This is a genomic window from Segetibacter koreensis DSM 18137, assembly GCF_000374045.1.
Classification (GTDB): Bacteria; Bacteroidota; Bacteroidia; order Chitinophagales; family Chitinophagaceae; genus Segetibacter; species Segetibacter koreensis.
The window spans coordinates 346,028-399,762 of record NZ_KB893326.1; the positions used below are offsets into that span (position 1 = coordinate 346,028).

Here is a 53,735-nt window from a genome sequence, read left to right on the forward strand (position 1 = left end):
GGTGATATTCAATCGAAACTAAAAACTGTATGAGTTTAAGAATGATTAAAACCAGTGCTAAAACTTCAAAATGGATTATCTATCTTATCCTGATAATTATTGGAGTAATCATAATTCTTCTTTGCAGTATAATACAGAATGTATCAGTACCTGTAAAGGGAGAATATTACTATTCATCTTTTTTAAGAAACAACTATACTTTGCTCTCAAACGTCTACTTCTTTATTACCGGATTTTTACTTGGATATTATTACAAGCTTAATCCCTGGTATTGCGGAATATGCCTGTTTTTGATTTTCCCATTAACATCAATAATAGAGGGAGTTGTTTTTAAGGGCAGCCACAACCTTATACCATTCGAATTTGTTTTTCACTTTTTAATGGCTCTCCCAACTGTAATTGCAGTATATATTGGGAGATTTGTTAATAGAAAAGTTGCAAAACGAAAAGTGCAAGATGTATAAATAATATAAGGCAGAATTAGCAGAACATGGAATCAAGAAGTTTGAGCCTGTCAAGGGATTTATTTTTCACTATGCTTCTGTTCAGGCAAAGGAAATTTTATTGTCAGGACAATTATTAATGTCGAATCTCGGTAAATTTTAATGATCCTTTTGATTTTTTGGAATATAAAAATGAGTTTAAAACGAAACACTTTAAATTTCCGTTTTTTAATAAATTAAACCATCGAAAAGGTAAAAACTCACCTACGAGCCAATCACATGAATTATAAAAGTCTACTTTTAGCGTTTCTCCTGGTTGCTAGTTTACATTTTTATGCATTTGGCCAGGTAAATGCGCCAAAGCCTTACGGACCTTTACCTTCTGAAAATCAAATGGCATGGCAGCAGATGGAATATTATGCTTTTGTGCATCTTTCCGTTAATACCTACACCGACATGGCTTGGGGAAATGGTAATGAAGACCCTAAAATATTCAATCCTACTTCGCTCGATTGCAGGCAATGGGCTCGTACTGCTAAGGAGGCTGGGATGAAGGGTATTATTCTTACAGCCAAACACCATAGCGGTTTTTGCTTATGGCCATCAAAGTATACCGAATACTCTGTAAAGAATTGTCCCTGGAAAAATGGTAAAGGCGATATTGTTCGAGAAATGTCAAACGCCTGTAAAGAATATGGATTGAAATTGGGTATTTATTTATCACCCTGGGATAGAAACAGGGCAGACTACGGAAAACCAGAATACATAACTTATTTCCGAAATCAGCTGAGGGAATTACTGACTAACTACGGAGATATTTTTGAAATCTGGTTTGATGGAGCTAATGGCGGCTCCGGCTATTATGGCGGTGCCAACGAAACACGTAAAATTGATCGTACAACCTACTATGATTGGGCGAATACTTACAAACTTGTACGTGAATTACAACCCAAAATAGTCATCTGGAATGACGGCGGAGAAAGGGCTGACCTTCGATGGGTGGGAACTGAAGCAGGGTATGTTGGCGAAACAAACTGGAGTTTATTAGATTCAACCGGCGATGTACCGGAAAACATGCTTCGATATGGATTAGAAAATGGTAATAAGTGGGTACCTGGTGAAGTAAACACTTCCATCAGGCCTGAATGGTTTTATCATAAAAAAGAGGATAGTAAGGTAAAAACAGTACCGCAGTTGATGGAGATATACTACAACTCCATTGGTCGTAATGCTACTTTGCTCTTAAACTTCCCGATCATGCCAAGTGGATTGATTCATCCAAAAGATGAAAAAGCAGTAATAGAATTTGGGCAAGCCGTAAGGGAAGCATTTGCTGTAAATTTACTTAAAGGGGCTAAAGCAGAGAGTTCTGGTTTTCGGGGAAAAGATAAAAAATTTGGAGCAGACAAAGCCATTGACCAAAGCAACGAAACTTATTGGACCACTGACGATAATGTTAAAGCCGGCTCGTTGACAATGACCTTTACAAAGCCTGTTTCTTTCAATCGTTTTCTCGCACAGGAGTATATAAAACTAGGACAGCGTGTAAAATCCTTTACAGTAGAAGCTTTTGCAGATGGAGCATGGAAAGAACTGGCCAAAGCAACCACCATTGGTTATAAACGTATTCTTCGCTTTCCCACGGTTAAGGCTACAAAGCTTCGCTTTACTGTTACCGATGCAAAAAGTTGCCCGCTTATTTCCAACATCGAAGTTTATAATGCTCCGCAAATATTGGCTCCGCCAACTTTAATTCGTGAGCGTTCGGGCGATGTGAGGATTATACCTGCAGACGCTGAATCGCAGTTATATTATACAATGAATGGCAGTACGCCTACGATTAAATCTTCAAAGTACAATGGCCCGATAAAAACGAATGATGGCAAAGTCGTCATGAAGACTATTGCTTATGATCCGAAAACGGGAAAGACGAGTGCATTAACAGAAGAAAAGTTTGACATAGCCAGGAAGTCGTGGAAGATAATTGGCATTAGTGATGATAAATGTTATAATATACTCGATGGCAATCCTGGCACACAATGGTACCAGGATAATAGCAAGAAAATGCCAATTGACCTGGTCATTGATCTTGGTAAGATTGAAAACGTAAGTGGCTTCAAATACCTGCCTGACCAAAACTGGTGGGCTTCAGGTATCGTTACAAAATATGCATTCTTTGTTTCGTCGGATGGCGTTGAATGGACAAAAGCTGAAGAAGGTGAATTTGCGAATATTAAAAACAATCCTTTGTTACAATCGAAATCATTTGCACCCCGCAAGGCACGATATATAAAGTTGCAGGCTTTACAAAATACTCAATCCGACAACAAAATAGGGTATGCCGAGTTTGACATAATAACGCAATGATGTAAACTTCTGCTACTTTATTCCATTCTGGCTGTTTCAATTTCCTTTCCGCAACAGATGTTTTAAAAATCGAAAAATTAATTATGAAGCATCGTTACCTTAGGGCAATCAAGCAAAAAAGAAATCGGAATAAATTAAGTTGGATTATTCGAATAAGCAAAATGACAAATTGCCTTTAAAGGCAATAATATTAAAGGACTAGCTTTAATATTATTCCTATGAGTGCTGCTACTAAAATGATGTAAGGTTCTTTTACCTTCATTTTTAAGAGAATGACAATGGTCGCACTTGCGATTAAAGCAGTTGGAATGTCTTTTATTGTACGAGTAGCAATCACAATTACCGAACCTGCTAATGCTCCTACAACGGCTGCTGTTATCCCATCCACAAAGGCTTTTATGCTGGGATGTTTGCCGTACTTGTGAAAGTAGGGGGCTGGAAGAATTGTAAATAAATAGCACGGTAAAAAAGTTGCTAACGCTGCCACTGTGGCTCCGGGAAAACCTGCTACCAGGTAACCAATAAAACCTACTGTAATTACCACAGGTCCAGGTGTTATCATGGCTACTGCCACTGCATCTATAAATTCATGTTCGGTTAGCCATTTGTATTCTGTAACGACACCACCATGCAAAAAGGGAACAATTGCTAAACCACTTCCAAAAACAAACGCACCGGCCTTTGTAAAGAACCATGCTATTTTGCGAAAAGTGTCCAATTCATAATTTGAGAGCCCTATTTGAAATAGTAGTACTGAGTTTGCAACTAAAGACTTCTTGATCCATTTTGGTGGCGCTTTTGAGAACATATAAAATAATCCTGCTGCAACAAACATTAGCACTTCTTCCTGTTCTGTGATGATAGTGACTACTGCCGCTACGATAAAAAATAACCAAAGAAGCCAATGTTGAGCAAAAGAATTTACATTAAATTTACTGATTGACTTCTCCGTGAGTTTGTAACTGCTTATTATGATAATACCCACCACTGCTGCTCCTACGCCGTAAAACACGGCCTGCATCCATGGTAAGCCGCCAAATATTTTATAAGCCATGCCAATTATTACTACCATAAAGAATGAAGGAAGCACAAATGCTAATCCACATAGGGTTGCGCCTAATGTTTTGTAGTGCACATATCCTAAATAGATGCCTAGCTGCGCTGCTAACGGGCCCGGCGCCAGTTGTGCTAGTGCTAATCCATCTTTGTATTCTTCATCCCTTATCCATTTTTTTTCTTCTACCAAATCCCTATGCATATAGCCTATTAATGCTACAGGACCACCAAAGCCTGCGTAGCCAAGTTTGAAAAAATATTGGACTAACTGTTTTAAAGTGTAGCAAGGTTGTAATGTCCTTTCCTCCATGCTTGATTTTGTTCACAAAAGTGATAAAGAGAGAAGCATGTAAATAGAATGTAATTAACCTTTTGTATCTACTTTACCTTTCGCTCTGTCTTTTTTATAAGTTGATGGGTTTTTGCCGGTATGCTGTTTAAATATTCTTGTAAAGTGGCTTTGGTCTGAAAAACCTGTGAGGTAAGCGATTTCGGTAAGTGAGTAGTTATTTGTATCAATAAGTTCTATTGCTTTTTCAATTCTTAACTTTCTTATGTATTCACCAAATGATAGATTATTGAAGTGTTTTGAAAACTCTCTTGAGAGATAAGAAGGGTTGATGTCGAGGCTTTTTGAAATTTCTGTAAGGCTAAGGTTTGTATCAATTTGGTCTTGTATAATCCCTTTCAATTCTTTCACCCAATCAGGTGTTTTCTTTTGTGACGCCTTTTGCTTTATAAATTTGTTGAAAACGTCGATGAATAAATGGTCTACCGGGTTTTGTGTATGTTTCTCATTTTGAAGATGTTTAGCCCAGCTATATAATGCATCATAAATAATCATTCCTTTTTGAAGCAGTTCATAATCATCCTTTGTATTGTATGCCAATCCTGCTGATATCGCCCATAAGCCTGAGGCCTGGCTGGCAATATCTTGGCGGTCGGTGTCTGCACCTCTTACTATTACAGCTAAGGTTTTTATTGCAGTGTCTTCAATTTTGTGCTTTTCGACAATATAATCAAAAGTGCATTTATCTTCATAATGTGAGTATTCAACATCGGGAACATCGAAAGGGATTGCATCTAATGTTTTTGCTTGTTCGTTAACCTTATCAGCCGGTACATAGATAAATTCGGCTTCTTGATCGATAAAGTTCTTTATTAGCCAGGGACAAGCAATACGGTCTATTTTTGGTCGTTCCCTTGTTATCCACTTCATTCCTATATTTTAATACTAAAGTTCGTAAAGTAACAGTATGTAAAACAAAAATTACTTACGTAAAGAATATACTAAAGGTCAATTCTGTTCTATTTTATTGATAGTAAAAAGGCTACCATTGCTACATTTCATGATACCTTTTTAGTAATTTAACTTAAAAAATCTCAAATAAATAATTTATGAATAGCGCAATGAAGCAGAAAAGAACAAGTGCTCTTTTTGGCTGTTTTTTAATATTAATGGGTCTAAGCCAGGTATCTATTGCCCAAAACAGAGGAAATTTAAAAACCTTGGATACACTGGTGTTAGAAAAGGTGGTGGGTATAAAAGGAAAATCAAATAATGGAGAGTATAAGATCACAATCCCTCAAAATGACTTAGATGTAAAAGTAGATGGATTTAAAATCATCCCGGCGATGGGATTAGGAACGTGGGTAGCTTTTACGCCGACAAAAGATGGGGCAATGGTTATGGGCGACATTGTTGTTACCGAAACTGATTTAGGGCCAGTGCAACAGGAAATCATAAGGCAGGGTTTAACTAGCACTGCGATTCATAATCACTTTATCAGAAATCATCCAAACATTTTGTTTATGCATATTGACGGTTCAGGAAAGACTGAATTAATGGCTCAAAAAGCCAAAGCTGTTTTGAATAAGGTGAAAGAATTAAGAGGTGGTGACCCATCGAAGGGCACAGCATCAAGTGAAGCTGTAACAAATACTTTGGACACTAAAAAGCTGGATGACATTTTCGGCTATAAAGCTGAAATGAGCAAAGGGGTTTATAAATATACAATCGGGCGCCCTGATGTAAAACTTATGGAACATGGCGTACCTGTGACTACTTTTTTAGGTTTTAATACATGGGCCGCTTTCCAGGGTACACCTGATAGAGCTGCCGTGGCCGGTGATTTTGTAATGCTTGAAAATGAAGTTGAACCGGTGCTGAAAGCCCTTGTTGAAAGCGGTATTGAAGTCGTTGCTCTACACAACCATATGGTACATGAGCAACCAAAGGTTTTCTTTTTACATTATTGGGGAATTGGACCTGCTGAACAGTTGGCAAAGGGACTAAAAGCAGCGATTGATCAGACCGGAAAAAACGGACACAATGGAATGAAAATGGATATGTAATTTAATATCTGCTCAAAATTGTAAAAAGGATCTTTCCATTAGGAAAGGAACATGTTTTATCTGCATTACTCCCGTACAATGTCAACCTTTTCGACTGTAAATTTAACAAAGCTCCTTTACCACCTTTTACTGTGACTGTATATGTAACCAGTTATAGAATGAGAGATATCCCTTCAAACCTAAACATGGGTGTGCAGTAAGTTTATGCAGTGTTTGCTTATTGTGCAATAATAGGTAGGGAAAAATATAAAAAATGTAAAATGGTAGAAAGGTTGTTGAAACACTTGCCATTTTAATAAAAGCGGGCATCATTTCAAATAAGAAATTGATTTTGAACAATTCGTCCAATGTTTTTGATTATGAGACTTATCCTTTTACAACTATTGATGATTACATGTTTTACAAGATGTAAGGATCAAGCAGATTTCGGTGTTGATAAGCTAAAGTTGGAAAGAAGAATAGAATTGCCTGCTGTATCCGGAAGGATCGACCACATGGCTCTCAATCTAAAAGATAAGATACTCTATGTGGCGGCGTTAGGAAATAACACTGTTGAAGTTATTGACTTACAAAAAGGGATTTTACTGCATAGCATTAATGGTGTGGAAGAGCCACAAGGGATAGCATATATACCAGAACAAAATGAAGTTGCTGTAGCTAGCGGTAATAATGGTGATTGTGCATTTTTTGATGCTTCTACATTTAAAAAGGTAGCTACCATCCATTTAGCTTCAGATGCTGATAATATCCGTTATGATGGAACCGAAAGAAAGATGTATGTAGGGTATGGTAATGGGGGCGTGGCATTAATAGACCCAGTAGCTCATCAACAAATTGGAAATGTAAAACTAGCTGCGCATCCTGAAAGTTTTCAATTAGATAAAAAGAACAATAAGTTATATGTTAACCTGCCCAATGACAATAGTATTTCGGTTATTGACTTAAAAAGTTTTAAAGTTATTGATACATGGAAAATAAGCAGACTTAGGGCAAATTTCTCTATGACTTTAGATACTGCTTCTAATCATGTTATTATAGGATTTCGGCACCCACCTTTAATGGTTGTTTATGATAATAAAACGGGTAAAGAAATAACGCGGACTGACTTAGTGAGTGATGCGGATGATATTTTTTTTGATGCAGCTAAACAGCAAGTGTTAGCAAGTGGTGGCAGAGGGTATATAAATATCTTTCAAAAGGTTTCGGGTAATAGCTATAAGCGTGTATCAAATATCGCTACAAGGGATGGTGCAAGAACTTCTTATCTAATTCCTTCATTGAGAACCTTTGTTGTAGCGGAAAGGGCTGCAAGTGGTAAGAGTGCTGCGATAGCAGTCTATAAAATTCAGTGATTAGTTTTTAAAGTATTACTCTGAGGCCTGTACGGTGGAAGTGAGGCAATGCGACGGTGCAAAGTAAAAATTTCCGATGTTTATCTCGAGTGACAGCGTGCAACACACACGCAATCCCAATACTACGACAACTACCTATTCAAGGGGAATGGACAGAACAGACGTAATAAAAAGTATTCTCTCTCGATACTAAATATCCCGCTAATTTTTATCGTTATTAATTCTATGAAAATTACTTCTTTTATTTCCGGTGTTGCTGCAGCGCTTTTGTCGAATTTCTTTCTTTTTCCGTTGATGGCTAATTTGCAAAAAAAAAAGTCGACTGTTCGTCTTTACAGAACGGCCGTTTCTATTCCTATCCAAAAAATTCAAATGAACGTTTTTAAGTGTACGTGAAAATAACTTAGTGCATGAATACAATCTAGAAAAACGTGACAGCACTCTTTGGAAAATTGATTGGTCCAACGATTGTACTTATTCATTAAAATACATTTCCGGTAATACCCACATGGAACCCGAAATGGAAAGCTTTTTGAAAAAGCATAAAATGGTTTACCAGATAATTAATGTAACTAATGATTACTATGTTTATAATGGTTACATAGACAAAATATCTCGAGATTTTATTCAATCTGACACGATGTGGCTACACGAAAAGACAAGTATTACAAATAACCTTCTATTTCAATCAATAGCTAACGGCCAGACATTAAGAAAAGCACACTTTGGGGATACTTCGAAATATGCTGTGGTGTATGTTTACAGGACGGGAAAAGTAACTAATTCAATGGGTGAATATTTTTTGTACTTTGATAACGAGCCAATGTGTGTGATGAAAAATAAGTCGGGCTATATGTTTAAACTGTTTAAAGAAGGCAATCATGTAAATCACAGCGATTGCAGCATGGCGAGTAAGCGGATAATTTTAGGAATTGCTAAAATAAGAGGCATGATTCTCTTTTATTTTTATTGATTTTTACGCTTAGTCCTTTGTAAGGAAGTGGCGTAAAACAATAACAAATTTTGTCTATTAGTCAGCCTGCCGATTTTTTTTGAGATGCTGTGTTTATTGATATTGTTTTTATTTTTTAAAGAGCCCCGCTGTCTCCGTATCCTTTATACACCTCATACTACTGCTGCACATGTGAGCGGAATGGTACATAGCAAGTAATAGTTGATTTTATAATTGCTGTTCACGCATCAATTTTCTGGTCGTCATCTTCTGTTTTAAAAACGGACAATTTTTTTTTAGCTAATACGTTATCTTAAAATAACCAACCAAACCTCTATGAGAACAATTTTAGCTATTGTAACTATTGTATTTTTTTTTAATTTATCAGCCAAGGCTCAATTTTCAAATTATTATTCTGCCGGAAATTGGTCAGCTTCATCAACATCTAACGGAACAGTTGATTCTTCTAATAAGCCAACTAGTGTTAAAATAGTTGGAAGTGACGGTAATAAGGTCAATGCAATCACAAGTTTTACTATGCCCTCCCTTGCTACTGGTAGCTGGTCTTTTACCTGGAATTATTCTACTACTGATGATCCTAGTACAGATCAGGCATACGTTTCAATCAATGGCGTACGTAGTTTATTAACATCTGATGTAGGAGGGCAAATACAATCGGGTAACTATACCGGAGTAATTAATGCTGGTGATGTTTTTGGGTGGGGGATTGACGCAACCGATGATTGTTGCGGTAATGGTATCCTTACTATTTCAAATTTTGTTCCTCCTGGTGGAGTGTTGCAAAAAAGTACTAACGCAAACCTGTCTGCTCTTTCCCTTAGTGCTGCAACTTTAGCGCCTGCCTTTGCTTCAGCTACAACAGGTTACTCAGCTTCTGTTTCTAATACTACCAGTTCAATAACTGTTAAACCTACAGTTGCAGATGCAACAGCTACTGTTACAGTTAATGGGGTAGTAGTAACAAGCGGAAATGCTTCAGGAGCTATTGCATTAAATGTCGGAAGCAATACAATTACAACTGCAGTCACAGCAGGGGATGGAACAACAACGAAGACGTACACCATTACTGTTACAAGGGCAGCATCCTCTAATGCCAACCTTTCTAATTTGTCTATAAGTAGTGGAACCCTTACGCCCGTATTCGCAAGCGGAACAACTTCATATACTGCTTCAGTTGCAAATAGTATAACATCAGTTTCGCTTACACCTACAGTTGCAGATGCAACAGCTACTGTTACAGTTAATGGGGTAGTAGTAACAAGCGGAAATGCTTCAGGAGCTATTGCATTAAATGTCGGAAGCAATACAATTACAACTGCAGTCACAGCAGGGGATGGAACAACAACGAAGACGTATACCATTACTGTTATAAGGGCAGCATCCTCTAATGCCAACCTTTCTAATTTGTCTATAAGCAGTGGAACACTTGCGCCTGTCTTTACAAGTGGAACAACTTCATATACTGCTTCAGTTGCAAATAGTGTAACATCGCTTACGATAACTCCTACAGTTTCTGATGCAACAGCTACTGTTACAGTTAATGGGGTAGCGGTAACAAGCGGAAATGCTTCAGGAGCTATTGCATTGAATGTAGGAAGCAATACAATTACAACTGCAGTTACAGCAGGGGATGGAACAACAACGAAGACTTATACCATTACTGTTACAAGGGCAGCATCCTCTAATGCCAACCTTTCTAATTTGTCTATAAGTAGTGGAACCCTTACGCCCATTTTCGCAAGCGGAACAACTTCATATACTGCTTCAGTTGCAAATAGTATAACATCGCTTACGATAACACCTACAGTTGCAGACGCAACAGCTACTGTTACAGTAAATGAGACCGCAGTAACAAGCGGAAGTGCTTCATCAATTCCTTTAAGTGTTGGTAGCAATACAATTGCTGTAGTGGTCTCATCTCAGGATGGAACTAAAAATACATACACGCTTACGATAACACGAGAAATAAGTACGCCATCTGTTCCAAATCTAACCAAAAGTACAGATTTAGGTATGAGCGATACAGATAATATAACAAGTAACAGTACTCCTGTCTTTGTAGGATCTGCAGATCCTGATGCAACCATATTTTTGTATGACGGAAGCTTGGAAATTGGCTCTGCTATAGCAGATAATTCTGGAGCTTGGGCTATAACTACGTCTGAACTTGGCGATGGAATTCATTTGATAACATCAAAAGCAACACTAAATGGATTGGAAAGTGAATTGAGTAATGCATTGTCTGTGACAATTGATAAAGAGGCCCCAGCAGTAAATCTAATAAGCAGGCTAAATCCTGATACTACAACTACAACCGCAACAACAATTGCTTATCGAATAACTTTTTCTGAAAAAGTAAGTGAAATCACTGTCAGTGATCTAACCTTAACAACTTCGGGTTTGGTTTCCGGTATTATATCTTCTGTATCATCTGACACCGGAACCGTTATAGACGTAACAGTAAGTAATATAGAAGGCGAAGGTCAACTAGGTCTTAAAGTTAATGACAATACAGGCATTACAGATATAGCGGGAAATACAGCCTTAGGTAGCTATACAAACAGCGAAGAATATACGATAGTTGCGTCCAGCACACTGCCTGTTACGTTGACTGATTTTAAAGCTTATGGAAAGGGAAATGAGGTGCAGGTTACATGGAAAGCTACCGCTGAAATCAACGTTAAAAGGTATGAAATTGAAAAAAGTGCAGGCGGGAGAAGTTTTATGAAAGCGGGAGAAGTTTTATCACGCGAAAATGGTATCAGTACTATTTACAAATGGACAGATAATCATCCTGAGCATGGAAATAATTTCTATAAATTGAAAATCATAGATAAGGATGGTACAGCAAAATATAGTGAGACTAGACTAGTTGTTTTCAATGATGATGCAAATTATCTAAAAGTTAACCCCAACCCTGTTACAGACAAAACACTTAAACTTACAATGGGTAACATGGCACCAGGAAAGTACGAGTTGGCTTTATATGACAATAAAGGGCAAAGAGTGTTTAGTAGCTCAATTGACCATAATGGTGAAAGTGCAGCCAAAATTATCCAGCTACCTACATTGCTAACAACAGGCATTTATAACCTTCATCTTTCTAACCATAATTTGGTAATAAATAAAGTGATAATAATAATGAAATAACATTTTTTTAAAAGTTTGAAAAAGAGGATGTTTTAAAATACATCCTCTTTTTTCAAAAATATTTCATTGTTTTTCCATAATCGTCGGGAGTTTTAGAGTAGAATGTTCCAGGTTTTTTGATACCAGGCTATAGAGAATAAAAAAAATCTTTAGGTCATTGCTGTATAATTGTTTACTTTTTTTAATGCTATTAAACGTACCCCATAAAGGCATAAATAGTCGTGTAAAAAGCTTTGCCGCAAAATAATGTGGCAGACGTAGGAATTACAATAATCTATCTGAGTGGCGTTGGATAGTCAGCCTTCAAAAAAGAGAAAAGAACTTCATTTATCATTAATAAAAAATAAAAACGAGCAGGTATGTTTAATAAATTATTAAATGGACTGGTACCTGATTTTTTCGCGAAATATAAAAGAGTGGCTTTTGGAAACTTAAGGTTTTTAAAAGATGTAAATAATTATCACGTTGGTTTTCAAAAAGCTCGCCCTCTCGTAAGAGATGTTTGTGACAACGAGATACAGGAGTTGAAACTTAAATTAAGAAGTGAAGCAGATGATTTGAAGAAAGCACACAACGAATTTGGGAGAATTTTAAACAGTGTAAATCATGGCTTTTTTTCACGCAATATGATTATTAATAATTATACTTATTTGTCTCTTGCGTGCGAAAAAATATACGGATATACTTCCGAAGAATTTTTTAAAAACAGTCGTCTTTGGTACGAAGTGATACTTCCTGAAGACAGAGGGGTTGTGGAAAAGGATGACGAGAGGCTTAATGAGAAAGAAGAAGTATACACACAATATCGCATAATTCGTAAAGACAAAAGTATACGATGGATTGAAGTGACGATAGTGCCATTTTTTAAAGATGAAAAGTTAATCAGGGTAGATGGTGTTGTAAACGACATAACTGAACGTAAACGGGTAGAGGCGGAACGAGAAATGTTGTTAAAAGAAATGACCAAAAACAATGCAGACCTCAAACAATTTTCTTATATTACTTCGCATAACCTGAGGTCGCCTTTATCTAACATAAGAGGTATTCTCAGCTTATTTGATTTTCCGCAGGAGGATTTGCATAACCTGCAAATGTTGGAAATGCTGAAAGTTTCTGTTGAACAATTAAATAAAACTATTGATGATATTTCTCAGATATTAGTTATTAAAAATAATGTAAATCCACAACTTACAAGCATTAATTTAAAAGAGTTCTTCAACCAGGTAATTCAAATTTTTAGCAATGCATTAAATGAAATGGGAGGGGAAGTACTCACAGATTTTAAATCTCCTTCTGTAGTCCTCAATAAAATCTATCTCGAAAGCATTTTTATTAATCTTATTTCAAATGCTATAAAGTATCATTCACCTGATCGAAAGCTTATAATAATTATAGAAAGCAGCTATGATGAAAACGGAAATTTTAAAATTAGGTTTAGTGATAATGGTACCGGCATAGATTTAAACCGACATAAGGACAAGGTCTTCGGTTTGTACCAGCGATTTCATGAGAATATCGAGGGGCAAGGTTTGGGGTTGTTTATTATGAAATCGCAAATAGAAGCTATTGGGGGAAAAATAGTTATAGAAAGTGAACCGGGACAAGGAACACATTTCTTCCTGACATTCATTCAATAATTCTTTGCTCTAATATCGTTTCCCGAAAAAGGTAGGCTTATGCCCGCTGATAAAGGAGTGATGAGGCGTCGCTAATATCGGTTCATTTGCATCAAACTCTTCATCATTGACTTTCTTAAATTAATTGAATATGGAGAAAGCTTTTAGGCAACATTAATTATTTTCTACATTGTGTTCTTTACAGCATAAAACTACCTATCCGGGATAATATTTTTAATACTTAATGCCACTTTTTTTCCCGGGAGATGCTTTCAGAAATCTTATTGATTGTTTGTTTTTTTTACTGGCCATATTTCAGCTACGTTTCCATTGATTTCTTTTCCATCAGGAAATTTAAAGTCATAGTTTCCAACTACACACGCTTTGTCTGCTTGAATTATCATCGCCTTAACCTGCATAGATGTAAAGACTTTTGAAAATCGATTAATCACTTCAATATAGCCTTGTTTCCCAATTACCGGTTCTGTCTTTGTCATTTCGCCACCTATGTATTGAAAGTCGTCTGCTATTGCACTTTTGAACCGTTAGTTTCAGTTACCACAAAAAGATCAGGTGAAGAAGTACAAATTCGGGTAAGAGACAATGGATTGGGTATTCCTCAAAAAGCAGTTGATAAAATTTTTCAACCCTTTTTTACGACTAAACCGGCTGGACAAGGAACGGGTTTGGGCTTGTCATTAAGCTATGATATTATAAAAGCACACGGAGGAGAAATTAGAGTAAGCACTAAAGAAGGTGAAGGATCGGAGTTTATAATTCAATTGAATTAATACGGAGGCGAGGGGTTTAAATTAAAAGATTTGACTGCTGTAACTGATTTAGCTTCAATAAAACCAAAGGAAGGCTCAATTTTATTGCTAAAGCGATAACTTACATAATCAACATAGTTGCCTGCACGGTTCTTACATTTCCTTGGTGTTAAGATATAATCTTCTGAGCCATCTACATTGTGCTCTTGCATAGTTAACAAATCCAGGTATAAATGTCCTTTTTCTAAATTCTTAAAGCGCCGCGCAGGTTGGTTTGTCATTGGTATTAACGTTATTAAACTTCCCAATTGGTTTTGATCTTTATCCTTTGCATATCCTTCCAAAGAATAAATATTATCTTCTAATTGTACAAATGTGAAGTCAAAGTATGAAAACTCCGGGTAAGTATTAAGAATGCCGCTTACTAAATTACCTTTTAGAGTTACAATCGAATATTTGTTTATTTCACCTTGTGCAAATGAGGTAATGACTGCCAACAATAAAAGTACAGTAAGCCCTGTACTTGTTGTTTTTTTATTCATAATAAGTATTTAAGGGTAAAACCTTTTGAAAAAAAACTGGTGATAGAATATTTACTGTGCATTTTGTACACTTTAAAGTCATAGTAAAAAATGTATTTTTAATTGCAAATACAAAAACTATAAATAAAAATGTACCGAAACATTAAAATTAAAAAAAATAACGGCTATTTTTCAAAATACTTGCAGATAAATCAATTATATTTTCAAAAGTTTTCGCCCTAGCTTATGAAACTCTTAAACCTCCATGGGCTTTTTCAATTACTTTTAGACTGGTCTGAAGTTTGGGCGATAGTTATACCATTATTTATAGTATTAATAGTAAGAAGAAAGCAACCTTTTTTTCTCAAGCCTGTAATTGTATACTTATGGGCAGCTCTCATAATAAATGTATTAGCAGATCTAATTGCAGACTTCAAATCATTCTTACCACATTGGGCTCAAAGTAACAATCCGTTATATAATATACATTCTATCGCCAGGTTTGTATGCTTCAGTTATTTTTTTATTTCAATTAAAAAATCTCAAATAACTTTTTTAAAAAAACTTATCCCTTTCTTATTGGCTGTATTTACAATAATCAACTTTTCATTTTTTGAGAATTTTTTTAATCCTATACACCTTAGTGGCAATTTATTAACAATAGAATCGTATCTTTTACTTATCTACTGCATGCAGTATTATCTCTCGCAGTTGCGTGATGAAGTTGAGAGAATTTCAAGTGGAAAAGAGTTCTGGATAGTTACAGGGCTTAGTATTTATGTAGTAATTAATTTTTTTCTCTTCCTATTTTATGAACCAATGATAAAGGGAAGCCCGGCATTGGCAGCTCAAATGTGGAATGTTCACAATATTGCTTACATCATTTTTTGTATTCTAATAGCTAAAGCGTTTTATGCAACTGATAGCAATTGATATTGAATATCGGGTTATAATAGGAATTTCCGCAATGGTAATACTATTCACAAGTTTTCTTGTATCATTCGTAATTACTCAACGCAAGAAACTTCAATATCATAAAGATCTGAATTTGCTTCATGAAGAACAGAAAAAAATTCTTACCGAGCAAAATGACTTATTAGAAAAGGGCGTGCAGCAAAGAACTGCACAATTATTCAAACAAAAAGAGGAACTGCAGACTACACTTACTAATCTTAGGGCAGCGCAAGCCCAGTTGATACAATCAGAGAAAATGGCATCGCTTGGAGAACTTGCAGCAGGCATTGCTCATGAAATTCAAAACCCTTTAAATTTTGTAAATAACTTTTCAGAAGTGAGTGCAGAATTGATTGAAGAATTAAAAGTTGAAAGGTCAAAAGTAAGAAGCGAAAGAGATGAAAAACTGGAAAATGAACTGCTTAATGACATTTTACACAATCTTAAAAAGATTTCATTTCATGGAAAACGTGCTGATTCGATAGTGAAAGGAATGCTGCAACATGCAAGAACAAGCACAGGGCAAAAAGAACCCACCAACATTAATGCACTGGTAAATGAAACTTTTAGTTTAAGCTATCACGGATTTCGTGCTAAAGACAAATCTTTTAATGCAATGATTGAAACACATTTTGATGAAAGCATAGGTACGATAGAAGTAATTCCTCAAGACATTGGAAGGGTGTTATTAAACATATTTAATAATGCTTTTTATTCTGTATTAGAAAAAAAGAAACAAGTTAATGCAGCTTTTGAACCCCTGGTTTCAGTTAAGACAGAGAGAGCAGGTGCAAAAATACGAATATGCGTAAGAGATAACGGTTTAGGGATTCCTCAAAAAGTAATTGATAAAATTTTTCAACCTTTCTTTACTACCAAGCCAACAGGGCAAGGAACCGGACTAGGGTTATCACTCAGTTATGATATTATAAAAGCTCATGGTGGAGACATAAAGGTAAATACCCAGGAAGAAGAATTTACTGAATTTATAATTCAATTGCCATTGAAACAGAATGTATAAATTGTGATAGAAATGAAAAGTATTACTGCTCTGGTTTTGCTCATTCTTTCTTTTAAAATTGTTACTGCACAGCAAATGCTTATTGACAGTTTGAAAAAAGAATTGAGTACGGCCAAGTCTGATACCAACCGTGTATTGCTGCTTGCAGAACTTACAAAAGCATATTACCTCTTTAAACCAGATACAGCGATAATGCTTGGACAGCAGGCTTATAATCTTTCTGAAAGTCTACATTATATAAGAGGAGAAGCTTTGTCACTTAATCGCATTGCTTCTGCCTACAGCACATTAGGCGACTACGCGAAATCGTTAACCCTTTTTACTAAGGCACTTGCAATCAGCCGCGAATTAAACGACTCTATCGGTATTACGCAAGCATATAACAATATTGGCGATACTTATCTTACCCAAAAGGATTACACTAAGGCACTGAGTTATTTCAAAAAAGCCAATGGTGCAATAACACCGGCATTAAAGCCCTATCCAAGAATGATTTATTTATTGAACATAGGCGAATGTTATTTGCGGATGAAGCAGTATGACTCAGCAAAATTTTATTTACAAAACACGTACAAAAAAGTTAAGGAGTTGCAATTTAATGATTTGTACGGCGATTTCGAGCGTGACCTGGGCGAACTGGAAGCTGCCAAGAATAACCAGGATACAGCGCTCGACCATTTTCGCAAAAGCGTCAAATACTACGAAGAAATAGAAGATCAGCAGCATCTTAGTATGGTGTATTATACCATGGCAGACGCTTATCATAGACAAGGTCTTAAAGATTCTTCGATACTTTTTGCTAAAAAAGCGCTTTCTACGGCCCAGGCCGGTTCTTACAATCAAGGTATTCTCGATGCCAGTAAAAAACTTTCTGATTATTACGCAGAAAGCGACGCGGCAGAGGCATTCAGATATCTTAAGTTGGCGACGGCAGCAAAGGATAGTTTATTTAGCCAGGAAAAAGTAAAGCAACTGCTGTCAATATCATTTGAAGAAAAACAGCGTGAACGGGAGATTGAGGCTGCGCGTACTGAAAGCCGAAACCAGGTTAAAGTGTTTGCTTTATTAGGGATATTGGCAGCATTCTTATTGCTGGCCATTATTCTTTATAGAAACAACTGGCAGAAACAAAAGGCAAATAGTCTTCTGAAACAGCAAAAGCAGAAAATTGAAAATACTTTATCAGAGCTGAAAGTCACTCAAGCCCAATTAATTCAATCAGAAAAAATGGCGTCTCTCGGTGAACTTACTGCTGGTATTGCCCATGAAATACAAAATCCGCTCAATTTCGTGAATAATTTTTCTGAAGTAAGTATCGAATTAGCGCAGGAATTGAAGGAGGAAATCAATAAAACGCAGTTGCCGGCAGAAGAAAAAGAAACAATTGAAACCCTGGTAAATGATATAGTACAAAATCAGGAAAAAATAAACTATCATGGCCAACGTGCCGATGCCATTGTCAAGGGAATGTTGCAACATTCACGAGCCAGCACAGGCAAGAAGGAACCTACAGATATTAATGCCTTAGTAGATGAATATTTAAGACTAAGCTACCATGGACTAAGGGCAAAGAACAAATCTTTCAACTCAAATATGAAAGCAGAATATGATACTACACTTTCCAAAATAAATATAATACCGCAGGATGTGGGCAGAGTGATACTAAATATATTTAATAATGCTTTTTACTCGGTAGCTGAAAAAAGGAAACTTAAAGACAATACATACGAACCAACAGTTTGGGTTAGAACGAAAAACGAGGGTGATAAAGTTATTATCGTAATTAGAGATAACGGCACAGGTATACCGAAGAAGGTGCTTGATAAAATTTACCAGCCTTTTTTTAGTACCAAGCCAACCGGGGGTGGAACTGGTCTTGGGTTATCTATCAGTTATGATATTATTACAAAAGTTCACAAGGGACAGATACATGTGGAAACAAAAGAAGGAGAATTTGCAGAATTTATTATTACAATTCCTTATAATTAGTTAAATTAATACGTAAAAATAAATATCATTTAATGAAGATTTTAGTCGTAGATGATGAGGCGGATATGCAAATGCTTTTTCAGCAACGTTTCCGTAAGGAGATAAAAAATCATATCGTTGACTTTGCTTTTGCAACCTCAGGCGAGGAAGCTTTAAATTATTTGCAAGTGCACTTTCACGAAGTGATACTAATTCTTTCTGATATAAATATGCCTGGTATGAGTGGTTTTGAATTGCTAAAGGAGATAAAACGAAATTATTATAATCCACCTCCGGTAGTAATGATGATAACTGCTTACGGCGACCAGGAAAACTATAACCAAGCAATGAGCCTTGGAGCAGATGATTTTTTGACCAAGCCGATTGATTTTAACCAGTTGAAAGAAAAGCTAAAAATAACCACTTGATGACAAAGATATTAGTGGCAGATGACGAAACGGATCTGGAGTTACTTATAAAGCAGAAGTTTCGCCGTCAGATACGGGAGAAAAAATACGAGTTTTTCTTCGCGCTAAATGGAAATGATGCCCTCAGGCAACTTAGTGCAAACCCAGAAATAGAAATTTTACTGAGTGATATAAATATGCCTGAAGTAGACGGATTAACGTTGTTAACTAAGCTTAGCGAAGTAAGTCCGTTGGTAAAAACTGTAATGGTATCAGCCTATGGAGATATGGAAAATATAAGAACAGCTATGAACCGCGGCGCTTTTGATTTTGTTTGTAAGCCCGTAAACTTTGAAGACCTTGAGCTTACTATTGAAAAGACCATTAAACATGTTAGCCAGATTCGGCAAACCTTGCAGGCAATAAAGGAAAATAATATTTTAAGAATGTATGTAGATGAAACAGTTTTAAATTTCATGGGTAGCAAAGAGTATGAAAGCACCCTTTTAGCTAATGAAACGATTGAGGCAACAGTAGCGTTCATAGACATTTGTAGTTTTACCTCTATTAGTGAAACTCAACCTGCCAATGAGGTTGTAAATCTCCTCAACAACTATTTTGACGTAATGGTGAAAGAAATTATTGCACAAGATGGTTATATAGATAAATTTATTGGTGATGCTATTATGGCGGTTTTTCGTGGCGACTATCATCTTGATCGTGCTATAGAAGCTAGTCTTGCAGTACGCAAACAAATTGAAAGTCTTCCTGATTATTCAGAAGGGTTTTCTGCAAAAGTATCTATAGGTATCAACAGTGGCGAAGTAATATGCGGCAATATCGGATCTGCCAACCTTAAGCGTCTTGATTATACAGTAATTGGTGATGTTGTTAACATAGCCCAAAGATTGCAGTCAGCAGCCCAGGCTAGTCAGATCATTATTACTGAAGGATCTTATAAAAAAATAAAAGAATCGTTCAATTGTCAAAAAGTAGGTGAGATCAGTTTAAAAAATAAAGCTGATCGAATGGTAGTGTACGAGGTTTTAAACTAAGAATAGCATCTCCTCATAACTGGAAGAATTAATTATTTCCACCAATGCTTTTATTTGTCAACATCAAACAGCATGTAATAGATAAACTGGAAAAAGGATTATCACCAGATCTGACATATCATAATGTTACACATACTTTAGACGTGTTGGAGCAAGCTGTTGATATTGCAAAATATGAAGGCATAAAAAATGAAAATGATTTATTGCTTTTGAAAATAGGAGCGTTATATCATGATGTCGGATTTTTGAACGTCTACACAGGTCATGAAAAAGTAAGTTGTGAAATTGCATACAAAGAACTGCTTGGTTTTGGGTATTCTGAAGATCAGATAAATACAATATGTGGAATAATAAAAGCTACTAAAGTGCCACAAAGACCCAAAACTATATTAGAGAAAATAATTTGTGATGCAGATTTGGATTATTTAGGTAGAGATGACTTTTTTAAAATTGGGGAGGGCTTATACAAAGAGTTTCTCTATCAAAGAATTGTTTCTGACAGCAGAAGCTGGAATTTTCTTCAAGTCAGCTTTCTAAAAAGGCATCATTATTTTACTGAAACTACAAAACAACGCAGGCAAAAACAAAAAAAAATACATTTAGAAATACTAAAATCAAAATTATATTAAAGGATTTGTGTTTGCCATAGTCGTGCTTTTTTTATTAATAATCCGAAGCCGTCTGCATAAGGTTTTTAATATTCCTTTTAATATGTCTGCATTATTCATTATAATCTCATAAAAAGGTTCCTGTTCCAGTTTTAGAAGTATACTTTCCTCTGCGATAGTTGCACTTGCTGAACGGGTTTCAGAATCAAGTATTGATAATTCGCCCACTATTTCATTTTCACCCAATAAAGCCAATACATGTTCACCATCATGTATTTTTACTGAACCGCTGTAAATAAAATACATGCAGTTTCCCGTATCGCCTTTAGAGAATACAAGCTTACCTTCTTCAAGGTATATTTCTTCAAGTATTGCCGCTAATTCTATCAAATCACTTTCAGGTGTATTTTGAAATATTTCACATGATTTCAAAACCAAAACCTTTTCTATCAACAACATTCTAATTATTTTAGCATGGTTAATACGTAATTTCTCGTTTCATTAAATAAATGGTTCTCTTTGGAGATGTTTTCGTTAAGAACGTTTACCAGTAATTCATTTTTTCTCAGTTTTGGAAGCATATAACATGCTACCGACCTTGTCCACTCGCTAAAGTTAACTTTATTTCCTTTTAAGATTTCTGCAATTATTACATTCACTCTTGAATTGTCGGTTTTTGTTGTTATCAAATCTTTATGCTTCACATCATCCATCAGTTCAACAATATAGTTAAGTTGGGTAAAATGTTTTTTGGGAATAATAAGTTCCAATACTTCTATCGAGTTAGATATTTTTGTTGTATTTCCCAACTCCATTAACCTGATAACCCTGTCAATTTTTTCACGATCGTACAACAAAGCACAAGCTTTAAGCACTACCTGTAAATCTCTACGTATTTCCATCAAAATTGCTTCTTGCAAAAGCAGCATATTTTTGTTGTTGAGCAGCTCATGATAGTAGTTTACTTTGCACCTGCTTTGCTCTGTTCTTTCAGCAATTTTATCCTCCAGCACTGCAAATGCGCCCGGCTTCAAAACAGATTTTTTCAGCCACAATGCTTCGATTATCTCGTTACAATAAAGCTTTTTTGTTATTAGCGCATCTATTAAAAAATCTGTTGAGCTGTCACCTTTAATATTTCCTGCCGTTTTAATAATTGATAGTAATAATTCCCCGGAAAAATTTTTACTTTCCCAGTTTTGCTTTTGAAAAAAGATGTCGCCATAATATAAAATCGATCGACGCAGAGAAGGGTAAGCGTGTTTGTTGATAGCTAATTCTACAACATCTGGTAATAATTCGGTGTTTTTAGTTTTACCTGCTGCTTCTATCGCTTTTTTGTACACTACCGGGTTATCGCCTTCAAGTAAAGTTCGAAGCAGATCGGTATAGTTTTCACATGGACATTCCATAACGATACTTAGCGTCAGTAGTTTTTCTTCCGTGCTTCCCACGGCCCATTGTCTTAATCTTTCTATAACCAACTGTTCGCTCTGATCATCATTTCTTTTTAGCAAACCCACAATGGCTGCTCTCTGCTGGCTCACTTCTAAAGAGTCTATAGATAAAATCTGTTCATCAATGTCTGTTTCGTTATTTAAATAATAATACGTTTTAACTAGTTGTGGTTTTATGGTTTCATCAGTGTTTCCCGTCAGCTGTTGCTTTAATAAAGGCAGGGCGCTGGTCATATTATTTGCTATTATTCGGGTTAAAATGTATTCTTTTACTTCATTTGCCTCGCTTTGCAGATTTTTAATCAAAAGCTTATAAACGTCAGTATACCCAGATCTCTCCAATAAGTTTAGAGAATGAATGACTTCGAGAGGTTTTTTACTTTCTGTTTTTTTAAGAAGAATATTAGTAACAACAGAATCATCAAGAAACAATTCGGCCCCCGTAAAATAACCTTTTTTCAAAGACGCGACCAAAGTGTTCAGGTATTCTTTTTTAATAATAAAGATTGTGAGTGTCCACAACAGTAAAAAAACAACTAATAGTTCCGCTACAAACAAAATAGGTAACTCGTTATTTTTTTGCAGGTAAATCACTAAAAAAACTCCGACTCCGAGCAAAGCAAAAGGCATTGTATGCCCTTTTGCGACAAGATGCCCTCTTAACCTGTCATGTGGCTTCAGAGGTTGAAACAGGATAAAGAAGACAGGCTCTTGTAGGGTTGATCGCAATATTTCTGTAAGCAAAACCATAAATCCGAAAACATACAGGTGGGAAAAAAAATGATCACCCGAAATAATGATAAAAACGGCAATTGATAAAAGTAAAAACGGCGTTACCAATAAAGCATTCGTTAGCCCCATGCGCGAAATCATTCGGCTGCTGAATAAGAGTTTGATAGAAATGGCGAGCAGACGACCAATTGCAAAAAATACGGCAATAAAGGTTGCCATCTCCGTATCGTGGTGAAACTTTATTTTAATATCTGACAAAAAAGTAAAATCGATAAACGAAAAAACAATGTAAGATATTAATGACAGAAGTGCGATAAAGAGTACGAGTCGATTGTTAAATAATTTGCTTAGAAATCCAGACGCAACTTTATCATGCAAATGCTCATTTATATGTGAGGATGCATTAGGATCATCATCAGTAAGAAAACTGCTGTTTTTAAACTTATTAAGAAGGTACCATGCAACAAAAAAAGAACCAATAGACACCCAAAGTAAATTATTGACTCCTATAAAAGGAACCAGGGCGGTCACAGAAAAATAGCCCAGCATTTTAGCAGGAATGTCTCCGGCCCCCACAATAGAAAATAAGCGCTTGCTCTCTCTTACATTAAAAAGAATAGAGGCCATGCCCCAAAACGCATAACCGACAAGCATATATATGAGCATATACCAGCTGGCGATTATAAGAGGTAATTGCTGAAACGGCAGCACAGTGAGTAATATCCAGAAAAGAAGAATCGAAAAGCCTGAAAATAAAATGACAATTCCTAAAAGGGTAGGTGAAGACAATTTTTCATCTAAATAGCTGTAGATGCGGTTAAAAATAAGCAACAGGCATGCTGATAAAATATAGGCAACCGGTAATGTTTTTATGTCGTACGCAGATAAGAACATCGCCAGAGAAGATGTAAACAAAAAAGCGGTGGCTACCCCAAGAAAAAACTGGATAGTAAAAAGCTTTCTTACCACAACTGATTCATGAGGCTTAATGTTGAGAAGTTGCAGGAGCTTGTAATACATGTTTCGTTCTTCTTAGGCTAAATATAAAAGTAATTTGTTAAATTAAATACTATTTGATACTATGGGCGCAGGGATAGCGATAATTATAAAAGTGATTTTCTTAAGAAAGCATCAAGAAGGCCAATTATCTTTCCCAACTATGCTTAATATTACTTAAGCCCGGATTTGGTTATATTAAGTTAATACTGGTTCGCATGTAACCGAATCTGTCGCAAATATTTGAAGAAGCTTGATATAAATTGATGGGCTAAAAACGAAAGCCCGTAAAGATTGAGTTTAACGAGCTTTTTTTTTAAAAAAATACCATCTATGTCGGGACGACAAGACGCCCCGATTAACTCAATTATTTAAAACTGAATTAATTGTAATAAGTTACTAATTCCTGTTCACCTTCTTGTTCACTAGTTCATAGCCTTTTTTAGTCCACTAATTTTAACTAGTGAATTTTGTTCCGTTTGTTAAAATTAATAAGGAATTATGAGCCCGTTTGCCTCCGCAGCCTTAAAATTGCTGAAAGATATTTTTTTGTCTTAGTTGATAGTTTTTATACAGGAAATTAATTTACCTTATATCCCTCTGTTGTAGTCACTATCAAAAGAACGTTTAGCTACATACGTAGCCAGCCAAAGAACAAACGTTTTGTAACAACCTCCCTTAGCAGCTTTAACAGAGGGTGATCTACCGTAGAAAGTAGTTGGAGATTTGCAAAAAGGCCTTTCCTTTGATGATACTTTTCGTATTGCATATCCAAACCCCTGCCTGTTTCTTTACCTATCGAAGTAGCAGTGGATTTAATGCAGTTTGCATTTTTAATTCCGATGAAAGCATTAAGGCTATTATTGAACACGACGAACAGCCTATGCGGGCGTAAGAGTTCTCATTCGGTTGCTTCAGGATATTATAGTAGGAGACAATACTATTTCTAATGGGTCTGATATATTTGGCATAACTACAGGCTTTCTAATACAAAGGGCAATTATCTCTGTTTCGCAAATTATATTTGACGGCAGATCTTTACCTGTAAGACTTGACGGATTTGATAGTGATAGTTACTTAGGTTTATACGTAGAGTGTTCAAATTTACGGAGTTTTCAATCTAATACTCGCTGGCACAAAACTGTTCGTCGACTCAGCCTTCAGGCGTAAAATTATTAATAACTTTAAGGGGCAAATAGTTCTAACGATCACGGGCAATGTTTTTTCCTTTATCTTGTTTAAAATCCTTCACTGGCTTTTATTGGTAGTTTTTTCTTTTCAGGTTTGAATACTTTGTAATCAGTTAACTTGGTATAGAGAGAAAGTTTGGTAAAATTTAATGAATTAAGATTGAACGATAAGTTTTTCAGTTAAGTTCATAGAAAGAGTAAGATTGAAGAATGAATCTCTAAACTTTCTTTTAAACCGTTAAACAAATTTACATTTGTTAAATTCTTTTATTTTAAAAACTTCACCCTATGATTTCGGGATATAACTTCATCGGCTTTGATAAGAGAGCTTCAGGAGAAAAGAAGGTAGCTGCTTTCAGTACCGTGTTAAAAAATAATTTGCCGGGTGAATTTTCTGTAGCAACAGAAAAGGAAATTCAGGAAGCGGTTGCAAAAGCAACAACAGCTTTTGAAATTTACCAGCGAACATCTTTCGCAGAAAGAGCCGAATTTTTAGATACTATTGCAGATGAAATTATACAATTGGGCGATGCATTAATTGAACGCGCTCATTTAGAAAGTGGTTTGCCCGAAGCTCGGATAACCGGCGAACGAGGACGTACAGTTGGACAATTAAAATTGTTCGCTGCCCTTTTACGTGAAGGCTCTTTTGTGGAAGCCATCATTGACACAGCCTTACCTGATCGCAAGCCTTTGCCTCGTTCCGATCTGCGGCGAATGATGCTTCCCATTGGTCCTGTGGCGGTTTTTGGTGCGAGCAATTTTCCCTTGGCATTTTCAACTGCCGGTGGCGATACCGCTTCTGCCCTTGCGGCAGGTTGCCCCGTTGTTGTAAAAGCACACGGCTCACACCTTGGAACAAATCAGCTGGTAGCATCAGCCATCATTAGGGCTGCTGAAAAATGTAATATGCCTGATGGTGTGTTTTCTTCTGTGATAGGTGCAGGTTCACAACCTGGGCAACAATTGGTGAAGAATCCGCAAATAAAAGCTGTTGGCTTTACCGGTTCTTTTAGTGGTGGGATGTCACTGTTTAAGGCTGCTATCAATGAAAGAGAAGAACCCATCCCGGTATATGCAGAAATGAGTAGCATTAACCCGGTACTCGTTCTTCCGAATAAGATAAAACAAGACTGCGATACAATAGCTTCACAAATCAGTGCGTCTATCACGCTCGGTGTTGGACAGTTTTGCACCAACCCGGGATTGCTATTTGTTATAAAGGATGAAAATACAGACTCGTTCATCCAGAGACTGGCACAGGCATTACAACAAGTACCTGCTGCAACCATGTTGAATGAATCCATTTGTGCTGCTTACCACGAAGAACGCCGGCAACTTTTATCGCAGCAAGGTGTAACTGCCGTTCTGCATGGCGATGATGCAAAAAATGATTTCAAAGGAATCGCTTCACTTGCAGAAACTTCATCAGAAAATTTCAGGCAAAACAATGCATTACAGAATGAAGTGTTTGGCCCTACTTCTTTAATAGTGGTTTGTGATAATGAAGCGGATTTAAAGAACACGTTGCAAGCTTTGAAGGGACAACTAACAGCATCGATTATTGGAACGGTAGATGACCTCAAACAATTTAAAAACTGCGCAGATGTTTTAGTACAAAAGGTTGGAAGAGTGATTTACAACGGACTGCCAACAGGGGTGGAAGTATCTCATGCCATGATGCATGGCGGACCATTTCCTGCTACCACGTTTGCTCACTTTACTTCAGTGGGCACAGAAGCGATTAAACGTTTTTTGCGCCCGGTATGTTACCAGGATTGCCCGCACGAATTTTTGCCTGATGGGTTGAAAGATGAAAATCCACTTCACATTATGCGAAAAGTGAACGGGGAGTTTACAAGAGATGCAATGTAGCAATAAAGTCAGGATGGAAAGTATCAACAATACTAAACTCTTATAAAAAAAGATAACATTAAGGCCGTCAAACAAAAGACATTCCTTCTGATTACTGGTTGACATCAACGGTAGCATTTTTTGCTGTTTGGATATCTTTTGCCACATCCGGCCGAAGCTTTTCCCAATGAAACGTCAGGCGCTTGTTTTCTTCAGAACGAAGTCCGTTTTGTTCGCTGTAGTGAACAAGTGGTGTTTCTTTATAAAACACATTTGACCTACGGGCAGTGCGGTAGACAAACAATCGCTCAGCTTACCAGGTTCTTTTACTCATAACGTCGTCCAATTCTGCATGGCTCATCTTGCCCAATTCAGGATGTTTCCCGAGCCAATTAAAAAATGCTGTTTTGATTTCATCCGTCCACTGGTTGTCTATCTGGCCGGTTGTGTATTTGCCCGCACGCAACATTTCAAAGCCAAACTGGTCTTTCCTGATCACAAACTCGGCTGTACTCATAACCTGTTCTGCCATATGCGCCGACACAAAAAGCACACCTTCTTTTGTCGCAATCACCAAATCGCCGGGAAGGACAACCGCGTTGCCTATACGAATGGGTGTATTGAGGCCCATCAGAACCATTTCTTCAGTAAACGAGGGATGAAAATCACGAACGAACGCATTGAACCCTTTGATTTTACTAACCTCGAGTAAATCCCTTGCAGCGCCATCAAATACTAATCCATTCCCTGAGATGGCATAAATAGAATTGGCTAACGTTGCACCCATGATATCGCCGCCACTGATCTTTCCAAAAGCGTCGGCGACGTACAAATCACCTTTGGTAAGAATATCAATCGGCCACAAATTGGTATTACCTGTTCTACCCTGTTTAGCGCCTCTGTCTTTAATGTTTTTTTCCAAGTCGGGCCGGCTGGGGAGGTAAATAGCAGTAACGACGCGACCGGTCATGATTGAATCATTCACCATTTTCCAGCCGCCCTCAAACTGGTTTAGATAACCTTCATTTTTCAATACTGTCCACGCATCATCGATATAAATTTTTTTAGCTCTTTCCAGAATATCATCCGGCAGCTTGGGCCGGCCATCGTCAAATCGTTGTCCCTTCCATGCGGCCGTTAGAAAAGTCAATTCTTCTTTTGAAATGATTTGTGCCGATGCCGGAGCCACGAAAGAAAATACATAAGGAGAAGAATAGAACTGCAACACTTGTTTTCATGCATTGGTATGTTTAAGATGATGGTTTGCTGAAAATGAAACAGCAACCGAATACCGTTTAATTTTCATTGTCAGTTTTTGTGTTAGTCACTTTCCTATAAAAAGGTAAACGGATTGGAAGCAATGTATGTGATCTCTACGTCGGGTATCATTGGTTGCAGCCAGTGTGCTGCGTATTCCATTCCCGCTTCTTCACTAACGGCGTGGCTCAATACGAGTAACGATGTTTTTTGTCCCATAGCTAAACCATCCCTTACTCTTTCTACGGTTTCCCATTCCCTGGTTTCACCACTAAGAATAAGATCCGGTTGCATTTGTTGAATAACTGGTATTTGTGCCTTTGGATCCATGTAGCCGAATGCCAGGTAAATGGTTGTGCAGGGTGGCTTCAAATCGCCTACTATGCGTACGGTGGAAATACCTAATCTTTTCTTTGCCAATTCCGCTATCAATTTTATCGTCATCGGCTGGGGTAATGTCAGCAGCCGCGGTGTTAGCGGGTTGTAATATTTTTCCCAACCTAACTTCATTAAGTTGCCCATCGCAATGCCATCGGGTTTGTGGGCAGGCCAATTGTCGTGAAATACAAAATCGCTATTTGGCGCTTATGGCTCGAGACAAATAATCAATGCTAAACCACATAATGTGCTGTCAACGCCCTTTTCGATGGATATCAATTCAGCCGATGGTTCCATGCCCATAAGAAACCCGGTTAAAACCGAAACGATCAACAGCGATAAAAAAGGACTGACTTTTTTCGCAGTTAAAAAAATCTGCACGCCAATGGCAAGAAAGAGAATGAGTAATGGCATCGTTTAAATTTAAATGGAGGCCCTTTATGCCCAAAGAAAAAAGTCAAAATTCAAAAGACATACTACGTCGAGATCCGGCTTTTAAATTTTGACCTGGTTGAAAATTTAAGCAAAGAATGGTACTCCCGGGGTAGCGTATTTTTTTAAACCTTCTTCATTGATCTCTACCCCAATCCCGGGCTTGTCTGATACCACCAAAAATCCCTTCTCGATAAAAGGCTTATCATATTTGACGATCTCTTTCCACCTTAGATCTGTATCACTTTCGCTTTGCCATTCAAGAATATGGAAGTTAGGGACTGATGCGCAAACATGAGCGGATGCCATTGCTCCTAAGAACGAACCAACCATGTGGGGTGAAAAAGGTGTGTAATAAGCATTGGCAAGGTTGGCTATGCGTTGTCCTTCGCCAAGCCCACCACATTTTTGAAGATCAGGCATGATAATATCAATGGCGCCTTCCGATAACAAACGAGTGTATCCGTAAGTGAGGTAAAAATTTTCGCCGCCACAAATTGGTGTGCTTGTTTCCTGTGTAATGGTTTTATAGGCCTCAACGTTGTCAGCCGGAACCGGTTCTTCCAGCCACATCAGGTTTAAAGGCTCCATCACTTTTGCTACCTTTCTTCCGGTAGGTGCATCATACCGTCCGTGCATGTCCACGCAAATATCAATATGGGGACCTACTTCCTTTCGAACAGCTGCAATAGAATTATACATTCTTTCTACTTCGGCGTTGCTCGCAGTCCAGTTCCACTTGTCGTATTTGTTCGGATCGTTTGCTTCGTCAATATCAAATTTTACGGCTGTATATCCTTTGTCAACTGCAACCCTGGCCACTTTCGCATAATCTTCCGGTTTCGGATTGCGGACTTCGTATAGCTGGGTATCACAATAAACCCTTACTTTATCTCGAAACTTTCCGCCTAATAATTGATAAACAGGCAAGCCTAATGCTTTTCCAGTCAAATCCCATAAGGCAGCATCAAAAGCACTTAAAACAGCCACATACATACCTGATTGGGCTCCTCCAAAGAAAGCCTGTTTACGGAATTGCTCGAAAATGACATTTGGACCCAGAGGACTTCTTCCCTTGAGTTGATTACCGAGCCGTTGAACTAAATAGTAGGTTCCACCTATGGCATCCACAGCTTCACCATACCCCACGAGGTCCTGGTTCGTCATAATTTTTACGAAGAGGCCTCCCCCTGAAAAGGCGCATTTTACGTCGGTAATTTTTAAATCTGATGGCGGAGATGCCATTGGTGTTTTCTCAATAGCGGTTTCAAGTCCTTTACCAAAGGAGGCAAATGGCGCAAAAGGGGCGATGGCAGCCGCTAAAGCCGTTTTAGATAAAAAAGATCTTCTTGATGATTGTGACATACAGTTCGGTTTAAATGTTGTAAAATGTGTTAAAAATGTTACCAGGTACGTTCTTTCAGGAGTTCCTGTATTTGTTCTTTAGGCACAGGCAATTCGTTAATGTGGTCATTTAGCCATTTAGAGAAATCTTTTTCAATTTCATCCGACCATTTGGCATCTATCTGGCCGGCGGTGTATTTACCTTCCCGCAAACGTAGATGGCCGAACATATCCCGCAGCCTTACAATCTCGGATGTCTTTACCACTTTCTCTGCAAGTTGTGCCGGAATAAAGGTGACGACACCCATCTTCCCTAACACCACATCACCCGGCATCACCGTTACGTTACGGATTCGTGTGGGTTGATTGATGCCGATGATCATCGTGTTTAAATCGCCGGGAGGATTGTGGTAAGACGGATCATAACTGGTGTAATAGGAGGTAAAGCCACCAATTTCTTTCAGGCCTTCAACGTCCCGCAAAGCACCATCGTAAACAATGCCATTCCCGGTTTTGGCATAAATCGCATTGCCCACGTTGTCGCCAATGGTAGGGCCATTTTTATGTGCCCCAAATTGGTCGGCGACATACACATCGCCTTTCACGAGAAGGTCAACCGGCCAGGTGTTCTGCCCTCTTTTCCCCGCAGCTTTTCCACGGTCATCAATAGCCTTCCATACGTCCGGACGCGCGGGCATAAACGTAGCGGTAACAGCGCGTCCCACCAACACACTGTCGGGGTTTATGACTTGCCAGCCTTCCGCTACCTGGTAACCATAGCCGGCATTCTTCATCACCGCCCACGCTTCTTCCACGCTGACTGATTTCATGCGCTTGAGAATATTATCAGGCACTTTTGGCCTGCCGTCAGGAAAGCGTTCCCCTTTCCATTCCTGCGTTAAAAAAACCAGTTCTTGCCTGGAGATCTGCTGACTTTTTAATGGCTGATGAAACGCAAAACCAACCAGCAAGAATAAAAAGAGTTTTCGTGTAAACATGAGATTAAAAGTTTTAAGTGATTATGTATTCAAAGTCTTTGTTAGCTTACCCGTGCAATGTCTATATCGGTCTTTTCTTCTTTCGTGTCTGCCATCTCTTCTTTGGGCAAGCGGTTGTGCCACCAGCTCGATAAAAAAGAACCTGTTACATTCATCATCGGGCCAAAAATGGCTGGGGCGAGGCCGGCAGTGGCCAACTTGCCCATTGTTAAAGCAAGCCCCGAAGCCAGACCCGCGTTTTGCATACCCACTTCCAAAGCAATCGTTCTGCAATCCTTTTCGGCAAATTTTAAGAGGCGTGCTGACCAATATCCAAGGAAAAAACCCGCAATGTTGTGGATAAAGGTTGCGATCACCAGAAGGACGCCAACCTGTAATAAATTATTTCTTCCTGCCGCTGTGATCACAACCAATATCAGTGCTATTCCGACCATGGAAAGTATAGGCATTGCTTTGTCGAGCCAACCAAATTTCCCTCGCACGAGATAATGGAAAATCAACCCGGCCGCAATGGGGATGATCACGATTTTTGTGATGTCCCACATCATGTCAAGGAAGTGAATTTCCACAAAACTTCCAGCTAATAAGCGCATTAACAAGGGCGTTAAAAACGGTGCAAGCAAGGTGGAGACAGTCGTTACCGAAACAGAGAGTGCGAGGTTTGCCCGGGCCAGATACGACATGACGTTCGAAGCTAAACCACTGGGACAGCAACCGACTAAAATAATTCCTGCAGCAATCTCACCGGGAAAATGGAACAAGGTGGCTACCGTAAAACCAATTAATGGCATAAGGGTGTAATGGCAAACAATGCCTACAATAATACCTTTTGGCATACGCAGCACTTGTGCAAAATCCTTCAGGCTCAATTCCGTTCCCATGCCAAACATGATAATCTGTAGCAAGGGAACAATAAGGGCTGAAAGCTTGAAGGCTCCGACGGTTTTGAAGTGTTGCGGATAATACATAGCAAGGCTTACCACACCGAGAATAATGACGGTATATGATAAGCCACGGAGCATTTTGTTGCCCCTAAATGCGACGGCAAGACTTGTAAAAGCCAACATCAGCAACCAGCCGGACCAATCATGCAGCCCACCTATTGTCATTGCCAGATAAGCCAGTAAAAAAACCGAGGCGAGGATATAAAAGATGAAATAAACAGATCGCTTTGTTGTTGCCATAAACAGATTTACATTTAAAAAAAGAAAGAAATTGAATAGCGGGAAACAGTATTAAATACCGCTATTGCGGATTAATATTCATCAAATGCACGCGCAGTCGTAGGAACGAAATAGCTCTTGCCAGGGGTTGAACGGGTGTGTTAGCAGCAAGTGTAGGGTTTTTCTTTTCATTTAACTGGTTAATTTTTGCGTGAAAACATCTGGCTTTATTTCATTTTATTATACAATAGTCTGGTAGTAGGTATTACTTATGGATCTGCTACTGCAGACAAGGCTTCAAATTCATCAAATAGTTTTCTACTCAGGTTTTCGAAGATGGCGTAATACTTAAGGTAGACGTTGTGGTTATTTTTGTTTGGTTTAAATGCATCGGGCAGTACGATAGACTTTGCTGCATCGTCGAGGTTTTGATAGATACCAATTTCGGTAGCGCTTAATAAATATGCCCCCAGGCTGACTGTGTTGGCATTGGGGCTGACGCTTACCGGTTTGTTGAAAATGTCAGCAATGAGTTGTGTGCAAAAAGGGATCGTAGCAAAGCTTCCGTTTACAGAAATGCGTTTGATATCCCGGTGCTCCTGCAACAAATTTTCAATGCTGTACATCTCATACAAAATGCCTTCAATTGTTGCCCTTGTAAAATGTTTTCTTTCATGATTAATGTTTATTCCAAAAAAGACACCTCTTGCATTGGCATTCCAAATTGGCGCTCGTTCTCCCAGAAGATAGGGTAAAAAAAGCAAGCCTTCCGAACCCGCGTCGACAGTTACTGCTTCCGCGATTAGATCATCCATGCAGCTCTCAAGATCATAAGCGTTTTTGAAGTCACCGAATTGTTTCGCAAACCATTCGAACGCTTTCCCGCCATTATTGGAAGGACCTCCGGAAATATAATACTGCTCATCCAGAATATAATTAAAGAGACGGCAATTTTTGTCCTGTAATGCCCGCTGTCCCACCACCCTTACCGCGGCACTATCCTCAATGGTAACGGTTGCTTTACCATCATCCCATACACCCGCGCCCAGGGTGGCAAAACAACCATCGCTGGAACCTACCAAAATTTTTGTTTCTTGATTTAAGCCAAGTGAAATTTGGTATTGTGACAGAAGCTTTCCTGGTGAATAAAAGATAGGTACCAATTCAGGAAGCTGGTCGACTGTAATGCCGGCATAGTCAAGTGCAGTCGGATCCCATTTCTTGTTATGAATATTCATAAGTCCTGTCGCGGACCCAATACTGTAATCAATCACATAAGCACCAGTGAGTTGTTGTATGATGTAACCTTTAATTGAAAGAAATTTATAGGTCTGCTTAAACCTTTCCTTGTCCTGATTTTTCAGCCACGCTATTTTTATCAGGGGCGACATGGGATGTATCGGCGTTCCGGTTGCGTGGTAAATTATTTCTGCCAGGGGTGAATTGCGTAAGACCTGTGCTTCTTTTTTCCCCCGGTTGTCAGCCCAGGTAATGGCATTTCCCAGCGGCACACCATTTTTGTCAATTGCCAGCACGCTGTGCATGGAAGCACTGAAGCAAATGGACAAAATCTTGTATTTTTTCGGATGGATCTTTTCGCTGAGAAAATTCTTTAGCACATACAGCATGGTAATAAAGATTTGCTCAGGATCCTGCTCGCTGTAATCCGGGTTTGGATGAAATGTAGGATAAGAACCGTTGGCAAACCCGATTGTATTTCCCTTCAGATCGAATGCATAAACCCGAACCGCATTTGTTCCCAACTCGATGCTAATGATACATTCCATAATATAAATTTTAGCTCTAGGAAATATTTTTTTTTCTGAACTCGCTCGGCGTATAGCCGGTCAATTTTTTAAAAGTGGTGGAAAAATGTTGTGACGAATAAAAGCCGGTATCTAACGCAATGTCTGTTACATTCAGATCAGGCTTCTTTAATAATTTGATCGCTTCTGAAATTCGGATGTTGATCAGATAATTAAGTGGTGAAAAGCCGGAATAGCTTTTTACTCTTTCATTGAACAACGTCGTTCCCATACCTACCGTAGCCGCCATTTCTTCTACTGTCCATTGATGAGAAAGGTCTTCGCGAAGCTTTTGTTCTAGTTGCAAAAAGTTTTTTGAAAAATCCCTGCCTGAATTAGTTTGCCTGGTTAACCGCCTGGTAATGATGATGAGCAACTCGTCCAGGAGTTGGTTTACTCTTGTATGATAGCCAATTTCGTGGTTAAACAATTCGCTTTGTAAAGAGACAAATATCCTGCTCGCTTCGCTAAGTCGTTCCAGTACAACAGACTTGTTCAACAAGAGAATTTTACCGATCATTTGTGTTTCATTTTCTGACAAACGACTCCAGTTTCCAAATTGCATTTTTCCGTTTTCCGGCTTTTGTGCATTAATATGTATCCATGAAAGCGTACCAATTTCCAAAAAGCCTTTTGTGCCGCCAAATCTTTCATTTGGAAGAATAAACGCAATATCACCGGGATACAAAATGTATTGTCGTTCGTGAATGTTCCATTCAAACTTACCATCCATGATATAATAAATGCGAATGTTGTCTACTGTTGTGTCAGGCAATGAATCCAATTGAATAGAAATGTTCTTTTTAACGCCGAATTCAATGATATGCGGAAACATTTGCAATTCCCGGGAGCACCCCTGTTGAAGAACAAACTGATTCATGCAAGCTCGTTTTTAGTTATGGCGTAGGTACTAGAGTCAATTGTATTCCCTCAAGGGCATAAAGAAATAACATTTATTGAATTGTCTCGTACAAAATTCAACAGTGTTTTATATTGGAAGTTTTTGTTATTGACTCTCAATTATTTTGATTTCAATTTAATACATCGACGAAATCAAAATCGATCCCTTTTAATCTCTTCATCTAACATTTTGCCATTATGAAAAGACGTGCAAAGACGTGTTTACGAACACGCTTTATTAAACTGCCTCTTTCCCTGTTCTTTTTCTCTTTTATTACAGCTACCCATGCGCAAACAGTATCCGGAAAGGTAGCGGATGAAAACCGGAATAACATTTCGGGCGTTTCTGTTACCGTGAAAGGCAGCTCTGTTGGTACTACCACTGACCCTGGCGGGCAATACACCATCAAGGCAGGGTCGAATGCGACGTTGGTTTTTAGCAATGTTGGCTATGCCACTCAGGAAGTGCCGGTAAACGGGCGCAAACAGGTAAACGTCACCCTAACCTCTTCCGCCGAAAACCTTGCAGCGGTGGTGGTTACAGCATTGGGCATTACAAAACAATCAAGAGGGTTAGGCTATGCTGCTTCCACCGTAAAACCGGAAGAACTTACTGTGAACCGCACAGCCAATCCCATTAATGCCCTCGAAGGCAAGGTAGCGGGTGTCAACATTTCCAGCCTTGGTACCGGTCCTGGTGGATCTTCCAAAATTCGTATTCGGGGGCAATCATCGATTAATGGTGGTGGCAGCCCGCTGATTGTCATCAATGGCGTTCCTGTTGATAACAGCAATTTTAACGGAAACACCGTCGGTGTAGCAGGGGGTGGCGTTTATGCGGATGGTGGAGATGGCTTGGCAAGCATCAATCCTGACGACATCGAAAGCATGACGGTTTTAAAAGGTGCTCCCGCGGCTGCTTTGTATGGTTATCGAGCACAGAATGGTGTCATCATGATCACCACAAAAACAAAAGGCAGAGGTAGAGGCATTGGCGTAACCCTTAATACAAATTACACCAATGAAACGCCTTTAGATTTTACCGATTACCAAAAAGTATATGGGCAGGGTGAAAACGGCAAACGTCCGCTCACTCCGAATCCCACATCCGGCGAATGGTCTTTTGGTGAAAAATTTCAGCCAGGCATGACCCAAATATTATTTGATAGCCTGGTTGTTCCATATCAGCCCCAGGGCAGCCGCATTAAAGAGTTCTACAGGCACGGACAGAATATTTCGAATACCATAACCATGGAAACATCAGGGGAAAATGGAGGCTTGCACCTCTCCTTCAACAATACGGATAACTGGGGTATCATGCCAAATAACAAGGTAAACCGTAAGGTCGTGAACCTTGGATTTAATTATAACCTTTCAAAGCAGTTTAGCTTTACGGGTAATATAAATTATTCAAAGGAGTTTAATCAAAATCCGCCGAACATAGGGAACCAGGATAATTCCATACCCACCACATTAATGGCTTTAGCCAATTCAATGCCATTGAGCGTCTTGGATGCCAACAAGTACAATCCGCAAGGCAACGAATATATTTGGTCAAGGTTTATGAACCGTACCAATCCGTACTGGGTTTTAGCCGAACAATTTCACAACATCAAAAGGGACAGAATTTTTGGCAATCTGTCTGCCAAGTACAACCTTCTTCCCTGGTGGTGGATCCAGGGCCGTGTTGGACAGGATTTCTATTCCCGCGATGAAGACGTTAATAATTTCCCCACCGGCCATGCATCAAGACCCCCGGCTCAAGCTGGTTTCTTCAATGGAGTTTACACACAGGAAAACCGCCGATTCCGGGAAACTAATTTGGATTTCCTGACCAGTGCCACCAAAACGTTCGGCAATTTTGAAGTCAACCTTACTGCAGGTGGTAACCAAATGCGCAGGCGCTTTGATATCAACAATGTACAGGTAACCGATTTTGTGGTAAGAGGCCTTTATACCGTTCAAAACGGAAGAGCAAAAAATCCTGTCTACACGATTGATGAAAAAGGTGTCAACTCGATTTATGGTTCCACTGATCTTTCATGGAATAAAACGTTGTATCTGACCGGCACCATCAGGAAGGATTGGTTTTCAACTTTGTCGAAAGAAAACAATGGTGTTGTTTATCCTTCTGTTTCTGGCTCGTACGTTTTTACCGAAACATTACACAATGCTTTACCCTGGCTTAACTTCGGTAAGGTACGTTTAGGATACGCTGAAGTGGGCAGTGATGCCGATGTGAACGCTTATTCTGACCAGTTATTTTACACCGTAAATTCCAACACGATTAACAATCCATCAGGTACAGCCGTTACGGTTGGCAGCAGCGGAGCGGTCTTACCAAACAGGAATTTACGACCAATGAGAATAAAGGAGACCGAAATAGGAATTGAATTAAAAATGTTTAAAAACAGGGTAAATTTTGATGCTGCGGTCTACCAAAAGCTCACGATAGACCAGATTGTTCCGGTACAAATCTCAGATGCCTCCAGTTTTACCAGTACCCTGATCAACAGTGGGGAGAGTCAAAACAAAGGCTTTGAGGCGCTGTTGAATTTGAACCTAATCCAGCAAAAAACTTTTAGATGGGACTTTACGGCCAACACGGCTTACAACATAACCCGGGTAAATAAAATTACGACAGATAAGCCGGGCGAAAAGTTTACGACAGGCTCCAATCCATTTAATGGCGAGGTGAGGCTTGTGGTCGGTCAGGAAATCGGACAGATTGCTGGCTATGGTTATGCAAGAGATGTCAAAGGCAACATGATCTTTCAATCGAACGGCGTGCCGCAAAGAACGGCAGATTTTCTCTTGTTTGGCAGCGGCTTACCCAAATGGACGGGTGGCTTCTTAAATGCCTTCACATTCAAAGGCATTAGTCTCTCCATCTTAATTGATTACAAGTTGGGTAATAAAATGCTTTCCGGTACCAACTTCAATGCGGTTCGCCACGGACTTCATAAAATGACGCTCGAAGGAAGAGAAGGCGGTGTGGTGGGTAATGGCGTCAATAGCGCAGGCGATCAAAATACAGTAGTTGCACCCGTTCAAACATATTGGGAACACCTGCGATCACAACAGATTATTGAACCTGTCATCTATAATGGGGGCTATTGGAAGCTACGCCAAATTAGTTTGGGATATGATTTTACCAAATACCTTCCGGGCAAATGGCCGGTGAAAGGCGTTAAACTTGATTTGGTGGCGAACAATGTTTGGATCATCAAAAAATGGGTTGACAACATTGATCCGGAATCGGTTGGTTATGGCACGGATGCTATGGTCGGCATGGAATCTCCAGGCTTGCCAACGACCAGGGGAGTAGGTGTTAACTTAAATATTAAATTTTAAGCAGTTAGTCATGAAAAAAATATTAAATTATTGTTTGTTGGCCGTGCCTTTATTAACGGCTGTTTCTTGTACGAAAGGTTTGGAGGAACTCAATAAAAACAAAATAAGTCCCACTTCGCTCGATCCTGCCCTCTTGTTGAACAATGCCGTCATCAACACTTCGTATCCAACCAGAACGGTACTTTTTGATATGGGAATTGTACAACAATTGGTTACGCCCAATGGCGGTGTATTGGCAGGGGCCAATTTCAACCAGGATAGCCGGGATGTAACCAATCCTCCTCTCTGGGCGGTTTATTATCAAAACGTCGTTAAGTATACGAATGACGTCATTGTCCGCACAAAAGATTTGCCTGCCAGAAGTAACCTTTATAACATGGCTCGTATATGGCAATCATACGCTTTTATGATTCTTACTGACGAATATGGAGCCATTCCATTTACTGAAGGGGGTGCTGGTTTAACCGACCAGTTGCTTTTTCCGAAATATGATAAACAGGAGGATATATATACAAAGATCATTCAGGAGTTGACTGAGGCATCTGCTGCATTAGATGCACCTGGCCAGGCAGAAACATCAGACGTTTTGTATGGTGGAAGTGTAGACCAATGGAAGAAACTTGGGTATTCTTTGTTGCTAAGAGCTGGTATGCGGCTTAGCAAAGTGGACCCGGCAAAAGCACAGGCGACCGTGAAGGCAGCTTTGGCAGGTGGCGTTATTTTGCAGAATGCTGACAATGCGATCATGCGCCACGATGCAAATTATACTTCACCTATCGGCAATATGCTTAATGGAACAGAGGCTGCTAATTTTTACCTTGTAGAAGCATTTGTGGATACGTTAAAAAATAACAATGACCCGCGTTTGTCTTCTATTGCCATCCGCTACAAAGGAGCCACTTCAGGACCTGAACAAACCCCTGCAATCGGCACAACAAATCCTGTGGACCAAATTGGAATGCCAATGGGATATGATAATGGGACCATTGGCGCAAAAGCTTCTGCGGATGGCCTTGCCAGCTTTTACGATTATAGCCAGGTAGACAGGCGGCGGATGGTAAAGAACACGGCACCTATCTTTTTTGTAACAGCGGCACAAACACAATTACTGCTCTCCGAAGCATGGTATAGAGGATGGATAACCGACGGTACAGCAGCGCAATATTTTGCAGACGGGATTAAAGCAAATATGGATCAAATGGCTTCTTATGACCCTGGTTCGGCTATTTCCGCATTGGACAGAGATACTTATGTAACAAATCATCCTTTGCAACCTGGAAGGGAATTGGAACAGATTAATACCCAGTATTGGATCGCTTCCTTCTTAAACGGCCCTGAAGCTTTTGCCAACTTCAGAAGAAGCGGCTATCCTGCTTTGCCACCTAATCCTTACGGCCAGCCAAACAACCCGGATGTACCCAACGGTACTTTCATCAGGAGATTAACCTATCCCACCTCTGAGCTCTCTGTCAACGCAAGCAACGTTAACGCGGCTATCGAAGAGCAGGGACCAGATAAATTAAGCACACGGGTTTGGTGGGATAAATAAAGAATTTTTAAAAGCAGCATACATAAAAGAAAGGCTTTTTACAACAACAGGCCTTTTTAAGCAAAAGAGGCTCAGTCAAAAAAAACAATTATGTCATCTGAAAGGAAGCTTAAAAGCCATGACTGGTTCGGGAAAAATGACAAGATGGGTTTTGTGCATCGTTCCTGGCTGCGCAACCAGGGCTATCCCGATGATTATTTTAAGGGACGGCCGGTCATTGGGATTTGCAACACCTGGAGTGAGCTTACACCTTGCAACGGACACTTGCGCGACTTCGCAGAAGTGGTAAAACGCGGTGTTATTGATGCCGGAGGGTTTCCCCTGGAGTTCCCGGTTACCTCTTTGGGTGAAACCATCATGCGACCAACGACCATGCTATTTCGCAATCTTGCAGCGATGGATACCGAAGAAATCATCCGTGCCAACCCGATTGATGGCGTAGTGTTACTAACTGGCTGTGATAAAACAACACCCTCCACGCTAATGGGTGCCTGCAGCGTTGATCTTCCAACCATTGTGGTTCCCGGAGGTCCGATGCTGAACGGGCGTTTCAAAGGCGAATGCCTGGGCAGCGGTTCCTTCAACTGGATGGTAAAAGAAAAAATGTTGGTCGAGAATTATACCGAAGCTGACATCCTCGAGGCAGAAATCGGCGTGGCCCGCAGTGCAGGACATTGCATGACCATGGGAACTGCTTCCACCATGGCCTGTATGGTAGAGGCGCTCGGTTTAACGTTACCTGGTGCCGCAGCCATTCCTGCAGTTGATTCAAGGAAGAAAGTGATGGCGCAATTGAGCGGCCGTCGCATTGTGGAAATGGTGAAGGAAGATATGAAACTTTCGAAGATTCTTACCCGACAGGCATTTGAGAACTCTATTGTGGTGAATGCGGGCATTGGCGGTTCCACCAATTTTATTCTTCATCTGTTAGCTATTGCGGGAAGAATTGGAGTTGATCTTAAATTGGAGGATTTCGATGACATTGGCAGCAAGATCCCCCTGTTGGTCAATCTTAAACCTTCCGGTAAATACCTGATGGAAGATTTCTTTTATGCAGGGGGATTGCCGGTTGTTATCAAGGAATTGAAAAAATTCCTGCACAATGAGGCCATCACGGTAAACGGAAAAACCATCGGTGAAAACAACAGCTTGCCTGTTTGTTACAATCAGGACGTAATTGCAACGCTAGACAAGCCGCTGCAGGAACACGCCGGCATTGCCGTGCTAAAGGGAAATTTGTGCGAGAAAGGTGCTGTCATCAAACCATCAGCTGCCACAAAACAGTTAATGAAGCATCGGGGACGTGCGGTGGTATTTGAAACGATCGAAGACTACCATGTAAGAATTGACAATGAAGAACTGGACATTGACGAAAACTCTGTGATCGTCCTTAAAGGCGTGGGTCCGGTAGGTTATCCCGGCATGCCGGAAGTAGGCAATGTGGACCTGCCGGAAAAATTGTTGCGCAAAGGTGTAAGAGACATGATCCGCATCTCGGATGGAAGAATGAGCGGCACGGCGGCAGGCACAGTGGTCCTGCATGTCGCCCCAGAATCGGCTATTGGAGGAACATTGGCATTGGTGAAAGACGGCGACATGATTGAATTGGATGTGGAGAAGCGACGATTGCACCTGGATGTGAGTGAAGATGAATTGCAAAAAAGAAGAAAGGAATGGGTGGCTCCGAAACTAATGGCGACAAGGGGTTATGTGAAGATTTACATTGACCATGTGCAGCAGGCAAACCTCGGGGTTGACCTGGATGTTTTAAACAGCGGCTCCGGCAGTGAAGTGACAAGAGATTTGCATTAATCTAATTATACACTAAAATAGAAAGTATGAATATTTACAGGACCGGGAAAGAAATTGTAATAGAAAATGACGGGAAATTCTATTCAGTGAAGGATCAAATCTGGGATGAATTCATCAATGATGATCATCTTTTTGAAAAAGTACAGAAAATAGCAGCTAGTCAATCGCCAAATGAAGACAAGTCAATAAGCGGAGTTCTTGCTCCGATAGGTAATCAGGAATTATGGGCTTGCGGTGTTACTTATTTTCGAAGCAAAATCGGCAGGCAGGAAGAAAGCAAAGACGCGGGCGGTGGCGATTTTTATGCACGAGTGTACGAAGCGGAGCGGCCGGAAGTGTTTTTCAAGGCTACCTCGCACCGCGTAGTCGGTCCAAACGATAAAGTCAGAATCAGGAAAGATTCTACCTGGGATGTTCCGGAACCTGAACTTACCCTGGTAGTGACATCATCCGGAAAAATTGTTGGCTATACTATTGGTAACGACATGAGTAGCCGCAGTATTGAAGGAGAAAATCCTTTGTATTTGCCCCAGGCAAAAACCTATGATGGCTGTGCTGCCGTTGGTCCCTGCATTTTTGTAACGGAACAACGGTTGGATAATAACACTAACATTCACCTGGAAATTAACCGGAATGGGTCAACTGTTTATGAAGGAAAGATTGCCGTCAATCAGATGAAAAGAACGCCCGAGGAATTGGTGTCATTTGTTTTTCGTGAATGTTCTTTTCCTTACGGCTGTCTCATCATGACAGGAACCGGCATTGTACCCGAACATGATTTCACACTAAAAAGTGGAGATGAAATCAAAATTTCCATTGATGGGATTGGAACTCTGGTAAATGAAGTGATGTAATATTTTTTTCTGAATTGAATCCTGCAATTTTTGAACGAACCTTAAATAATACATGATAAAATTTCAGAAATAGATTCTAAAAGTTAAGTTTTATCAGTAGGCCAGCAATAAACTTTTTGACCATAATTGTGACTTGTTATAAAACTGAATATCTAACCATATAAAACTTGCATATGCAATTGAAGCGAGCCATTATTTTTTCACTAGTTACTTTGGTAGGACAAGCTTGTCTAGCCCAGTCTGATGTAAGGGAAGACTTTAAGCCTTCCACATTTAACCAGCCGGGACAACCTTACCCGCAAGTCAATTCCCAAGGCTACGTTCGGTTTCGCATTGTGGCACCGTATGCCGATAGTGTAAAGGTGAGTCTTGGATTAGGCGGCAGAGGCGGCACAAGACTTACAAAAACAGGCGATAGCATCTGGACAGGCACTACTGAAGGTCCGATGGATGAAGGCTTCCATTACTATCACCTCAATGTTGATGGCGGCACATTTAATGATCCGGGGACGTTGAATTTTTATGGCTCTACCCGTTGGGAAAGTGGCGTTGAAATACCGGCACACGACCAGGATTTTTATGCTTTAAAAAATGTTCCCCACGGTAATGTGCAGCAAGTTCTTTTTCCCTCTAAAAGCACGAACACATCGCGCCGTGCTTTTGTGTACACACCGCCGGGTTATGAAAAAGATAAAGCAAAAAAATACCCGGTGTTGTACCTGCAACATGGATGGGGTGAAGACGAAACGGCATGGAGCAACCAGGGACATGCTAATCTGATTATGGATAACCTGATAGCAGAAGGTAAGATAAAGCCGTTTATTATTGTAATGACCTATGGAATGACCAACGAATTAAAATGGGGTCATTTGAAAGAGTTCAAAGTTGATTCATTTCAAACGGTGCTTGTGGACGAACTAATTCCTTACGTAGACGCTAATTTCCGAACCCTATCCGATCCTGCTCATCGTGCTATGGCAGGGCTTTCCATGGGAGGTTTTGAAACCCATTCCATTACTTTGAATAAGCCCAACGTATTCTCATACTATGGACTGCTTAGCGGCGGCATTTATACCCCGGAAGAATTAACCGATAAAACAAAGCCGAAGCTTATTTTTATAAGCTGTGGGAGCCGCGAAAGTCCCGATCGAGTAAAGGATGCGGCAAGCAAATTAAAGGATGCTGGCTTCAATGTGGTTTCTTATATATCTGAGAATACAGCCCACGAATTTCAAACCTGGCGTCGTAGCCTACGCGAACTGGCACCACTGCTGTTTAAGTAATTTCATTAAGAAGGCTGTATAGCGCCTTTGTTTATCGATGAGAGATAATAAATGGATAAACTAAAAGAATAACATTATCAACAAAATTTATATAAAGCGCTGATAAGTTATCAAGTGGAAAATTAAAAAAATGATCAATTTTAAAATCCATTTATTGGTGTTGCTAATATTCGGTTATATAGGTCAAGTTGGAGCCCAAACGCCTATGATTAGGCAGGATTTTACAAAGGTAGGTGCTAGTGTTAGTACTATGTTGTATGGCTTGATGACAGAAGAAATCAACCATTCTTATGATGGCGATTTATACGGGGAACTGAAGCGCAACCGGATATTTAAGGACAATAAAAATCGGAAGGGATGGAGGTCTGTAAAGAATGATTCGGCTGCGAAATCGAGTATAGAACTCGCTTCTGAAGAACAAGTTGCTTGTGACGAACGTGGTCTTGCCAACAACGGTGCACTCTCCAGGTGCTTACGCCTAACAATAGAGAAAGCTGTTGGCAGAGTAGGCATAGCCAATGAAGGATATTGCGGAATTCCCATAAAGCCTTCCACCGCATACAGAGCATCTTTTTACATAAAGGGAACGGACCGAAGGGAACCTTTCCGTTATCGCTGGGAGCCAAAACCCACCACGCCACTGCTACCGGTTACTGGAAACAATACCCCCGACCTATTACTATTGCCGTAGAAAGCAAGGATGGAAAAACTCTTTATCCGTCAGGTATGATTACCCATTACGGATTTTATCTTCATCCCAATTTAAATAGAAACCGGATATAATAATTACATTTACAGTAATTCTAACGATATGACAAATTCTAAAAAAATTCTGATACTTACGGGCGATGCCGGTGAGTGCTTTGAAATTCTTTTTGCTTGCCACCGTTTTAGGGAGGCAGGTTACCAACCGGTAATTGCCGCTCCTTCAGTTAAGCGGTTGAATTTAGTAATGCATGATTTTGAACCCGGCTGGGATACATATGTAGAGCGCCCGGGTTATATACTTCCATCTGATATATCATTCGACGATGTTGATACAGATGATTATTTAGCAGTACTTTTAATTGGAGGCCGGGCTCCGGAATTTTTACGCAATGACCGACGGGTTATAAACATCGTTAAAGCCTTTTTTGAGAGCAATAAATATGTTTTCGCCATTTGTCACGGAATCCAGATTTTGGTAACGGCGGGATTGGTAGATAAAAGAAAAATTGTTTGTTACGAACATGTAAAATTTGAAGTAGAATCTTGTGGCGGCATTTACCTCGATGATGAAGAGGCCGTTCAGGATGGTACAATAGTAACGGGTAAAACGTGGCAATCGCAACCTGAATTTTACCGGATTGTTTTTAAATGTCTAAACGAAGTTGAAGAAGCTCAACATCAGCCTTCAAAGAGGGCCAACGTTACTGTTACAGCTTAAGTAGAAGATCCTTTAGATTTCATAACGAAGGGCTTTACCTTTCTTAGGTTTATTTCATAGTGAGCAAAAAAGTTGTTACAGGCAGACACTTATTAAACCCTCATGCTGATTTATAAAAATTACGACCAGGAAGCTTTGGACCGGCAATATAATAACCGTTTAAAGGTTCCTGGTTTTGCTGCTCACCTCGATCGATGGGAATTGCTTAGCCGCGAAACTGAAAAAATGTTTCATTGTTGTAAAGATCTTCGCTATGGCCAACTTCCCCGCGAACGACTCGATATATACCCTTCGTCTTTCCCAAACGCTACAACTTTGGTTTTTATACATGGAGGCTACTGGCACATGTTTGATAAAGAATCTTTTCAATTTATTGCAAGGGCGTTTCAACCCCGCGGGATTACTACAGTTTTGCTAAACTACCCGCTTGCACCTGCCAATACTTTAGACCAAATTGTCCTATCATGCCGTACAGCACTTGTATGGCTACATGAAAATCTTTCAGCGTTTAACGGGAATTCAAATAAAATTTTTGTAGCAGGTCATAGTGCCGGAGGTCACCTGGCAGCAATGCTCATGGAAACAAGCTGGCGTCAATTCAATCCAAACCTTCCTGTCGACTTGATCAAAGGAGCAGTGGCCATAAGTGGTATTTTCAACCTAACTCCAATCCGGCTATCTTACCTTAATAAAGTGCTGAACATTCATAGCGAAGCTGCTATTCGAAACAGTCCTGTTTACATTCAGCAGGTCAAATCAGCTCCGTTAATCCTGGCTGTAGGAAAGGAAGAAACGGCGGAGTTTCAGGAACAAAGTGCTGAAATGTATGCAGCCAGGAAAGCAGCAGGATTTCCTGTACACCTTTTAGAGATGCCAGAACAAAACCACTATTCCATTATTGAAACGATCCTCGATCAGAACTCTCTTTTATCGATAGTAATGAGACAAATGATGGGAATTAAAATGAATGTTAGCGCCATCGAATAGCGATGAAATATTGAAGACTTTTTAAAAGAACATAAGTAATCAAAACACATGAAAATAAGAGCTGCAGTTTTGCATCAAATGGGCCAAGAACGTCCTTATACCCACAGCCAACCGTTAACAATTGAAGAAGTTGAACTAAAGAAACCGGAAGCAGGAGAAATACTGGTTAAGATACATGCAGCCGGGTTATGCCATTCGGACTTGTCGGTAATTGATGGGAACCGCCCGAGGCAAGTACCAATGGTGTTAGGACATGAAGCAGCCGGTGAAGTGGTTGAGCTTGGAGCCGGAGTAAATGACCTCAAAGCAGGAGATCATGTTGTGTTTTCATTTGTTCCAATCTGTGGGCATTGTATGCCTTGTATGACGGCCCGTCCTGCTCTTTGTGAAAACGGTGTGGCAGCAAATAATAAGGGCGTGTTATTAGGAGACGGTATAAGGCTGTACGATCGTCAGCAAAAGCAAATCCACCATCACATGGGTGTTTCGGGGTTTGCAGAATATGCAGTAGTCTCGAGGAAATCAGCAGTGCGTATTGATCGCACTTTACCTTATGATATTGCTGCTTTATTTGGTTGTGCAGTGATGACTGGGGTAGGCGCTGTAATTAACACAGCTAAATTGTTACTAGGTCAAACAGTGCTTATAACAGGCCTGGGCGGAGTAGGCTTTGCGGCATTATTAGGCGCTTTAGCAGGCGGAGCGAGTAAAATTATTGTTGCAGATATCAATAAGGATAAACTTAAAACTGCATTGGAGCTTGGAGCGCATGAGGCAGTTGATTCTTCCGAAGCAAATGCATTGGAGCATATAAGAGATTTAACCGGAGGCGGAGTTGATATAGGGATGGAATTCGCCGGTGTAGTACCCGCATTAGAGTTTACTTATAACGCTACAGCAAGAGGCGGCAAAACAGTAACCGCTGGTTTACCGCATCCAAGCAAAATGATGCACCTGGCGCCGGTAAAACTGGTAGCTGAAGAAAGGACATTACAAGGCTCTTACATCGGCAGTTGTATTCCTGCACGCGATATCCCTGCCTACATTGCCCTTTATCAATCAGGAAGGTTGCCGGTAGATAAACTCATGACACATACATTAAATTTAAACGAGGTGAACGAAGGTTTTGAAAGACTCGCTAAAGGTGAAGCAATCCGACAGGTTATTACAAGTTTTTGATTGCAAACGCCAAGAATTAGCAGTCTTTAAGTTTGTTACATTATAAACATTATTTAAAAGAGAACATGTGGAGACAAACAATCTTATTAAAACAGAAGCATATGTAAATGGTGAGTGGGTGAGTGCCGGCAGTGGCAAAACCTTCGATGTAATTAACCCTGCAACCGGCGAATTAATTGCAAGCGTTCCTGATATGGACAGGGATGATGTACGTTATGCTATTGATGCTGCAAATGATGCATGGCCTGCATACCGTGAACTGACAGCCAACCAGCGTGCTCTGTTATTAAAAAAGTGGTATGCACTTATCCTGGAAAATAAAGAAGAGCTTGCCATATTGATGACGAAAGAATGTGGGAAGGTATTGCAGGAAAGCCTTGGAGAAGCAGAGTACGGAGCATCCTTCGTGGAGTGGTTTGCAGAAGAAGCGAAGCGCACTTATGGTGATGTTATTCCGGCTACATCAAATGATAAAAGGATTGTAGTGATCAAGCAATCAATAGGAGTGGTGGCAGCGCTTACTCCATGGAATTTTCCATTGGCAATGATCACACGTAAGGTTGCACCCGCACTTGCAGCCGGAAGCCCCGTTGTTGTTAAGCCGCCCTCCGAAACACCACTCACGGGTTTGGCTATTGCCTCGCTGGCAGAAAAAGCAGGATTTCCTCGCGGTGTGTACAATACTGTAACGACAACTGATAACAGCGGTGTAGGCAAAGAGTTTTGTGAAAACAGGAAAGTCCGTAAACTTTCATTTACCGGCTCTACAGCAGTCGGAAAAATTCTGATGAACCAATGTTCATCTACGTTAAAAAAACTATCGCTGGAATTAGGTGGTAATGCGCCTTTTATTGTTTTTGAAGATGCAGATATTGATGAAGCTGTAAAGGGTGCAATTACGTCAAAGTTTCGCAACAGCGGTCAAACATGTGTATGTGTGAATCGTTTTCTTGCCCATGATAAAATATATGATGAGTTTGTTCAAAAACTTTCACGCGCCGTGGCAGCCCTGAATGTAGGAAATGGATTAGATAAAAATATTCAAATTGGCCCCCTCATCAGTAAAAAGGGATTGGATAAAGTACAACTGCATGTAAAGGATGCGGTTGATAAAGGGGCAGAAATAAGGCAAGGCGGTAAACCGATGGAAGGATTGTTTTTCGAGCCGACGGTTTTAGCCAATGCCACAAAAGAAATGATAATAGCCAACGAAGAAATTTTTGGCCCTGTGGCTGCGGTATTCAGGTTTAACACCGAAGAGGAAGCAATTAAAATTGCAAATGATACCGAGTGTGGACTTGCTTCCTATTTCTATAGCAAAGATGTATCACGATGCTGGCGAGTGGCCGAAGCGCTGGAATGTGGAATGGTAGGCATTAATGAAGGTTTAATATCGACAGCAGTAGCGCCATTTGGCGGTGTAAAAGAATCCGGAATAGGTCGCGAAGGTTCAAAATACGGAATGGATTATTTTATGGAAATAAAATACATCTGCTTTGGCGGGATCAAATAGTAACAATTGACCAGGTTTAACGAATTTTTTGGTCCGTCATTTAAGTTTGTATTAATCTGCGGCTCAGTTGGCCATCTTTTCGGGAGGCAAAAATCTAAACATTTCAACCAAAAGCTTCAATAGCCAAACAAAATATTTTTTAAAAGTTAGCTGTTCGTTTTTATTCATCCTAACTTCTGATCCTGTAGTAGCATTGCGAAAACCAATGGCAGGACACTTTTCTATTAATAGCTCAAGCTCACCAATGAGTTGCTGACGAGGCTACAATACAAAGATGGGTATATAAGTTTACTCCATTAATTGAAGGTGAATAAAGAGAAGAAGAAAAACGGTTGGTAGTAGCTGGAGGATGGATGAGACTTATATTAAGGTAAAGGGGAGTCGTTTGTTATAGAGTTGCATAACTTTAATAAAAACTTGTTCTATCATACATTTTATACAATTAAATATTCCATAATCAATAAATATTCTTTCCCAACATGGACGAAAAAAAAATCAACTCCAGGCGAAACTTCATTAAAAATTCTTCTCTTGCCGCTGCATCCTTCACTATTGTTCCTCGGTTTGTATTAGGACGAGGTTATATTCCTCCCAGCGACCAGCTAACTAAAGGTGTTATTGGTGTAGGTGGTATGGGCCGCGGACATTTTAAATATGCGGGAACCAGGGTGGTAGCTATTTGCGATGTAGATCAAAAACATTTGCAACAAGCATTTGATATGTTAAAAGACAAGAGTGTAAAAACATTTACAGATTACCGGGAGTTGATACGCTTACCAGAAGTAGATATAGTTCATGTTGCTACGCCACCTCATTGGCATGGCGTTATTGCAGCCGATGCAGCGCGGGCAGGCAAAGATATCTGGTGCGAAAAACCAATGACGCACACTATTGGCGAAGGAAAACGTTTGGTAGAAGCAGTGCAACGGCATGGCCGAATATTTCGTTTAAATACCTGGTTCCGGTTCGAAGATATTTTTTATGGCATGGGTACCACCGTTAAACCTATAAAAAAACTTGTAGAAAGCGGATTGTTAGGATGGCCGTTAAAAGTAACAGTTGGCCGACGTACAGGCTTTGACTGGAAATTCTACTGGGTAGGTAAAACAGATCTTAAACCACAACCGGTACCTGCGGAATTGGATTATAACTTCTGGTTAGGACCAGCTCCTTACAAACCCTATAATCCACATCGTGTACATCAAACCTTTAGGGGGTATTGGGATTATGATGGGGGAGGGTTGAGCGATATGGGACAACACTATCTCGATCCTGTTCAATATTTTCTTGGAAAGGATAATACTAGTCCGATTTCTGTAGAACTAGACGCACCGGAACAACATTTTGATGCTGTAGGCACATGGCGCAGGATAGAGTATACTTATGAAGATGGTTGTAAAATAATATTGGATGGAGAAGGAAATGATGATGTGCCTTATATAGAGGGACCAAAAGGAAAGCTATATCCAGGCTTCCGTTCTGATATTCCTGACTTAGAAAAAAAACTCGCTGCATTTCCCGATCCTGAACCTCAAATAACAGACTTTGTACAAGCAGTAAAGCAGCGAAAAAAATTTGCTTTGAACGAGCAAAACGGATATCATTCCTGCACTATAGTAAACATGGGTTTGGTAGCGTTGCGGTTAGGACGATCTCTGAAATTTAATCCGGTCAAACAAGAGTTCATAGGAGATGAAGGGGCTAATCGCCTGATTTTTCCACCTTTGAGAGAACCCTGGACAATATAATTTATTCAATATTCTTGCAGAACAACATTCACTATTGGTTCTTGTAACTACCAAAACAAAAAATCTTTTACTTAAACATATCCTGTTAAGCTTATTATCATGAGGAGAATATTTTTTATACCTGTTTGTATTGCAATATGGGGCTCCACGTCCATAGCTCAATCTAATAAAGATCAACGTACACAAGCTACCCGAATTGCAGATTTATTGGCACAAATGCCCGCGAAAGATTCAATACAGTTAGCTTCTGCCATGAAGGAAATAGCTGCTATCGGCGAAAATGGTCTGGCAACAATAGCTGAGATGCTTGTAGCGCCAGACAAAGGGAATAATTCTAATGCTGAGTATGCAATTAATGGTTTCTCATATTATTCAACACAACCCGGAAAAGAAGATTTGCGCAAAATGAGTGAACACGCATGGTGCCAGGCGCTGGAAAAGATTTCAAACACTTCAAATAAAGCTTTTATCATTAGTCAATTGCAAATTGTTGCGCAAAGTAACGAAGCTATATCAAGTTTAAAGAATTATTTAAATCAGGATCAGTTATGTGATCCCGCAGCAAGAGCCTTGATAAAAATAAATTCTCCTGCTGCTAAAAAAGTATTGTTAGAAGTTGCGAAAACGGCAAAGGGAAGTTGCCAGCTATCGCTCATAAAAGCGTTGGGAGAAAGCCACAATAGCGAAGCCCTTTCTGTTATCACGCCTTTAGCTAGTGATAAAGATGAGATGTTACGTAAAGTAGCATTGAATGCCCTTGCTAATATAGGTGATCCATTTTCTGCGTCAACTTTAGAAAATGCCGCCAGAAAAAGTGGTTTTACACTTGACAATACAAATGCTACTGATGCTTATTTGCTTTACCTGCATAAGCTTGTAGAAAACGGCCATTCGAAAGAGGTCTTGAAAAAAGCATTTTTATTGGCAAAAAATACAATCGCAGACAGTCTTGTTCAAACACGTATTGCTGCCCTGAATTTGATAGATTTTGTACAAGGTGATAAAAGCATTATTGCATTAACAGAAGCCGCAAGTGATAAAAATATAGAATACAGAAGTGCTGCTTTAAAAATGGCTGAAAAACATTTAAATCCGGCGACAACTGCTATATGGTTGAAAAAAATTGAAAAAGCAAGTCCTGAAATCCAGGCAGCGATTCTTACCATGTTAGGGAATAATAAAACAGAAACAGCCCTGCCTGCAATGTTGGGCGCATTAAAGAGTAAAGATAGCCGGGTAAGAATAGCAGCCATTGCTGCTTCTGGAAAAACGGGTAACGAAAGAGCATTACCAGCTATACTAGAGGCTATGAAAAACAGCAATACTGAAGAAATATCTGCAGTAGAAAATGCTATTGATATTATGAAAGGATCGGGCGTTATAAACAAAGTAGCAGATGCTGTACCATCTATGCAGGGAAATGCAAAAGCTGCTCTTATAAATGTTTTAGGTCGCCGGGCAGCACATGACAAAGTGAACCTGGTATTTTCTTCACTAAACAGCCAGGACACTGCAATTCATTCGGCAGCATTGTCAGCAGTAAAAACAATGGTAAATAAGGATGATCTAACGAAATTATTTTCTCTATTAAGCAACGCTTCAAATGAGGAAGAAATAAAAGCACTTCAGGATGCTATAGTCGTTGCCTCCGCAGATATTCCGGAAAAATCTCAAAGGGCAAGGCTGGTTTTGCAGGAAATGGCAAAAGCTCCGGAAAATAAAAAACCGTTATTTTTTAATGCCCTTGCTGGTATTGGTGGTAAGGAGTCCTTAAATGCTGTCACCACAGCGTTTAACAATGGCGATGCCTCTACAAAAAATACTTCTTTAAAGGCGTTAGCTAAATGGAGCGATAGCAGTGCGGCTGCTCCACTTTATAGAATTGGTCTTAATAATTCAAATAACAATTATTTAGACATCACATTAAAAGGATATATTCATTCTATAAACCTGGGAACTTATCCTGATGAGCAAAAAGTATTGATGTTGCGTAATGCAATGGATATAGCAAAAACTGCTGAACAAAAGCAAACAATACTGACAGAAGTTGGAAAGAACCAGACATTTTCCGCGCTCATTTTTGCAGGAAAATATCTGGATGACCAGGCGGTGCAGCAGGAAGCAGCCCATGCTGTAATGAGGATTGCTCTCTCTGATAAAAAGTATTATGGAAGTCTGGTAAAAGATCTTTTAAATAAAACGATAGCAGTATTAAAAGGAACCGATAGGGATTACGAAAAGGAAGCTATGCGAAAATTTATGGCTGAAATGCCTGCTGAAGAAGGTTTTGTAACATTATTTAACGGAACCGACTTAACTGGCTGGAAGGGATTGGTAGGCAATCCGATACTGAGGGCTAAAATGGATGAGAAAACATTGGCTACACAACAACAAAAGGCAGATGAAATAATGAGAAAAGGCTGGTATGCGAAAGATGGTGTGTTGAATTTCAGTGGCGAAGGTGAGAACATTTGTACAAATAAAAAATATGGTGATTTTGAAATGTTTGTGGATTGGAAAATTACAAAAGATGGCGATGCCGGTATTTATTTACGGGGAACACCGCAAGTACAAATCTGGGATACATCACGAAGAGATGTTGGCGCTGAAGTAGGATCGGGGGGATTATACAACAATCAAAAAAATCAGAGCAAACCCCTTAAACTTGCCGATAATGCTATTGGAGACTGGAACAGCTTCCATATTATTATGAAAGGAGATCGGGNGACNGTTTATTTGAATGGCGAACTGGTAGTAGATAACGTAACTCTTGAAAATTATTGGGACCGCAATCTTCCCATATTTCCAGAAGAACAAATTGAATTGCAAGCTCATGGTACACATGTAGCTTATCGCGACATTTATATTCGTGAAATTCCAAGGCCAAAGGCTTTTACCTTAACCGACG

At 39.5% G+C, this 53,735-nt stretch carries 42 protein-coding genes and 2 pseudogenes; 29 read left to right on the forward strand and 15 right to left on the reverse strand.

Translation table 11 applies throughout. The features are described from left to right. Positions 1-29 precede the first annotated feature (29 nt). Positions 30-464: a hypothetical protein gene (locus B154_RS0112845; RefSeq protein ID WP_157580687.1), complete on the forward strand. Its 435-nt coding sequence runs from the start codon at positions 30-32 to the stop codon at positions 462-464. A 258-nt stretch (positions 465-722) separates the two neighbouring features. After that, positions 723-2,810 (forward strand): alpha-L-fucosidase, encoded by a 2,088-nt coding sequence (locus B154_RS0112850; protein ID WP_018614663.1) that lies wholly within the window; start codon positions 723-725, stop codon positions 2,808-2,810. A gap of 190 nt (positions 2,811-3,000) precedes the next feature. On the opposite strand, the gene B154_RS0112855 is transcribed toward B154_RS0112850, so the two are convergent. Then, on the reverse strand, positions 3,001-4,176 hold the full coding sequence (locus B154_RS0112855) for a chromate transporter (RefSeq protein WP_018614664.1): 1,176 nt from the start codon (positions 4,174-4,176) through the stop codon (positions 3,001-3,003). 54 nt (positions 4,177-4,230) lie between these two features. Next, on the reverse strand, positions 4,231-5,085 hold the full coding sequence (locus B154_RS0112860; RefSeq protein WP_018614665.1) for a chromate resistance protein ChrB domain-containing protein: 855 nt from the start codon (positions 5,083-5,085) through the stop codon (positions 4,231-4,233). A gap of 179 nt (positions 5,086-5,264) precedes the next feature. Between B154_RS0112860 and B154_RS0112865 the strand changes: the two genes are divergently transcribed. From B154_RS0112865 to B154_RS30710, 5 genes are all read left to right on the forward strand, one after another. Continuing rightward, a complete protein-coding gene (locus tag B154_RS0112865; protein ID WP_018614666.1) occupies positions 5,265-6,221 on the forward strand; it encodes a DUF1259 domain-containing protein in 957 nt (318 codons plus the stop codon). Positions 6,222-6,580: 359 nt separating this feature from the next. Then, entirely contained in the window at positions 6,581-7,573 is a 993-nt protein-coding gene (locus tag B154_RS0112870) for a YncE family protein (protein WP_157580689.1), read from the forward strand. Positions 7,574-7,979: 406 nt separating this feature from the next. Beyond that, positions 7,980-8,546: a hypothetical protein gene (locus B154_RS0112875; RefSeq protein ID WP_169337665.1), complete on the forward strand. Its 567-nt coding sequence runs from the start codon at positions 7,980-7,982 to the stop codon at positions 8,544-8,546. A 315-nt stretch (positions 8,547-8,861) separates the two neighbouring features. Next, entirely contained in the window at positions 8,862-11,696 is a 2,835-nt protein-coding gene (locus B154_RS30705) for a cadherin-like beta sandwich domain-containing protein (protein ID WP_018614670.1), read from the forward strand. Between the two features lie 359 nt (positions 11,697-12,055). Further along, complete coding sequence (locus B154_RS30710) at positions 12,056-13,333, forward strand: sensor histidine kinase (protein WP_018614671.1); 1,278 nt, start codon at positions 12,056-12,058, stop codon at positions 13,331-13,333. A gap of 260 nt (positions 13,334-13,593) precedes the next feature. Here B154_RS30710 and B154_RS28475 read toward each other — a convergent pair whose 3' ends face one another. Then, positions 13,594-13,809, reverse strand: a complete 216-nt coding sequence (locus tag B154_RS28475) for a hypothetical protein (protein WP_018614672.1) — start codon at positions 13,807-13,809, stop codon at positions 13,594-13,596. A 15-nt stretch (positions 13,810-13,824) separates the two neighbouring features. On the opposite strand from B154_RS28475, the gene B154_RS0112895 reads away from it, so the two are divergent. Then, positions 13,825-14,103 carry a sensor histidine kinase gene (locus B154_RS0112895; protein ID WP_071595283.1) on the forward strand — a complete coding sequence of 93 codons (279 nt, stop codon included), beginning with the start codon at positions 13,825-13,827 and terminating at the stop codon, positions 14,101-14,103. Here the strand turns inward: B154_RS0112895 and B154_RS0112900 are convergent. After that, positions 14,100-14,624: a hypothetical protein gene (locus tag B154_RS0112900; protein WP_018614674.1), complete on the reverse strand. Its 525-nt coding sequence runs from the start codon at positions 14,622-14,624 to the stop codon at positions 14,100-14,102. The two genes, B154_RS0112895 and B154_RS0112900, sit on opposite strands and share 4 nt — an antisense overlap. A 225-nt stretch (positions 14,625-14,849) precedes the next feature. Between B154_RS0112900 and B154_RS0112905 the strand changes: the two genes are divergently transcribed. From B154_RS0112905 to B154_RS0112930, 6 genes are read left to right on the forward strand one after another with little or no spacing between them, the layout of a single operon-like run. Beyond that, positions 14,850-15,536, forward strand: coding sequence for a hypothetical protein (locus B154_RS0112905; RefSeq protein ID WP_018614675.1), 687 nt, complete (start codon positions 14,850-14,852; stop codon positions 15,534-15,536). Beyond that, positions 15,517-16,578: a sensor histidine kinase gene (locus B154_RS0112910; protein ID WP_018614676.1), complete on the forward strand. Its 1,062-nt coding sequence runs from the start codon at positions 15,517-15,519 to the stop codon at positions 16,576-16,578. Before B154_RS0112905 ends, B154_RS0112910 begins: the two co-directional genes overlap by 20 nt. Positions 16,579-16,590: 12 nt before the next feature. Further along, the gene (locus B154_RS0112915) at positions 16,591-18,567 is read left to right on the forward strand and encodes a tetratricopeptide repeat-containing sensor histidine kinase (protein ID WP_018614677.1); all 1,977 of its coding nucleotides are present in this window, start codon (positions 16,591-16,593) and stop codon (positions 18,565-18,567) included. 32 nt (positions 18,568-18,599) lie between these two features. After that, positions 18,600-18,974 carry a response regulator gene (locus B154_RS0112920; RefSeq protein WP_018614678.1) on the forward strand — a complete coding sequence of 125 codons (375 nt, stop codon included), beginning with the start codon at positions 18,600-18,602 and terminating at the stop codon, positions 18,972-18,974. Then, positions 18,974-20,008, forward strand: a complete 1,035-nt coding sequence (locus tag B154_RS0112925) for an adenylate/guanylate cyclase domain-containing protein (protein ID WP_018614679.1) — start codon at positions 18,974-18,976, stop codon at positions 20,006-20,008. The genes B154_RS0112920 and B154_RS0112925 overlap by 1 nt, the downstream gene beginning before the upstream one ends. Before the next feature lie 44 nt (positions 20,009-20,052). Next, complete coding sequence (locus B154_RS0112930; RefSeq protein ID WP_018614680.1) at positions 20,053-20,637, forward strand: HD domain-containing protein; 585 nt, start codon at positions 20,053-20,055, stop codon at positions 20,635-20,637. Here the strand turns inward: B154_RS0112930 and B154_RS0112935 are convergent. Further along, entirely contained in the window at positions 20,629-21,075 is a 447-nt protein-coding gene (locus B154_RS0112935; protein WP_018614681.1) for a Crp/Fnr family transcriptional regulator, read from the reverse strand. The two genes, B154_RS0112930 and B154_RS0112935, sit on opposite strands and share 9 nt — an antisense overlap. A gap of 5 nt (positions 21,076-21,080) precedes the next feature. Further along, a complete protein-coding gene (locus tag B154_RS0112940) occupies positions 21,081-23,825 on the reverse strand; it encodes an NTP/NDP exchange transporter (RefSeq protein ID WP_018614682.1) in 2,745 nt (914 codons plus the stop codon). An 864-nt stretch (positions 23,826-24,689) separates the two neighbouring features. Here B154_RS0112940 and traM point away from each other — a divergent pair. Continuing rightward, positions 24,690-24,971: pseudogene (gene traM / locus B154_RS33865) on the forward strand (conjugative transposon protein TraM); the annotation flags it as partial. Between the two features lie 308 nt (positions 24,972-25,279). Then, on the forward strand, positions 25,280-26,866 hold the full coding sequence (locus tag B154_RS0112950) for an aldehyde dehydrogenase (NADP(+)) (RefSeq protein WP_018614684.1): 1,587 nt from the start codon (positions 25,280-25,282) through the stop codon (positions 26,864-26,866). Between the two features lie 91 nt (positions 26,867-26,957). Here B154_RS0112950 and B154_RS0112955 read toward each other — a convergent pair whose 3' ends face one another. From B154_RS0112955 to B154_RS0112995, 9 genes are all read right to left on the reverse strand, one after another. After that, on the reverse strand, positions 26,958-27,149 hold the full coding sequence (locus B154_RS0112955; RefSeq protein WP_018614685.1) for a hypothetical protein: 192 nt from the start codon (positions 27,147-27,149) through the stop codon (positions 26,958-26,960). A 9-nt stretch (positions 27,150-27,158) separates the two neighbouring features. Beyond that, positions 27,159-28,073: an RraA family protein gene (locus tag B154_RS28480; protein WP_018614686.1), complete on the reverse strand. Its 915-nt coding sequence runs from the start codon at positions 28,071-28,073 to the stop codon at positions 27,159-27,161. Positions 28,074-28,177: 104 nt separating this feature from the next. Beyond that, a complete protein-coding gene (locus tag B154_RS28485) occupies positions 28,178-28,612 on the reverse strand; it encodes a Nif3-like dinuclear metal center hexameric protein (protein WP_245542592.1) in 435 nt (144 codons plus the stop codon). Between the two features lie 75 nt (positions 28,613-28,687). Next, positions 28,688-28,894 carry a GntT/GntP/DsdX family permease gene (locus B154_RS32360; protein WP_071595285.1) on the reverse strand — a complete coding sequence of 69 codons (207 nt, stop codon included), beginning with the start codon at positions 28,892-28,894 and terminating at the stop codon, positions 28,688-28,690. 105 nt (positions 28,895-28,999) lie between these two features. Next, complete coding sequence (locus B154_RS0112975) at positions 29,000-30,277, reverse strand: mandelate racemase/muconate lactonizing enzyme family protein (RefSeq protein ID WP_018614689.1); 1,278 nt, start codon at positions 30,275-30,277, stop codon at positions 29,000-29,002. Positions 30,278-30,315: 38 nt separating this feature from the next. Then, complete coding sequence (locus tag B154_RS0112980) at positions 30,316-31,254, reverse strand: RraA family protein (RefSeq protein WP_018614690.1); 939 nt, start codon at positions 31,252-31,254, stop codon at positions 30,316-30,318. Between the two features lie 41 nt (positions 31,255-31,295). Then, the gene (locus tag B154_RS0112985) at positions 31,296-32,438 is read right to left on the reverse strand and encodes a bile acid:sodium symporter family protein (protein ID WP_018614691.1); all 1,143 of its coding nucleotides are present in this window, start codon (positions 32,436-32,438) and stop codon (positions 31,296-31,298) included. Between the two features lie 248 nt (positions 32,439-32,686). Beyond that, positions 32,687-34,204 carry a gluconokinase gene (locus tag B154_RS0112990; RefSeq protein WP_018614692.1) on the reverse strand — a complete coding sequence of 506 codons (1,518 nt, stop codon included), beginning with the start codon at positions 34,202-34,204 and terminating at the stop codon, positions 32,687-32,689. Positions 34,205-34,220: 16 nt separating this feature from the next. Next, on the reverse strand, positions 34,221-35,102 hold the full coding sequence (locus B154_RS0112995) for a helix-turn-helix transcriptional regulator (RefSeq protein WP_018614693.1): 882 nt from the start codon (positions 35,100-35,102) through the stop codon (positions 34,221-34,223). 218 nt (positions 35,103-35,320) lie between these two features. On the opposite strand from B154_RS0112995, the gene B154_RS0113000 reads away from it, so the two are divergent. The 13 genes and pseudogenes from B154_RS0113000 to B154_RS0113055 all read left to right on the forward strand — a co-directional run. Continuing rightward, a complete protein-coding gene (locus B154_RS0113000) occupies positions 35,321-38,476 on the forward strand; it encodes a SusC/RagA family TonB-linked outer membrane protein (RefSeq protein ID WP_018614694.1) in 3,156 nt (1,051 codons plus the stop codon). 10 nt (positions 38,477-38,486) lie between these two features. Then, on the forward strand, positions 38,487-40,025 hold the full coding sequence (locus tag B154_RS0113005) for a SusD/RagB family nutrient-binding outer membrane lipoprotein (RefSeq protein WP_018614695.1): 1,539 nt from the start codon (positions 38,487-38,489) through the stop codon (positions 40,023-40,025). Between the two features lie 90 nt (positions 40,026-40,115). Further along, a complete protein-coding gene (locus B154_RS0113010; protein WP_018614696.1) occupies positions 40,116-41,837 on the forward strand; it encodes an IlvD/Edd family dehydratase in 1,722 nt (573 codons plus the stop codon). Positions 41,838-41,863: 26 nt separating this feature from the next. Beyond that, positions 41,864-42,691 (forward strand): fumarylacetoacetate hydrolase family protein, encoded by an 828-nt coding sequence (locus tag B154_RS0113015; protein WP_018614697.1) that lies wholly within the window; start codon positions 41,864-41,866, stop codon positions 42,689-42,691. 173 nt (positions 42,692-42,864) lie between these two features. Continuing rightward, the gene (locus B154_RS0113020) at positions 42,865-43,974 is read left to right on the forward strand and encodes an alpha/beta hydrolase (RefSeq protein WP_018614698.1); all 1,110 of its coding nucleotides are present in this window, start codon (positions 42,865-42,867) and stop codon (positions 43,972-43,974) included. A 130-nt stretch (positions 43,975-44,104) separates the two neighbouring features. Further along, on the forward strand, positions 44,105-44,665 hold the full coding sequence (locus B154_RS0113025) for a hypothetical protein (protein WP_026260170.1): 561 nt from the start codon (positions 44,105-44,107) through the stop codon (positions 44,663-44,665). A 120-nt stretch (positions 44,666-44,785) separates the two neighbouring features. Further along, a complete protein-coding gene (locus B154_RS0113030) occupies positions 44,786-45,400 on the forward strand; it encodes a DJ-1/PfpI family protein (RefSeq protein WP_018614699.1) in 615 nt (204 codons plus the stop codon). A 102-nt stretch (positions 45,401-45,502) separates the two neighbouring features. Then, entirely contained in the window at positions 45,503-46,387 is an 885-nt protein-coding gene (locus B154_RS28490; protein WP_018614700.1) for an alpha/beta hydrolase, read from the forward strand. Positions 46,388-46,435: 48 nt separating this feature from the next. Beyond that, on the forward strand, positions 46,436-47,566 hold the full coding sequence (locus B154_RS0113040; RefSeq protein WP_018614701.1) for a zinc-dependent alcohol dehydrogenase family protein: 1,131 nt from the start codon (positions 46,436-46,438) through the stop codon (positions 47,564-47,566). Positions 47,567-47,633: 67 nt separating this feature from the next. Further along, on the forward strand, positions 47,634-49,079 hold the full coding sequence (locus B154_RS0113045) for an NAD-dependent succinate-semialdehyde dehydrogenase (RefSeq protein WP_018614702.1): 1,446 nt from the start codon (positions 47,634-47,636) through the stop codon (positions 49,077-49,079). 254 nt (positions 49,080-49,333) lie between these two features. Beyond that, positions 49,334-49,458 (forward strand): annotated as a pseudogene (locus tag B154_RS33870) (IS6 family transposase); the annotation flags it as partial. Positions 49,459-49,558: 100 nt separating this feature from the next. Continuing rightward, positions 49,559-50,827: a Gfo/Idh/MocA family oxidoreductase gene (locus B154_RS0113050; RefSeq protein ID WP_018614703.1), complete on the forward strand. Its 1,269-nt coding sequence runs from the start codon at positions 49,559-49,561 to the stop codon at positions 50,825-50,827. 405 nt (positions 50,828-51,232) lie between these two features. Then, positions 51,233-53,735, forward strand: a 2,503-nt coding sequence (locus tag B154_RS0113055; RefSeq protein ID WP_425423111.1) for a DUF1080 domain-containing protein, incomplete at its 3' end; no start/stop codon positions are given.

Coding starts and splice junctions, on each gene's coding strand:
- B154_RS0112845 (WP_157580687.1), top strand. CDS start 30: ATGAGTTTAAGAATGATTAAAACCAGTGCTAAAACTTCAAAATGGATT.
- B154_RS0112850 (WP_018614663.1), top strand. CDS start 723: ATGAATTATAAAAGTCTACTTTTAGCGTTTCTCCTGGTTGCTAGTTTA.
- B154_RS0112855 (WP_018614664.1), bottom strand. CDS start 4,176: ATGGAGGAAAGGACATTACAACCTTGCTACACTTTAAAACAGTTAGTC.
- B154_RS0112860 (WP_018614665.1), bottom strand. CDS start 5,085: ATGAAGTGGATAACAAGGGAACGACCAAAAATAGACCGTATTGCTTGT.
- B154_RS0112865 (WP_018614666.1), top strand. CDS start 5,265: ATGAATAGCGCAATGAAGCAGAAAAGAACAAGTGCTCTTTTTGGCTGT.
- B154_RS0112870 (WP_157580689.1), top strand. CDS start 6,581: ATGAGACTTATCCTTTTACAACTATTGATGATTACATGTTTTACAAGA.
- B154_RS30705 (WP_018614670.1), top strand. CDS start 8,862: ATGAGAACAATTTTAGCTATTGTAACTATTGTATTTTTTTTTAATTTA.
- B154_RS30710 (WP_018614671.1), top strand. CDS start 12,056: ATGTTTAATAAATTATTAAATGGACTGGTACCTGATTTTTTCGCGAAA.
- B154_RS28475 (WP_018614672.1), bottom strand. CDS start 13,809: ATGACAAAGACAGAACCGGTAATTGGGAAACAAGGCTATATTGAAGTG.
- B154_RS0112900 (WP_018614674.1), bottom strand. CDS start 14,624: ATGAATAAAAAAACAACAAGTACAGGGCTTACTGTACTTTTATTGTTG.
- B154_RS0112905 (WP_018614675.1), top strand. CDS start 14,850: ATGAAACTCTTAAACCTCCATGGGCTTTTTCAATTACTTTTAGACTGG.
- B154_RS0112910 (WP_018614676.1), top strand. CDS start 15,517: ATGCAACTGATAGCAATTGATATTGAATATCGGGTTATAATAGGAATT.
- B154_RS0112915 (WP_018614677.1), top strand. CDS start 16,591: ATGAAAAGTATTACTGCTCTGGTTTTGCTCATTCTTTCTTTTAAAATT.
- B154_RS0112920 (WP_018614678.1), top strand. CDS start 18,600: ATGAAGATTTTAGTCGTAGATGATGAGGCGGATATGCAAATGCTTTTT.
- B154_RS0112925 (WP_018614679.1), top strand. CDS start 18,974: ATGACAAAGATATTAGTGGCAGATGACGAAACGGATCTGGAGTTACTT.
- B154_RS0112930 (WP_018614680.1), top strand. CDS start 20,053: ATGCTTTTATTTGTCAACATCAAACAGCATGTAATAGATAAACTGGAA.
- B154_RS0112935 (WP_018614681.1), bottom strand. CDS start 21,075: ATGTTGTTGATAGAAAAGGTTTTGGTTTTGAAATCATGTGAAATATTT.
- B154_RS0112940 (WP_018614682.1), bottom strand. CDS start 23,825: ATGTATTACAAGCTCCTGCAACTTCTCAACATTAAGCCTCATGAATCA.
- B154_RS0112950 (WP_018614684.1), top strand. CDS start 25,280: ATGATTTCGGGATATAACTTCATCGGCTTTGATAAGAGAGCTTCAGGA.
- B154_RS28485 (WP_245542592.1), bottom strand. CDS start 28,612: ATGAAGTTAGGTTGGGAAAAATATTACAACCCGCTAACACCGCGGCTG.
- B154_RS32360 (WP_071595285.1), bottom strand. CDS start 28,894: ATGCCATTACTCATTCTCTTTCTTGCCATTGGCGTGCAGATTTTTTTA.
- B154_RS0112975 (WP_018614689.1), bottom strand. CDS start 30,277: ATGTCACAATCATCAAGAAGATCTTTTTTATCTAAAACGGCTTTAGCG.
- B154_RS0112980 (WP_018614690.1), bottom strand. CDS start 31,254: ATGTTTACACGAAAACTCTTTTTATTCTTGCTGGTTGGTTTTGCGTTT.
- B154_RS0112985 (WP_018614691.1), bottom strand. CDS start 32,438: ATGGCAACAACAAAGCGATCTGTTTATTTCATCTTTTATATCCTCGCC.
- B154_RS0112990 (WP_018614692.1), bottom strand. CDS start 34,204: ATGGAATGTATCATTAGCATCGAGTTGGGAACAAATGCGGTTCGGGTT.
- B154_RS0112995 (WP_018614693.1), bottom strand. CDS start 35,102: ATGAATCAGTTTGTTCTTCAACAGGGGTGCTCCCGGGAATTGCAAATG.
- B154_RS0113000 (WP_018614694.1), top strand. CDS start 35,321: ATGAAAAGACGTGCAAAGACGTGTTTACGAACACGCTTTATTAAACTG.
- B154_RS0113005 (WP_018614695.1), top strand. CDS start 38,487: ATGAAAAAAATATTAAATTATTGTTTGTTGGCCGTGCCTTTATTAACG.
- B154_RS0113010 (WP_018614696.1), top strand. CDS start 40,116: ATGTCATCTGAAAGGAAGCTTAAAAGCCATGACTGGTTCGGGAAAAAT.
- B154_RS0113015 (WP_018614697.1), top strand. CDS start 41,864: ATGAATATTTACAGGACCGGGAAAGAAATTGTAATAGAAAATGACGGG.
- B154_RS0113020 (WP_018614698.1), top strand. CDS start 42,865: ATGCAATTGAAGCGAGCCATTATTTTTTCACTAGTTACTTTGGTAGGA.
- B154_RS0113025 (WP_026260170.1), top strand. CDS start 44,105: ATGATCAATTTTAAAATCCATTTATTGGTGTTGCTAATATTCGGTTAT.
- B154_RS0113030 (WP_018614699.1), top strand. CDS start 44,786: ATGACAAATTCTAAAAAAATTCTGATACTTACGGGCGATGCCGGTGAG.
- B154_RS28490 (WP_018614700.1), top strand. CDS start 45,503: ATGCTGATTTATAAAAATTACGACCAGGAAGCTTTGGACCGGCAATAT.
- B154_RS0113040 (WP_018614701.1), top strand. CDS start 46,436: ATGAAAATAAGAGCTGCAGTTTTGCATCAAATGGGCCAAGAACGTCCT.
- B154_RS0113050 (WP_018614703.1), top strand. CDS start 49,559: ATGGACGAAAAAAAAATCAACTCCAGGCGAAACTTCATTAAAAATTCT.